This window comes from uncultured Amnibacterium sp. (assembly GCF_964250715.1).
Classification (GTDB): domain Bacteria; phylum Actinomycetota; class Actinomycetes; order Actinomycetales; family Microbacteriaceae; genus Amnibacterium.
The window spans coordinates 1-56511 of record NZ_CAXUGX010000005.1; the positions used below are offsets into that span (position 1 = coordinate 1).

Annotated in this window: 53 protein-coding genes and 1 pseudogene (1 of these 54 only partly in view); 31 read left to right on the forward strand and 23 right to left on the reverse strand. The window is 72.0% G+C overall.

Annotated features, from left to right (window positions below; genetic code table 11):
* A partial coding sequence (locus ACFE7H_RS06345) for a DUF222 domain-containing protein (protein ID WP_375400381.1) occupies positions 1 to 1218 on the forward strand: 1218 nt, incomplete at its 5' end.
* A gap of 10 nt (positions 1219 to 1228) precedes the next feature.
* On the opposite strand, the gene ACFE7H_RS06350 is transcribed toward ACFE7H_RS06345, so the two are convergent.
* The 3 genes from ACFE7H_RS06350 to ACFE7H_RS06360 are packed head-to-tail and all read right to left on the reverse strand — an operon-like array spanning position 1229 to position 2662.
* Positions 1229 to 2089 (reverse strand): SURF1 family protein, encoded by an 861-nt coding sequence (locus ACFE7H_RS06350; protein ID WP_375400382.1) that lies wholly within the window; start codon positions 2087 to 2089, stop codon positions 1229 to 1231.
* A 4-nt stretch (positions 2090 to 2093) separates the two neighbouring features.
* A complete protein-coding gene (locus ACFE7H_RS06355; RefSeq protein WP_375400383.1) occupies positions 2094 to 2363 on the reverse strand; it encodes a hypothetical protein in 270 nt (89 codons plus the stop codon).
* 17 nt (positions 2364 to 2380) lie between these two features.
* Positions 2381 to 2662: a DUF3099 domain-containing protein gene (locus ACFE7H_RS06360; protein WP_375400384.1), complete on the reverse strand. Its 282-nt coding sequence runs from the start codon at positions 2660 to 2662 to the stop codon at positions 2381 to 2383.
* Positions 2663 to 2789: 127 nt separating this feature from the next.
* On the opposite strand from ACFE7H_RS06360, the gene fabG reads away from it, so the two are divergent.
* A complete protein-coding gene (gene fabG, locus ACFE7H_RS06365; protein ID WP_375400385.1) occupies positions 2790 to 3497 on the forward strand; it encodes a 3-oxoacyl-ACP reductase FabG in 708 nt (235 codons plus the stop codon).
* A gap of 51 nt (positions 3498 to 3548) precedes the next feature.
* Here the strand turns inward: fabG and serB are convergent, their stop codons facing one another.
* Positions 3549 to 4172 (reverse strand): phosphoserine phosphatase SerB, encoded by a 624-nt coding sequence (gene serB / locus ACFE7H_RS06370; protein WP_375400386.1) that lies wholly within the window; start codon positions 4170 to 4172, stop codon positions 3549 to 3551.
* 26 nt (positions 4173 to 4198) lie between these two features.
* Positions 4199 to 5440, reverse strand: a complete 1242-nt coding sequence (gene glgC, locus ACFE7H_RS06375) for a glucose-1-phosphate adenylyltransferase (protein WP_375400387.1) — start codon at positions 5438 to 5440, stop codon at positions 4199 to 4201.
* A 60-nt stretch (positions 5441 to 5500) separates the two neighbouring features.
* Here glgC and glgA point away from each other — a divergent pair, with 60 nt between their 5' ends.
* From glgA to ACFE7H_RS06390, 3 genes are all read left to right on the forward strand, one after another.
* Positions 5501 to 6685 carry a glycogen synthase gene (gene glgA / locus ACFE7H_RS06380; protein ID WP_375400388.1) on the forward strand — a complete coding sequence of 395 codons (1185 nt, stop codon included), beginning with the start codon at positions 5501 to 5503 and terminating at the stop codon, positions 6683 to 6685.
* Positions 6686 to 6763: 78 nt separating this feature from the next.
* On the forward strand, positions 6764 to 7555 hold the full coding sequence (locus ACFE7H_RS06385; protein ID WP_375400389.1) for an ABC transporter ATP-binding protein: 792 nt from the start codon (positions 6764 to 6766) through the stop codon (positions 7553 to 7555).
* A 49-nt stretch (positions 7556 to 7604) separates the two neighbouring features.
* Positions 7605 to 7856 (forward strand): type B 50S ribosomal protein L31, encoded by a 252-nt coding sequence (locus ACFE7H_RS06390; RefSeq protein ID WP_375400390.1) that lies wholly within the window; start codon positions 7605 to 7607, stop codon positions 7854 to 7856.
* A gap of 26 nt (positions 7857 to 7882) precedes the next feature.
* On the opposite strand, the gene ACFE7H_RS06395 is transcribed toward ACFE7H_RS06390, so the two are convergent.
* Together ACFE7H_RS06395 and treS are read right to left on the reverse strand one after the other, a co-directional pair.
* On the reverse strand, positions 7883 to 8788 hold the full coding sequence (locus tag ACFE7H_RS06395; protein ID WP_375400391.1) for a 3'-5' exonuclease: 906 nt from the start codon (positions 8786 to 8788) through the stop codon (positions 7883 to 7885).
* Positions 8789 to 8839: 51 nt separating this feature from the next.
* Entirely contained in the window at positions 8840 to 10603 is a 1764-nt protein-coding gene (gene treS, locus ACFE7H_RS06400; RefSeq protein WP_375400392.1) for a maltose alpha-D-glucosyltransferase, read from the reverse strand.
* A gap of 120 nt (positions 10604 to 10723) precedes the next feature.
* Here treS and ACFE7H_RS06405 point away from each other — a divergent pair, with 120 nt between their 5' ends.
* Positions 10724 to 11623, forward strand: coding sequence for an alpha/beta fold hydrolase (locus tag ACFE7H_RS06405; protein WP_375400393.1), 900 nt, complete (start codon positions 10724 to 10726; stop codon positions 11621 to 11623).
* A gap of 6 nt (positions 11624 to 11629) precedes the next feature.
* Positions 11630 to 12715 carry a glycosyltransferase family 4 protein gene (locus ACFE7H_RS06410; protein WP_375400394.1) on the forward strand — a complete coding sequence of 362 codons (1086 nt, stop codon included), beginning with the start codon at positions 11630 to 11632 and terminating at the stop codon, positions 12713 to 12715.
* A gap of 30 nt (positions 12716 to 12745) precedes the next feature.
* Here ACFE7H_RS06410 and ACFE7H_RS06415 read toward each other — a convergent pair whose 3' ends face one another.
* Both ACFE7H_RS06415 and ACFE7H_RS06420 read right to left on the reverse strand, forming a co-directional pair.
* The gene (locus tag ACFE7H_RS06415; RefSeq protein ID WP_375400395.1) at positions 12746 to 13384 is read right to left on the reverse strand and encodes a histidine phosphatase family protein; all 639 of its coding nucleotides are present in this window, start codon (positions 13382 to 13384) and stop codon (positions 12746 to 12748) included.
* Positions 13381 to 14238 carry a Sir2 family NAD-dependent protein deacetylase gene (locus tag ACFE7H_RS06420; RefSeq protein WP_375400396.1) on the reverse strand — a complete coding sequence of 286 codons (858 nt, stop codon included), beginning with the start codon at positions 14236 to 14238 and terminating at the stop codon, positions 13381 to 13383. Before ACFE7H_RS06420 ends, ACFE7H_RS06415 begins: the two co-directional genes overlap by 4 nt.
* A 56-nt stretch (positions 14239 to 14294) precedes the next feature.
* On the opposite strand from ACFE7H_RS06420, the gene ACFE7H_RS06425 reads away from it, so the two are divergent.
* Together ACFE7H_RS06425 and ACFE7H_RS06430 are read left to right on the forward strand one after the other, a co-directional pair.
* Entirely contained in the window at positions 14295 to 15098 is an 804-nt protein-coding gene (locus ACFE7H_RS06425; protein WP_375400397.1) for a TrmH family RNA methyltransferase, read from the forward strand.
* Positions 15099 to 15161: 63 nt separating this feature from the next.
* On the forward strand, positions 15162 to 16385 hold the full coding sequence (locus tag ACFE7H_RS06430) for a D-alanyl-D-alanine carboxypeptidase family protein (RefSeq protein ID WP_375400398.1): 1224 nt from the start codon (positions 15162 to 15164) through the stop codon (positions 16383 to 16385).
* Between the two features lie 12 nt (positions 16386 to 16397).
* On the opposite strand, the gene ACFE7H_RS06435 is transcribed toward ACFE7H_RS06430, so the two are convergent.
* On the reverse strand, positions 16398 to 17279 hold the full coding sequence (locus tag ACFE7H_RS06435; RefSeq protein WP_375400399.1) for an SGNH/GDSL hydrolase family protein: 882 nt from the start codon (positions 17277 to 17279) through the stop codon (positions 16398 to 16400).
* An 85-nt stretch (positions 17280 to 17364) separates the two neighbouring features.
* Here ACFE7H_RS06435 and ACFE7H_RS06440 point away from each other — a divergent pair, with 85 nt between their 5' ends.
* Complete coding sequence (locus tag ACFE7H_RS06440; protein ID WP_375400400.1) at positions 17365 to 19239, forward strand: DEAD/DEAH box helicase; 1875 nt, start codon at positions 17365 to 17367, stop codon at positions 19237 to 19239.
* 142 nt (positions 19240 to 19381) lie between these two features.
* Complete coding sequence (locus ACFE7H_RS06445) at positions 19382 to 20032, forward strand: UdgX family uracil-DNA binding protein (protein ID WP_375400401.1); 651 nt, start codon at positions 19382 to 19384, stop codon at positions 20030 to 20032.
* Between the two features lie 127 nt (positions 20033 to 20159).
* Here ACFE7H_RS06445 and ACFE7H_RS06450 read toward each other — a convergent pair whose 3' ends face one another.
* Together ACFE7H_RS06450 and ACFE7H_RS06455 are read right to left on the reverse strand one after the other, a co-directional pair.
* Positions 20160 to 21719, reverse strand: a complete 1560-nt coding sequence (locus ACFE7H_RS06450) for a DNA polymerase Y family protein (RefSeq protein WP_375400402.1) — start codon at positions 21717 to 21719, stop codon at positions 20160 to 20162.
* Positions 21716 to 22570: a hypothetical protein gene (locus tag ACFE7H_RS06455; protein WP_375400403.1), complete on the reverse strand. Its 855-nt coding sequence runs from the start codon at positions 22568 to 22570 to the stop codon at positions 21716 to 21718. Before ACFE7H_RS06455 ends, ACFE7H_RS06450 begins: the two co-directional genes overlap by 4 nt.
* A 102-nt stretch (positions 22571 to 22672) precedes the next feature.
* On the opposite strand from ACFE7H_RS06455, the gene ACFE7H_RS06460 reads away from it, so the two are divergent.
* Positions 22673 to 24316 (forward strand): cation:proton antiporter, encoded by a 1644-nt coding sequence (locus tag ACFE7H_RS06460; protein ID WP_375400404.1) that lies wholly within the window; start codon positions 22673 to 22675, stop codon positions 24314 to 24316.
* Positions 24317 to 24351: 35 nt separating this feature from the next.
* Here the strand turns inward: ACFE7H_RS06460 and ACFE7H_RS06465 are convergent, their stop codons facing one another.
* The 5 genes from ACFE7H_RS06465 to ACFE7H_RS06485 all read right to left on the reverse strand — a co-directional run bounded on the left by ACFE7H_RS06465 (position 24352) and on the right by ACFE7H_RS06485 (position 30784).
* On the reverse strand, positions 24352 to 26304 hold the full coding sequence (locus ACFE7H_RS06465) for a RecQ family ATP-dependent DNA helicase (protein ID WP_375400405.1): 1953 nt from the start codon (positions 26302 to 26304) through the stop codon (positions 24352 to 24354).
* Positions 26305 to 26577: 273 nt separating this feature from the next.
* Entirely contained in the window at positions 26578 to 27030 is a 453-nt protein-coding gene (locus ACFE7H_RS06470) for a hypothetical protein (RefSeq protein ID WP_375400406.1), read from the reverse strand.
* 52 nt (positions 27031 to 27082) lie between these two features.
* On the reverse strand, positions 27083 to 29050 hold the full coding sequence (locus tag ACFE7H_RS06475) for an amino acid transporter (RefSeq protein WP_375400577.1): 1968 nt from the start codon (positions 29048 to 29050) through the stop codon (positions 27083 to 27085).
* Between the two features lie 376 nt (positions 29051 to 29426).
* Positions 29427 to 30173: a dienelactone hydrolase family protein gene (locus ACFE7H_RS06480; protein ID WP_375400407.1), complete on the reverse strand. Its 747-nt coding sequence runs from the start codon at positions 30171 to 30173 to the stop codon at positions 29427 to 29429.
* A gap of 5 nt (positions 30174 to 30178) precedes the next feature.
* Complete coding sequence (locus tag ACFE7H_RS06485) at positions 30179 to 30784, reverse strand: hypothetical protein (protein WP_375400408.1); 606 nt, start codon at positions 30782 to 30784, stop codon at positions 30179 to 30181.
* 71 nt (positions 30785 to 30855) lie between these two features.
* On the opposite strand from ACFE7H_RS06485, the gene ACFE7H_RS06490 reads away from it, so the two are divergent.
* Positions 30856 to 32223 (forward strand): MFS transporter, encoded by a 1368-nt coding sequence (locus ACFE7H_RS06490; protein WP_375400409.1) that lies wholly within the window; start codon positions 30856 to 30858, stop codon positions 32221 to 32223.
* Here the strand turns inward: ACFE7H_RS06490 and ACFE7H_RS06495 are convergent.
* The gene (locus tag ACFE7H_RS06495) at positions 32216 to 33751 is read right to left on the reverse strand and encodes a CHAD domain-containing protein (RefSeq protein WP_375400410.1); all 1536 of its coding nucleotides are present in this window, start codon (positions 33749 to 33751) and stop codon (positions 32216 to 32218) included. The genes ACFE7H_RS06490 and ACFE7H_RS06495 overlap by 8 nt on opposite strands.
* Positions 33752 to 33984: 233 nt before the next feature.
* Complete coding sequence (locus tag ACFE7H_RS06500; protein ID WP_375400411.1) at positions 33985 to 34272, reverse strand: hypothetical protein; 288 nt, start codon at positions 34270 to 34272, stop codon at positions 33985 to 33987.
* Between the two features lie 416 nt (positions 34273 to 34688).
* Here ACFE7H_RS06500 and ACFE7H_RS06505 point away from each other — a divergent pair, with 416 nt between their 5' ends.
* Both ACFE7H_RS06505 and ACFE7H_RS06510 read left to right on the forward strand, forming a co-directional pair.
* Positions 34689 to 35618 (forward strand): aldo/keto reductase, encoded by a 930-nt coding sequence (locus tag ACFE7H_RS06505; RefSeq protein WP_375400412.1) that lies wholly within the window; start codon positions 34689 to 34691, stop codon positions 35616 to 35618.
* Between the two features lie 2 nt (positions 35619 to 35620).
* A complete protein-coding gene (locus ACFE7H_RS06510; protein WP_375400413.1) occupies positions 35621 to 36025 on the forward strand; it encodes a DUF3253 domain-containing protein in 405 nt (134 codons plus the stop codon).
* A gap of 71 nt (positions 36026 to 36096) precedes the next feature.
* Here ACFE7H_RS06510 and mftG read toward each other — a convergent pair whose 3' ends face one another.
* Both mftG and mftR read right to left on the reverse strand, forming a co-directional pair.
* Positions 36097 to 37653 carry a mycofactocin system GMC family oxidoreductase MftG gene (gene mftG / locus ACFE7H_RS06515; protein ID WP_375400414.1) on the reverse strand — a complete coding sequence of 519 codons (1557 nt, stop codon included), beginning with the start codon at positions 37651 to 37653 and terminating at the stop codon, positions 36097 to 36099.
* A 44-nt stretch (positions 37654 to 37697) separates the two neighbouring features.
* Positions 37698 to 38306, reverse strand: a complete 609-nt coding sequence (mftR, locus tag ACFE7H_RS06520; protein WP_375400415.1) for a mycofactocin system transcriptional regulator — start codon at positions 38304 to 38306, stop codon at positions 37698 to 37700.
* Positions 38307 to 38420: 114 nt separating this feature from the next.
* Here mftR and mftA point away from each other — a divergent pair, with 114 nt between their 5' ends.
* The 15 genes and pseudogenes from mftA (at position 38421) to ACFE7H_RS06595 (ending at position 51255) form a co-directional block, all read left to right on the forward strand.
* Complete coding sequence (gene mftA / locus ACFE7H_RS06525) at positions 38421 to 38546, forward strand: mycofactocin precursor MftA (protein WP_375400416.1); 126 nt, start codon at positions 38421 to 38423, stop codon at positions 38544 to 38546.
* Positions 38546 to 38842 (forward strand): mycofactocin biosynthesis chaperone MftB, encoded by a 297-nt coding sequence (mftB, locus tag ACFE7H_RS06530; RefSeq protein ID WP_375400417.1) that lies wholly within the window; start codon positions 38546 to 38548, stop codon positions 38840 to 38842. Before mftA ends, mftB begins: the two co-directional genes overlap by 1 nt.
* Entirely contained in the window at positions 38839 to 40149 is a 1311-nt protein-coding gene (mftC, locus tag ACFE7H_RS06535) for a mycofactocin radical SAM maturase (RefSeq protein WP_375400418.1), read from the forward strand. Before mftB ends, mftC begins: the two co-directional genes overlap by 4 nt.
* A gap of 58 nt (positions 40150 to 40207) precedes the next feature.
* A pseudogene (locus ACFE7H_RS06540) lies at positions 40208 to 40288 on the forward strand (2-hydroxycyclohexanecarboxyl-CoA dehydrogenase); the annotation flags it as partial.
* 261 nt (positions 40289 to 40549) lie between these two features.
* Positions 40550 to 41386: a mycofactocin-coupled SDR family oxidoreductase gene (locus ACFE7H_RS06545; RefSeq protein ID WP_375400419.1), complete on the forward strand. Its 837-nt coding sequence runs from the start codon at positions 40550 to 40552 to the stop codon at positions 41384 to 41386.
* Positions 41387 to 41468: 82 nt separating this feature from the next.
* The gene (locus tag ACFE7H_RS06550; protein ID WP_375400420.1) at positions 41469 to 42305 is read left to right on the forward strand and encodes a mycofactocin-coupled SDR family oxidoreductase; all 837 of its coding nucleotides are present in this window, start codon (positions 41469 to 41471) and stop codon (positions 42303 to 42305) included.
* Between the two features lie 62 nt (positions 42306 to 42367).
* Complete coding sequence (locus tag ACFE7H_RS06555) at positions 42368 to 43207, forward strand: mycofactocin-coupled SDR family oxidoreductase (protein WP_375400421.1); 840 nt, start codon at positions 42368 to 42370, stop codon at positions 43205 to 43207.
* A 49-nt stretch (positions 43208 to 43256) separates the two neighbouring features.
* Positions 43257 to 44222 (forward strand): AAA family ATPase, encoded by a 966-nt coding sequence (locus ACFE7H_RS06560; protein WP_375400422.1) that lies wholly within the window; start codon positions 43257 to 43259, stop codon positions 44220 to 44222.
* A gap of 6 nt (positions 44223 to 44228) precedes the next feature.
* Positions 44229 to 45197 (forward strand): VWA domain-containing protein, encoded by a 969-nt coding sequence (locus ACFE7H_RS06565; protein WP_375400423.1) that lies wholly within the window; start codon positions 44229 to 44231, stop codon positions 45195 to 45197.
* Positions 45198 to 45305: 108 nt separating this feature from the next.
* Positions 45306 to 46550: a pre-mycofactocin synthase MftD gene (gene mftD / locus ACFE7H_RS06570; protein ID WP_375400424.1), complete on the forward strand. Its 1245-nt coding sequence runs from the start codon at positions 45306 to 45308 to the stop codon at positions 46548 to 46550.
* A gap of 2 nt (positions 46551 to 46552) precedes the next feature.
* Entirely contained in the window at positions 46553 to 47257 is a 705-nt protein-coding gene (gene mftE, locus ACFE7H_RS06575; protein ID WP_375400425.1) for a mycofactocin biosynthesis peptidyl-dipeptidase MftE, read from the forward strand.
* Positions 47254 to 48657 (forward strand): mycofactocin biosynthesis glycosyltransferase MftF, encoded by a 1404-nt coding sequence (gene mftF, locus ACFE7H_RS06580; protein ID WP_375400426.1) that lies wholly within the window; start codon positions 47254 to 47256, stop codon positions 48655 to 48657. Before mftE ends, mftF begins: the two co-directional genes overlap by 4 nt.
* 18 nt (positions 48658 to 48675) lie before the next feature.
* A complete protein-coding gene (locus ACFE7H_RS06585; protein ID WP_375400427.1) occupies positions 48676 to 49695 on the forward strand; it encodes a cation diffusion facilitator family transporter in 1020 nt (339 codons plus the stop codon).
* A 252-nt stretch (positions 49696 to 49947) separates the two neighbouring features.
* Positions 49948 to 50436, forward strand: a complete 489-nt coding sequence (locus tag ACFE7H_RS06590) for a DNA translocase FtsK (RefSeq protein WP_375400428.1) — start codon at positions 49948 to 49950, stop codon at positions 50434 to 50436.
* Between the two features lie 321 nt (positions 50437 to 50757).
* Complete coding sequence (locus tag ACFE7H_RS06595) at positions 50758 to 51255, forward strand: DNA translocase FtsK (protein ID WP_375400429.1); 498 nt, start codon at positions 50758 to 50760, stop codon at positions 51253 to 51255.
* A gap of 6 nt (positions 51256 to 51261) precedes the next feature.
* Here the strand turns inward: ACFE7H_RS06595 and ACFE7H_RS06600 are convergent, their stop codons facing one another.
* Both ACFE7H_RS06600 and ACFE7H_RS06605 read right to left on the reverse strand, forming a co-directional pair.
* The gene (locus ACFE7H_RS06600; protein WP_375400430.1) at positions 51262 to 53517 is read right to left on the reverse strand and encodes an alpha/beta fold hydrolase; all 2256 of its coding nucleotides are present in this window, start codon (positions 53515 to 53517) and stop codon (positions 51262 to 51264) included.
* Positions 53518 to 53557: 40 nt separating this feature from the next.
* Positions 53558 to 54595: a fibronectin type III domain-containing protein gene (locus ACFE7H_RS06605; RefSeq protein ID WP_375400431.1), complete on the reverse strand. Its 1038-nt coding sequence runs from the start codon at positions 54593 to 54595 to the stop codon at positions 53558 to 53560.
* Positions 54596 to 54969: 374 nt separating this feature from the next.
* On the opposite strand from ACFE7H_RS06605, the gene ACFE7H_RS06610 reads away from it, so the two are divergent.
* On the forward strand, positions 54970 to 56511 hold the 5' portion of the coding sequence (locus tag ACFE7H_RS06610; protein ID WP_375400432.1) for a transglycosylase domain-containing protein. It continues 840 nt past the right edge of the window; 1542 of the gene's 2382 nt are visible here — the first part of the coding sequence; it begins with the start codon at positions 54970 to 54972; its stop codon lies beyond the right edge, outside the window.

The window sequence follows — 56511 nt, forward strand, 5'->3', positions numbered from 1 at the left end:
GTGTCGGAGGCCCGCCGGTTCGAGGCGCTGCTGCTGTCGATGGACGCCATCCACGCGGAACATGATGCGGTCGGTGACCCCGTCCTGACCGCGTCGGTCCTCACCCGTGGGTTCACGGTCGAGGCCGGTGCCTGTCTGCTGGTGGATCCCAGGACGGTGGAGACCCTCCTGGACCGGGCACGGCAGGCGCGAGGATCGCTGCCATTGACGTGGGCGGCGTTCCGTGCCGGGGACTGCGGGTGGCGGTCGGTGGAGACCGTGTTCCGGGAGTCGGTCGGCCTCGACCAGAAACATGTGGCCGAGTTCGATCAGCACGCCGCGGGACTGGTCGGGTCGTCGACGACGGGCCGCCTGGCCCGGGAACTGTCCCGGTTGCGGGAGCGCCTGCAGGCCGACACTGCGGTGGAGCGGGCGCGCTGTTCGGCGCGGGCCCGGCACGTGGCGGTGACACCACTGCGGGATGGGCAGGCGATGCTCTCCATCGTCGGACCCTCCCCGGCGATCGCATCCATCTACGACGGCCTCACCCAGACCGCGGTCGCCGCGCACGGGGACCCGGACGAGGACCGGCACCTGGGGGCGCTGCGTCATGACGTCGCCGTGGACCTGCTCCTGGGTGGCTTGCAGACCGACCCGCGACCGGGTGAGGACCTGCGGGTTCCGCAACGGAAGGCGGTGACGGCGACCTGTCTGATCGTGCTCCCCGCCCTGTCGGTGCTCGGGAAGTCGGCTGAGCCGGCGGAGGTCGCCGGGTACGGGCCGATCGACATCGAGACCGCGATGCGGCACGCAGGCGACGCGGGGTACTGGACACGAGTGTTCACCGATCCCACCACTGGTGGGCTCACCGGTCTCGATGCGCACGCGGAGCGGATCCCGACCGCGTGGCGGCGCTGGTTGACCCTGCGGGACGGGACCTGCCGGGCGCCCGGCTGCAGCCACTCCGCCGGGACTTGCGATGTGGACCACACCATCCGACGTGAGCACGGCGGGGCGACCGCGCTGGACAACCTCTCCTGCCTCTGCCGAACCCACCACCAGATCAAGGACGACGGCTGCTGGGACCTCACCCTCCACCCCGACGGCACCCAAGAATGGCGATCCATCTGGGCCACCACCCGGCTCACCCGACCCGACGTCCTCGTCGGACGAGCAGCACCACCACCGACCACCCCGCCCCCGAACAGCGAACCGCCAGACCACGACTGCCCCTTCTGAGCGCGGCAGCTCAGCGGCGTTCGAGGAGCGCGTCTTCCACTTCGTCGTCGGTCGGGCCGCGCTTCAGACGGCGGAGCGCTGCGCGATCGTCGGCGACCAGCACATCGGGGTCGCCGGCGTCTCGCAGGTCGCGGCGGACCGTCAGGCCCAGGGCGAAGAAACCGATGAGCGCGAACACGATCCATTGCAGGGCGTACGACAGATGGGTGCCCTCGTCCGTGCCCAGGTCGGCGCTCGGCTGCGCCTCGGGAATCGGCGCGGTCGTAGGAGCGGGGGATTCGGAGCGGACGAAGCCGTACGCCGCCGTGTAGGTGGGCTCCTTCAGCGACTGGGCGAGCAGCGGCAGATTGACGTCGGCGATCTCACCGGCCGGCGCGGAGCGGCCCACCAGGTTCGGCTCCGATTCGTGCAGCCGGGCCGTGACGACCACGCGGCCCGCGGGCGGCGCCGGCACGACATCGGGGCGGTCGTGCGTGGCACCGATCGAGACCCAGCCGCGGTCGACCACGAACACGGTGCCATCGGTCAGTTTCAGCGGGGTCAGCACCTCGAAGCCCGGCCGACCGTTCAACGGCCGGTTGCGGGCGAGCACCTGCCGGTCCGTCAGGTAGACACCGCTCAGCTCGACGGGACGCCACCGGACCACCGGATCGAACGCCGTCCTCGACGGCAGCAGTTGCGCGACCGGGACGGGTTGCGCGTGCCAGTTCGCGGTGATCTGGCGGTTCTCAGCCGCGGTGTCGCTGCGGCGCGCGAACTGCCACCACGAGAGCCCGCCGCAGAGCACTGCGAACAGCAGCGCGAGCGCGAGCGAGCGGCGGAACCGCCCCTCGGTCAGGACCGCGCGGGCGATCGCGGCGAACTGACGCATCCGCTCATCCTCCTCCGCTGCGGCTCGCCGCGTCGCTCCCCGAATCGCCGGCCAGCGGCCGGACGACGAGCGGGAACGCGCGAGCGGTCAGGAACGCAGCGAGCTCGTCTTGGTGCTCCTCGCACGCCAGCCACACCTTGGTGCGATCGGCGCCGTGGATCCGCGGGTTGCGCCACTCCAGGCGGTAGTCGGCCGGACGCCGGCAACCGGCGCGAGAGCACAGGCTGCGCGCCGGCGCCGCGCCGCCCGGCTCCATCGGGGTGCTCGGCTCCATCCGACTGCCGAGGCCGGCTACGGCTGGCGGGATTCCAGAGCCAGCTGCACCGGCGCGCCCGGGCTGACCGGGTCTGACGCGCCGCGCGACCCGACGTTCGCCAGTACGACCGCGATGTAGGGCAGCACCACCGCTCCGGCCGCGAAGATGAAGCGCGTCCAGTTGGGCACCACGACCAGCCCGATCAAGCACAGGGTTCGGATCGACATGGCGATCGTGTACCGGATCATCCGCCGGCGCCGATCCGCCTCGGGGGACTGGGGCAGGGCGGTGGCGGTCTGGATTTCGTTGTGGGCCACGATGTGATCGAGGCTACGCCCCTTTCCGCGGGCGCCCGCCCCGCGAAGTAGGCTCTCGGGCGCTGCGCAGCCGGCGCCCTGCTGGGGCATCCGCCGCGGGGTGCGGCGCGAATCGGCAGGAGGGCTCATGACGCCACGTACCGTGCTCGTGACCGGCGGTAACCGCGGGATCGGCTACTCCATCGCGGCCGCGTTCCAGCGGGCGGGCCACCGCGTGGCCGTCACCGCCCGCAGCGGCGAGGGGCCGGCCGGCACGCTGACGGTGCGAGCCGACGTGACGGATGCGGCTGCCGTGGACGCCGCGTTCAGCGAGGTGGAGGCGGCGCTCGGGCCGGTCGAGGTCGTCGTCGCGAATGCGGGCGTGACCCGGGACGTGCTGCTGATGCGCATGAGCGAGGACGACTTCGACTCGGTCGTGCACACCAACCTGGGCGGGACGTTCCGTGTCGTCAAACGTGCCTCCCGGGGCATGCTTCGCGCACGGTTCGGCCGGGTCATCCTGATCTCGAGCGTCGTCGGGATGCTGGGGTCGGCCGGCCAGGTGAACTACGCAGCGTCGAAGGCGGCGCTGATCGGCTTCGCCCGCTCGATCACTCGCGAGCTGGGCGCCCGCGGGATCACCGCGAACGTGGTCGCCCCCGGCTTCATCGAGACCGACATGACCGCCGCGCTGCCCGAGCAGACCCGGGCCGAGTACACCGGCCGCATCCCCGTCGGTCGGCTGGGCTCGGCGGACGACGTGGCCGCGACGGTCCTGTGGCTGGCCGGCGACGAGGCCGGCTACATCTCCGGCGCGGTCATCCCCGTCGACGGCGGCCTCGGCATGGGCCACTAGGAGACGCTCCGGCGGGCCGGCGGGCCGGCGGGCCGGCAGCAGTCGGCGAGGTCAGGGCAGGGGCAGCCCCAGCAGCGAGAGCACGGGGGTCAGGTCGCGGCCGGGCAGCACCACATGGGCGGCATCGGCGACGGCGGGCTTCGCATCGAACGCGATGGACAAGCCCGCTGCGGCGAGCATGAGCAGGTCGTTGGCACCGTCGCCGATCGCGACGGTCCGCTCTGCTGGTACGCCCGCCTGCGCCGCCCAGACCAGCAGGGCGGCGCGCTTGGCGTGCGCATCGACGACCGGGCCGTCGATGGCGCCCGTGAGCACGCCGTCCTCGATCGCGAGTCGATTCGCCCGCCAGAAGTCGAGGCCGAGCCGGGATGCGAGCGGATCGACGATGTCGCCGAATCCGCCGGACACCGCCCCGACGCGACCGTCGGCGGCGTGCACACCCGCGATCAGATCCGACACACCTCGCGTCACCTCGACGCGGGCCGCGACGGCGTGCACGGCCGTGACCGAGAGCCCGGCGAGCAGGGCGACCCGCCGGTGCAGGCTCGTCGCGAAGTCAAGCTCGCCCCGCATGGCGGCCTCGGTGATCGCGGCGACCTCGGGTCCGCAGCCGGCGGCCTCGGCCAGCAGGTCGACGACCTCCTGCTCGATCAGGGTGGAGTCGACGTCGAGCACGACCAGCAGTCGCGCCGCGGGCGCGCTCAGGGGCTGACCCGCACGCCCTTGCCGACGACGGTGATCCCGCTGTCGGTCACGGTCAGGCCGCGTTCCAGATCCCGCTCGCGCTCGATGCCGACGCGGGCGCCGTCTTCGATGACCGCGTTCTTGTCCAGGATCGAGCGGTGCACGACGGCACCGCGGCCGATGCGCACCCGGTCGAAGAGCACCGAGTCGGTGACCGCGCCGCCGGACTCCACGGTCGCCCACGGCCCGAGCACGCTGTTGACGATGCGGGCGCCGGAGAACAGGGAGCCGGGGGAGACGATCGAGTCGTGCACGATCGTGTTGTTGCCCCAGCCGTCGCGCACGAACTTGGCCGGCGGCGAGTTCAACTGCTGCGTGTAGATGGGCCAGCGGGTGTTGTAGAGGTTGAAGACCGGCAGCGCTGAAACCAGGTCCATGTGCGCGTCGAAGAACGACTCGATGGTCCCGACGTCGCGCCAGTAGTAGCGGTCGCGGTCGGTGGCGCCCGGCATCTCGTTGTTGATCAGGTCGTAGACGCTGGCATCACCCGCATCGACGAAGGCCGGCACGATGTCGCCGCCCATGTCGTGGTTGGAGCCCTCCCGCTGCGCGTCCGCGCGCACCGCGTCGACGAGGGCGTCCTTGTCGAAGACGTAGTTGCCCATGGAGGCCAGCACCTCGTTCGGCGAGTCCGCCAGCCCCTCCGGGTCGGTCGGCTTCTCCAGGAACTTGGCGATCAGGGTGGGGTCGCTCTTGTCGAGCTCGATCACCCCGAACGAGCTGGCGAGCTCGATGGGCTGCCGGATCGCCGCGACGGTCGCTGGCCGGCCTGACGCGATGTGCGCCTGCACCATCTGCTCGAAGTCCATGCGGTACACGTGGTCGGCGCCGACCACGACGACGATGTCGGGTTCCTCGTCGCCGATCAGATTCAGGCTCTGATAGATCGCGTCGGCGCTGCCGGCGAACCAGCGCTTGCCGAGCCGCTGCTGCGCGGGAACGGACGCGACGTAGGAGTTGAGCAGGCCGGACAGCCGCCAGGTCTCGGCGACGTGGCGGTCGAGGCTGTGCGACTTGTACTGGGTCAGCACCACGATCTGGGTGATGCCGCTGTTCAGCAGATTGGACAGCGCGAAGTCGATCAGGCGATACACGCCGCCGAACGGGACGGCGGGCTTGGCCCGGTCCTCGGTCAGCGGCATGAGCCGCTTGCCCTCGCCGCCGGCGAGGACGATGCCGAAAATCTTCTTCGAAGGCATGTGCCACACCTTAGACGGGCTCCCTGTCCCCTGGGAACGGACCGAAGGTAGGCTCCGCGCGTGCGAGTGGATCTGTTGACCCGGGAGTACCCACCGGAGGTGTACGGCGGCGCCGGTGTGCACGCGGCCGAGCTGGTGAAAGCGCTCCGCTCCCGAATGGAGGTGATCGTGCGCTGCTTCGGCGCCGACCGCGACGAGCAGGGCGTGGTCGCCTATCCGATTCCCGCCGAACTCGCCGGCGCGAACGGCGCGCTGACCACGCTGGGGGTCGACCTGCAGATGGCGCAGGCGGTCGCCGGAGCCGACGTGGTGCACTCACACACCTGGTACGCGAATGCGGGCGGCCACCTGGCCAAGCTGCTGCACGGGGTCCCGCACGTCGTCACCGCGCACAGCCTGGAGCCGCTGCGGCCCTGGAAGGCGGAGCAGCTGGGCGGCGGCTACCGCGTCTCGAGCGCGATCGAGCGGACAGCGTTCGAGCACGCCGACGCGGTGATCGCCGTCAGCCGGGGGATGGGCGACGACATCCTGCGCAGCTACCCGGGCGTGGACCCGGAGAGGCTGCACGTGGTCTACAACGGCATCGACCTGGCCGCGTGGCGGCCGAACGTCGACCCGGACCTGGTGCGCTCGCTGGGGGTCGATCCCGATCGGCCCACGATCATCTTCGTCGGGCGCATCACCCGGCAGAAGGGGCTGCCGTACCTGCTGCGCGCGGCGGAGCGGCTGCCGGCGGACGTGCAACTGGTGCTGTGCGCCGGCGCCCCGGACACCCCCGAGATCATGGCCGAGGTGTCGGGCCTCGTGGCGGACCTGCAGGCCACCCGCGGCGGCGTGGTGTGGATCGAACGCATCCTGCCCCGACGTGAGCTGACGGCACTGCTGACCGCCGCCGACGTGTTCGTCTGCCCGTCCGTCTACGAGCCCCTGGGAATCGTGAACCTGGAGGCGATGGCCTGCGGTACCGCGGTCGTCGGCACCGCGACGGGCGGCATCCCCGAGGTGATCGTGGACGGCGAGACCGGGCGGCTGGTTCCCATCGACCAGTTGACCGACGGCACCGGCACGCCGCTCGATCCGGAGCGGTTCGTCGCCGACCTGGCCGACGCCCTGACCGAGACGGTGTCCGATCGTGCCGCCGCGACCCGGCTGGGGGCCGCCGGGCGGCAGCGGGCGGAGCGCGTGTTCGACTGGGACGCGATCGGCGAGCAGACCGCCGGCGTCTACCGCTCCCTGCTCGGCTGATACCCAGGCTCAGCGGACCGGCGGCGGCGCCGGAGCCGGTCGTCCGTGCGGTTGCCGCCGCGACCTAGGGTTGAGGGCATGGCCACGGTGCTGCAGCTGTCCGAGGTGTCCCTGACCCGCAGCGGCACCACCATCCTCAACCGGCTGGACTGGACGGTCGACAGCGCGGAGCGCTGGGTGGTGCTGGGGCCGAACGGCGCCGGCAAGACCACCCTGCTGCAACTGGCCGCAGCGCAGCTGCACCCGACCCGCGGCACGGTCACGGTGCTCGACCAGCGCATCGGCGGCGTCGACCTGTTCGAGCTGCGTCCCCGCATCGGATTCGCCTCCACTGCGATGGCGCGCCGCATCCCGAAGGAGGAGAGCGTGCTCGACGTCGTACTGACGGCCGCCTACTCCGTCACCGGGCGGTGGAGCGAGCAGTACGAGGAGATCGACGTGCGCCGCGCGCAGCGGGTGCTGGCGGAGTGGCGGCTGGATGCGCTCGGCAACCGCCGGTTCGGCGACCTGTCCGACGGCGAGCAGAAGCGGGTGCAGATCGCGCGGGCCGTGATGACGGACCCGGAGCTGCTGCTGCTGGACGAGCCGGCCGCGAGCCTGGACCTGGGTTCGCGAGAGGAGCTGCTGCAGCTGCTCGGCGGCTACGCGAGCATGGCGGGCGCCCCGGGCATGGTGATGGTGACGCACCACGTCGAGGAGATCCCGGTCGGCTTCACACACGCCCTGCTGATCCGCGGCGGTGCCGTCGTGGCAGCCGGCCCGATCCCGGAGACCATCACGAGCGAGCAAATCACCGAGACCTTCGGCCTGCCGGTCGAGATCACCCGCGCAGGCGACCGCTACGCCGCCCGCGCCACCGCCCCCGGCTGATATCGTGGTCGGTCGCGCATCGAACCGCGGCAACGAGATTGGACAAGGCATGCGAGCAGGCATCCACCCCGAGTACAAGCCCGTCGTGTTCCGCGACCTCGCCTCCGGCGAGATGTTCCTGACGCGCTCCACCGTCGGCAGTGGCAAGACCGTCGAGTGGGAGGACGGGAACACCTATCCCGTCATCGATGTGGAGATCAGCTCCGCCTCGCACCCGTTCTACACGGGCAAGCAGCGCATCCTGGACTCCGCCGGCCGCGTGGAGAAGTTCAACCAGCGGTTCAAGAACTTCGGTCGCTGAGCGCTCTGCTCAGAGTTTCAGCACGCTCATAGCTTCAGCGCGCGGACCGGCCATGCGTCGGAGGTGCTGAACAGCGGGTCGCGCGCGCGTCGCATGTAGTCGGTGAAGCGGGCGGTCTGCTCGCGGCTCCACGCCACCTGCAGGTCGTGCAGGTCGACCGCCGAGTGGCGCAGTCGCTCCGCGTGTCGCCGGGCGATGGCCTGCGCCAGTCGGCCCGCCGCCACCGCGTCGGCGCCCGCCTCGTGGGCGTCGAGCAGCGGTACGCCGTATTCCGCGGCTGAAGCCGTCAGGGTGCGCTTGCCCTTGCGGTAGCGGTCCACCGCGCGGTCGAGCACCAGTGGATCGACAACCGGCGCCGGTAGGTCGATACCGGCGACACCGCAGCGTCGTGTCTCGGCAGCGAGCAGGGTGAGGTCGTAGGGCGCGTTGTAGATGACGAGCGGGAAGCCGCGCTCGAAGACCGCGGCGATCGCGGCGACGATCTCGGGGATCACGGCCGCCGGCGATCGGCCGAACCGCTGCGCCCGCGCCGTGCTGATGCCGTGGATCGCGGTGGCGCCCTCGGGGATCGGAACGCCCGGGTCGACCAGCCACTCCTTGCGCTCCACGATCGCGCCGGTCTCGTCGATCAGGCCGACATGGGCGGTGACGATGCGGGCCGTGGCGGTGTCGACTCCGGTGGTCTCGAGGTCGAACACCCCGAGGGCGTCGGACCAGTGCCCGTCCGGCGGTGGCGCCGCCGGACCGCCGGTCGCGGCGACCGAGGCGACCACCTGCTCGGGTGTCGGCTGCGGCGCGCTGCCGAGGGACTGGACCGCGGCGTCGAAATCGGACTGCTCGAACTCGGACTGCTCGAACTCGAACAGGTCGAGCGGCAGCTGGTTCTGCGACCGCCCCCGGTGACGCCCGCGCCGCACTCCCACATCAGTCATGCCGCGACCGTAGGGTGCGGCACCGACATCACCGGCGGGGCCGGGTTGTGATCAGGCCGGCGGCGGCGTCCGCTGCGCCTGGATCGGAATGGCGGCGGTGGCGGTGGAGACCGCCGGGTCGCCGATGCGCAGCCAGAAGAAGCTCTGCGTGCCGAGGGTGATCGTGAGTCGGCCCTGCTCGTCGAAGTCGGGGAAGCGAGCGCCGCCGAACAGGTCGACCAGGGTGTGCTCCGCCAACTCCGGCGCCGTCACGGTGAACGAGACGGGGTTGTGGGAGAAGCTGAACAGGCACAGCACCCGCTCGGGCTGGTCGCCGAGTGACCGGGCACTGCCCTCGTACTCCCGCACGAAGGCGAGGGCCGAGTCGTGGTCGGTCTCGAGCACCCGCAGGCTGCCGAGCCCGAACACCGGGTGCGCCTTGCGGGTGTGGATGACGTTGCGCACCCAATGCAGCAGGGATCGGGATTGCGCGAGCTGCGACTCCACATTGACGAGGGAGTAGTGGTAGACGAGCGACTGCACGACCGGCAGGAAGAGCTTGCCGGGGTCCGCGGTGGAGAACCCCGCGTTGCGGTCGGGCGTCCACTGCATCGGCGTGCGCGAGGCGTCGCGGTCGTTCAGCCAGATGTTGTCGCCCATGCCGATCTCGTCCCCGTAATAGAGGAACGGGCTGCCGGGCAGCGAGAACAGCAGGGCGTGCGCCAGTTCCAGCTCGGCGCGGGAGTTGTCGAGCAGCGGAGCCAAGCGGCGGCGGATGCCGATGTTGGAGCGCATCCGCGGGTCGTAGGCGTACCAGCCGTACATGGCCTGGCGGTACTCCTCGCTGACCATCTCGAGCGTCAGCTCGTCGTGGTTGCGCAGGAAGACGCCCCAGCCGGCGGTGCTCGGGATGTCGGTGGTCTCGGACAGGATGCGCACGAGCTCGGTGGAGGTCTGCGAGCGCAGGGAGTAGAAGATGCGCGGCATCACGGGGAAGTCGAAGGCCATGTGGCACTCCGGCTCTTCTTCGGTGCCGTAGAACGCGGCCACCTCGCGCGGCCACTGGTTCGCCTCGGCGACCAGGATGCGCCCCGGGTATTCGCGGTCCATGGTCTCGCGCAGCCGCCGGATGAAGGCGTGGGTCTCGGGCTCGCCCTCGCCGTTGCCCTCCTCGCTCTCGAACAGATACGGGATCGCGTCCAGCCGGATGCCGTCGACGCCGAGGTCGAGCCAGAAGCGCACGATGTCGACGATCGCCTCCTGCACCGCCGGATTCTCGAAGTTCAGGTCGGGCTGGTGGGAGAAGAAGCGATGGAAGAAGAACTGGCGGCGGATGGGGTCGAAGGTCCAGTTGGATTCCTCGGTGTCCACGAAGATGATGCGCACGTTCGGGTACTTCGTGTCGGTGTCGCTCCACACGTAGAAGTCGCCGTACGGACCGTCGGGGTCGCTCCGGCTGGCCTGGAACCATTCGTGGGCGTCGGAGGTGTGGTTCAGCGGGAAGTCGATGATCAGGCGCATGTTGCGCTCGTGCGCGCGCCGCACCAGGTCGCGGAACTCGTCGATGGTGCCGAACTCGGGCAGCACCCGCTTGAAGTCGCCGATGTCGTAGCCGCCGTCGCGCAGCGGGCTCATGTAGAACGGCGGCAGCCACAGCGCGTCGATGCCGAGCCACTGCAGGTAGTCCAGCCGCGAGGTGAGGCCGGCCAGGTCGCCGGTACCGTCGCCGTTCGAGTCGACGAACGAGCGGACCATCACCTCGTAGAACACCGCTCGCCGGTACCAGGTGGGATCGAGTGCCAAGCCCGGAAGCTGGATCGGCGCGGTGAAGCTCACGGCGGAGGGATTCCCTTCGGTGCGGATCGGGCGGGCCAATCCTAGGGCGGTCCCGAAGGGGGTTCCCGAGGGGTGCGTGTCGGGCCGGGTGTCGGAGGCGGAGCCGTACGCTTGCCCGCGATGAAGGTCGTCGCCTCCCCGTATGCCGCGCTGCTGGATCGCACGCCGATGGTGGCGCGCACCGCGCAGGTGGAGGGCACTCCGGCCGCGTACTGGGAGTACGGGCGGGCCGGCGACGGGCCGACGCTGCTGTTCGTGCACGGGTTCCGCGGCGACCACCACGGGCTGGAGCCGGTGATCGCCTACCTGCCCGGGGTGCACATCCTGGCGCCCGACCTGCCCGGCTTCGGGCTGTCGGCGGCCCTGCCGGGCGAGCACTCCATCGACGCCTACGCGGCCTGGGTGCGGGCATTCGGCGTCGCGGTGGGGCTGGACGAGCACGCGATCCTGCTCGGCCACTCCTTCGGCAGCATCGTGGTGGGCGCGGCGCTCGCCGGCGGCATGCCGGCCGCTGCGGCGATCTTCGTCAACCCGATCGCCGCTCCCGCGCTCGCCGGTCCCAATGCCGTCGGCACGCGGCTGGCCTCGCTCTACTACCGGGTGGGGGAGGCGCTGCCGGAGCGGGCGGGCGGGGCGCTCTTGAAGAGCCCGCTGGTCGTGCGCGGCTCGTCGATGTTCCTCGCGAAGACCCGCGAGAAGCCGCTGCGGGCCTGGATCCACAATCAGCACGCCCGCTATTTCTCCGCGTACGCCAGCCGGCGAGTGGTGCTGGAGTCGTTCCGCGCGTCGGTCGAGCACGACCTGACGGAGTACGTCGGGGCCTTGCGGGTCCCGGTGCACCTGGTGGCCGCCGAGCACGACGACATCACGGCGCTGTCCGACGTGCAGGCCCTGGCCGACCGCATCCCGGGTGCGACGCTGACGGTGATCCCGAAGGTCGGGCACCTGATCCATTACGAGACCCCGCGGCCGGCGGCGGAGCGGATCGCCGAGGTCGCCGGCGTCGCTCCGGTCGGCTGAGCGGTCATGCGCCTGGTCGTCGACTGCCGGTACGTGCGCCGCGACGGCCGCCACGATGGCATCAGCCGCTTCAGCGCAGGGATCACCGCGGCGCTCGGCCGGCTGCATCCGCTGACGATGCTGATCGACGACCCGCGCCAGCTGGCGCTGCTGCCGGCGCTGCCGTACCTGGTGATCCGACCGCCGGCCCATCCGCTGGAACCGCTGATCTCCGGGGTGATTCGGCGGCGCGCCCGGCCGGACGTGCTCTACAGCCCCATGCAGACAACCGGCTCGATCGGCCGGCGCTACGGCTACGTGCCCACCCTGCACGACCTGATCTATTACCGGCACCGCACGCCGCCTGCGGAGTTCGCGTGGTGGGTTCGGCTGCTGTGGCGGCTCGCGTACCTCAGCACCCTGCCGCAGCGGGTGCTGCTGGACCGGGGCGACGAGGTGGTCACGGTCTCCGCGACGACCGCGGCGCAGATCGCCGAGCACCGGCTGACGGCGCGCCGGGTGACGGTCGTCCCGAACGCAGCGGACGTCGCGCCCCTGGACGCCGTCGCGCCGGGGCCGCGCAGCCGGTCGCTGATTTACATGGGCGCCTTCATCGGCTACAAGAACGTCGAGACCCTGGTGCGGGCCGTCGCGCTGCTGCCCGAGTACGAACTGCACCTGCTCAGTCCCATCGACGCTCCCGTGCGTCGCGGGCTGCAGGTGGTCGCACCGGCCGCCCGGCTGCACTTTCACGACGGGGTGACCGATGCCGAGTACGTCGCGCTGCTGGACGACGCCGTCGCCCTGGTCAGTGCCTCCCGCGACGAGGGCTTCGGCATTCCCGTCGTGGAGGCCATGACCCGGGGAGTACCCGTGGTGCTGAGCGACATCCCGATCTTCCGCGAGGTGGGGGGCGACGCGGCCCTGTACGCCGATCCGGACGATCCGGCCTCGTTCGCCACCGCCGTGCACGCCCTGGAGCGGCCGGGGGAGTGGAACGCCCGCTCGAAGGCCGCCCTCGCTCAGGCCGCGACGTTCACCTGGGACGCATCCGCCGCCCGCCTGCTGCCCGTGCTGCAGCGCGTCGCCGCTGCCCGCCGTCGAAGCGGGTAGTCGGCGCGTGGGAGCCGGAGGATCGCCGAGTCAGTTGACCGTATCGAGCGGTTCGTCGACCGGCAGCAGGTCGGCGGACCAGGGACGGCCCGCGAATTCGACCAGTTCGAGCAGGCCGGCCGTGACGCGGAAGCGGTGCTCGGAGCCGTTGACGATCGGGATGCCGCGCTCGGGCCAGACATACCGGGTGACGGAGCGCACCAGCGATCCGATGACGCCGCCGTGGCTGACCACCAGCACCGACTGGCCGGGGTGGCGCTCGGCGAGTGCCAGCAGGGCGGGCAGGGCGCGATCCACCACCTCTTCGCGGGTCTCCCGGGCGCGCACGACGCCGCCGGAGAGGGCGTCGATCTCCGGGCCGGTCAGCCCCTCCGCCTCGCCGTAGTTGCGCTCGACCAGCGCGTCCACCAGTTCGACCTGGGCCAGGCCGATGCTGCCGGCGATGATGCGGGCCGTCTCGGCGGCGCGGGCCAGGGGGCTTGCGGCGATGGCGTCCCAGTGTTCGGCGGCCAGGCGTTCGCCCGCCTGCTGCGCCTGCTGCCGGCCGGTGTCGTTCAGGGGGATGTCGGACAGGCCTTGGATGCGGCCGTCGCGGTTCCAGTCGGTCTCGCCGTGTCGCACGAGCACGAGCTCGGTCGGCGGAACCCGCCCGGGAATCGCCCCGGTCATGCTGCCTCCTGCGCCAGCGCGTCGCTGATCGCCTGCAGCGTCTCGGAGGTGCCCGCATCCACCTTGACGTCCGCGATGCGATCGCCCTTCGTGGCGCCGCGGTTGACGATGACGATCGGAATGCGCTGACGCCTGGCCTGCTCCAGCAGCCGGATACCGCTGTTCACCGCGAGCGAGGAGCCGGCGACCAGCAGCGCGTCGGCGGCGCGCACGAGGACCGCCGCGCGCTGGAAGCGGTCGGGCGGCACGAACTCGCCGAAGAAGACCACATCCGGCTTCAGCACCCCGCCGCAGACCGTGCAGGTCGGCAGCACGAAGCCGGAGGTGTCACCGACCGCGGCGTCGCCGTCCGGGTTCAGCGGTGCGGCCGGGTCGGGGATGATCCACGGGTTCGCTGCCTCGATCCGCCGAGTGACGTCGTCGCGGGCCAGCACCTGACCGCAGTCCAGGCAGAGCACGCGGTCGCCCGATCCGTGCACCTCGACGACGCGCAGCGATCCGGCCTTGCCGTGCAGGCCGTCGACGTTCTGGGTGACGACGCCGGTGACCCGTCCGTCGCGCTCCAGCTGGGCGAGGGCGCGATGTCCGGCGTTGGGCACCGCGGCGGCGAACCGGCCCCACCCGAGGTAGCTGCCCGCCCAGTACCGCTTCTGGAAGGCGGGGGCGCTCGTGAACTGCTGGATCGTCATCGGTCGGCGTTCCGGCGCGCCGTCGCCGCGGTAGTCGGGGATGCCGGAGTCGGTGCTGATTCCCGCGCCGGTCAGCACCGCGAAGCGGCCGCCGAGCGCGGCGATCGCACGGTCGAGCGCCGCCGGATCGACGGCCGAGGGCGCCCGGCGAGTGGCGAGCGTCATGGGTCGAGCATAATTGCGGGTCGTCCGCAGCCGGGCGCGGCCGGGAGGCGGGAGTGATGCGGATCCTCGAGCCCGCCTCCGACGATCCGCTGCTGACCGACTATTTCCACCTGACGGACGTCGCATTGCGGCGCCGCCTGGAGCCGGCGGGCGGGCTGTATCTGGCGGAATCGACGACCGTGATCGAGCGCGCGATCGCCGCGGGCCACGTGCCGCGCTCCGTGCTGACCCGTGCGGCCTGGCTGCCGGATCTGGAACGGATTCTCGCACCGCATCCGGATGTGCCGGTGGTCGTCGGGTCGGACGAGTCGCTGCAGGCGGTGACGGGCTTCCACCTGCATCGGGGCGCGATCGCGGCCATGCACCGGCCGCCGCTGCCGACGCTTGCCGACGTGCTGGCGGGCGCACGGCGGGTCGTCGTGCTGGAGGACCTGGTCGATCACACGAATGTGGGCGCGGTGTTCCGCAGCGTGGCCGCTCTGGGCGCCGATGCGGTGCTGGTGACCGAGCGGTGCGCCGATCCGCTCTACCGCCGCAGCGTGCGGGTGAGCATGGGGGCGGTGCTGCAGGTGCCCTGGACGCGGCTGCCCGGCTGGCGGACTGCGGCGCCGGCCCTGCGCGAGGCCGGCTTCGTGACCGCGGCACTGGCGCTGACCGACTCCGCCCGGTCGCTGGACGAGTTGGCGGCCGACCCGCCCGAACGCCTGGCCCTGCTGCTCGGTACGGAGGGCGACGGCCTGAGCCGCGCTGCGATCGCGGTCGCCGACACCGTGGTGCGCATCCCGATGCACCACGGCATCGATTCGCTGAACGTCGCGGCGGCCGCCGCCGTCGCGCTCTGGGCGCTGCGCGTGCGCTGATCGATGGGCAGGCAGGCGCCGGCCGATCGCGGGTGGACGGCGGGTAATTACACTCATGTTCTCGTGCCGTCCGATCCGCCGAACTACCTGCGGCGCCGGCTCCTCGTGCTGTTCCTCGCCCTGTTCATCCTGGTCGTCGGGATCGGGGTGCCCGTGGCCGTGCTCGGCCCGGTACCCGGGGCGCGCGCCGCGGTCGACGTCACCGGCGCCGCCCACGCCGCGACCAAACGAGCCGAACTGGACTTCCCCGCCTTCGGCTCCTCCGCAGTCGCCCTGGTCGGGCGCAACGGACTGCTGGGGACCGCCGGGTCGCAGGCCCCGAAGCAGATGGCGAGCATCACCAAGCTGGTCACCGCCCTGACGGTGCTGGACCGGCATCCCCTGAAGGGCAGCGCCGCCGGGCCGACGATCCGCTTCACGGCCGCGGACGAGGCGATCCTGCAGGACGTGCTCGCCCACGACGGGTCGTGGGAGGCCGTGCAGGCCGGCTGGACCCTGACCGAGCGGCAGACCCTGCAGGCCATGCTGATCCCCTCCGCGAACAACTACGCCCGGTCGCTGGCCAACTGGGCGTTCGGCTCCGAGCAGCAGTACCTGACAGCCGCCCGGTCGTACCTGGCGGCGCATCACCTGACCCACACGACGGTCGTCAGCCCCGACGGTCTGGACCCCCGCAACCGCAGCACCCCCGGCGACCTGATCGCTCTCGGCCGCCTCGCGCTGCGGTCGTCGGTGATCACGAGCATCGTCGGCAAGGCAAGAGTGACCGAGCCGCACATCGGCACGATCGAGAACACGAACGCTCTGATCGGGCACAGCGCCCTGAACGGCATCAAGACCGGAACCACCGACGCCGGCCACGCGAACCTGCTGTTCTCGGCGCCGCTGACCGTGCACTCGCAGCGGCTGCAGGTGATCGGAGTGATCCTGGACGCGAACTCGCACGACCAGCTGGACGCAGCGGTCGGCCCGCTGCTGACGAGCGTGCGCGCCGGGCTGCACACGATCACCCTGGCGCGGCAGCATCAGGTGTTCGCGCACTACCGCACGGCGTGGGGCGGTAGCGCCGCCGCGGTGGCGAGCAAGGACGTGACGCGCCTGGTCTGGTCGAAGCAGGACGTGCACGGGACGGCGCACCTGCAGGCGATCAGCGGCGGGCTGCAGGGCGACCGCGTGGGCACCGTCTCGTACACGCTCGACGGTCGGAGGGTCGAGGTGCCGCTGGAACTGGACCGGTCGCTGCTCGTCGCCCCCGTCTGGTGGCGGCTGATGCACCCCCTGCGCTGACCGGCGCGCGGGTCAGAACCGCGGTCGCTTGGGCCGGACATGGTCGCCGCTGGAGGTGCCTCGAAGGCGTCGCACCACCCACGGGGCGAAGTAGTCGCGCGCCCACACCAGGTCGTCGACGCGGGCTGACCGCCACGGGACCGGCACCCGAGGACCCGGTTCGGCCGGCGGGATCGTCGTCGCGACTCCCAGGACGCCCAGCACCATGCGGGCGATCTCGCGGTGGCCGAGCTCGTTCAGATGCAGGCGGTCGGCCGACCAGAGCCGGGCGTCGTGGACGGCGGTCAGGCCCCACTGATCCGCGATCCGGGCACCCGTGCGCGCGGCGAGCACCCGCAGGTGCTCGTTGTAGATCGCGACCCGGCCCCGGATGCTGCGGAACACCGGCGAGAACGCCACATCCACGCCGGTGAACAGCACCACGGTCGCTCCGCTGTCGGTCAGCCGGGCGAGGGCCGGTGCCAGCCGAGCCGCCAGCGCGTCCGGATCGGCGCCCGGCCGGATCACGTCGTTGCCGCCGGCGGACAGGGTGATCAGATCGGGCTGCAGCGCCAGCGCTGGCTCGACCTGCTCGTCCAGGATGCGCGCGAGCAGTCGCCCGCGCACGGCGAGGTTCGCGTAGGCGAAATGCGGGGCGGTCTCCGCCAGGGCGTCGGCGACGCGATCGGCCCAGCCGCGATGCCCGCCGGGAGCCTGCGGCAGCGGATCGCCGATCCCCTCGGTGAAGGAGTCGCCGAGCGCGACGTAACGCCGCCAGGGATGCACGGTCCCCGGCACCGGATCCGGGCCTTCCACGGCGGGCGCGTGGGCCCGGTCGTCGTCGGTGCTCATCCGCCTCTGCTCATCCACGCTCTGCTCATCCACGCTCTGCTCATCCGCGGTGTGCTCGTGCATCCGCTCGTGCTTCCGCCCAGCCCAGTATCGGACCGGGCGCCGTCTTCGGCGTGGCGCGAGGTCGGCGGCTACCCTCGTCGCACCGATGAGTTCGCCGCTGTTCGACGCCGCCCCGGGCGCCCACATCGCCGGGCACCTGCCGCCCGCATATCCGGACCGCGCGCCGCGCGGCGCGGCCGACCGGCTGCGGCGCTGGCAGGAGGAGGCGCTCACCGCGTACTTCGCCGATGAGCCGCGCGACTTCCTGGTCTCGGCGACCCCCGGTGCCGGCAAGACCACGTTCGCGCTGCGGCTGGCCAAGGAGCTGCTCGCCCGCGGCACCGTCGAGCGGATCATCGTGGTCGCGCCGACCGAGCACCTGAAGCGGCAGTGGGCCGAGGCCGCCGAGCGGGTCACCATCCACTTGAATCCGCAGTTGCAGAACGCCGACGGCGCGCTGGCGCGGCACTGGCACGGCGCCGCCGTCACCTATGCGCAGGTGGCGGCCCGCGCCGAGCTGCACGAGCGGCTGGCCGGCGATCGGCGCACGCTCGTGATCCTGGACGAGGTGCACCACGGCGGCGACGCGCTCAGCTGGGGCGACGCCATCCGGCAGGCGTACGCCGGCGCGGAGCGGCGCCTGTCGCTGACGGGCACGCCGTTCCGCAGCGACACCGCCCCCATCCCGTTCGTGCGGTACGCGCCGGATGCGGAGGGGATCCGCACCTCCCTGACCGATTTCCAGTACGGCTATCGCCGCGCCCTGGCCGATGGGGTCGTGCGCCCGGTGCTGTTCCTCGTCTACTCCGGTGCGATGCAGTGGCGCACCCGGGCGGGTGAGGAGATGACCGCCAACCTGGGCGAGGACAACACGAAGGACGTGACCGCGCAGGCGTGGCGCACCGCGCTCGCGAGCGATGGCGAGTGGATCCCGGCCGTGCTGACCGCCGCGAACGTGCGCCTGACCGAAGTGCGCCGAGGCGTGCCGGACGCCGGCGGGCTCGTGATCGCCTCCGACCAGGCGAGTGCCCGGGCCTACGCGCGGCAACTGGAGGCGATCTGCCGCGAGCCGGTGACGGTCGTGCTGTCGGACGAGAAGGCGGCCAGCGATCGCATCGCGGCGTTCGCGGCGTCGGACGCGCGCTGGATGGTCGCGGTACGGATGGTGTCGGAGGGGGTCGACGTGCCGCGGCTGGCGGTGGGCGTCTACGCCACGAACGCGGCGACACCGCTGTACTTCGCGCAGGCGATCGGGCGGTTCGTGCGGGCGCGGCGACGGGGCGAGAGCGCCAGCGTGTTCCTGCCGAACGTGCCGGTACTCACCAGGCTGGCGGGGCTGCTGGAGTTGGAACGCGACCACGCCCTGGACCGGCCGTCGAGCGACGACGAGTCGGGGCTGGAGCGGGGCCTGGACGAGGATGCGCTGACGGCGGCGAACCGGTTGGAGCGGGCGTCCGCGGCGCTGCAGGAGGACGGGTCGTTCCAGGCGCTCGGCAGCGCGGCGATCTTCGACCGCGTGCTCTACGACGGCGGCGACTTCGGCTTCCAGGCCGAGGTCGGCAGCTTGGAGGAGCTGGACTTTCTGGGCCTGCCCGGCCTGCTGGAGGCCGACCAGGTGCGTGACGTGCTGCGGCACCGCCAGTCGCGGCAGCAGCGGCGCGCGCCGCACGGTCCGGACAAGCATGGCGCTGCAGCGACCGGCCCGGTCCCGGACCACGGCGGGCGGGCGGCGCCTCCGCCGCTGAACCAGGCGCCGAACCAGGCACTGAACCAGCCGCTGTACCGCACCTTGAAGGAGCAGCGGAGCCTGCTGCACTCCCTCGTGGGGCTGTGGTCCAAGACGACGAACGAGCCGCACGGCGCCATCCACGCCGAATTGCGCCGTCTGTGCGGCGGACCCGCCGTCGCACAGGCATCGACCGCCCAGCTGCAGGCGCGTATCGAGCTGCTGCGCTCCCGCATCGCCGCCCCGCGCCGTTGATACCCGGGTCGCGCCGCCGCTCCACCTCGCGCGGCAGCCGTGCCTCCGCGCGGTGTGCATGCGCACCGCGCGACCCCACAGGTACCGCGCGTGGTGTCTCGCGGCGCGCGGCAGTACCGTGTGGGCCGATCGGAGGGGGACCATGACCGAGACGGAGCGGCCGGGCGCCGCGGCGTGGGTGCCGACGGATGCGGCGGGGATCGACCCGCTGCGCGAGGCGGCGCGGGCGTGTCACGGCTGCGAGCTGTGGGAGCCGGCGACGCAGGTGGTGTTCTCGGCGGGGCCGCCGGGCGCCGCGATGGTGCTGGTGGGGGAGCAGCCGGGCGACCAGGAGGACCGGCGCGGCGCTCCGTTCGTCGGTCCCGCCGGCACGCTGCTGGTGGAGGCTGTGCGGGCCGCCGGCATCGATCCGACCACCGTGTACCGCACCAACGCCGTCAAGCACTTCCGGTTCGAACAGCGCGGCACGCGGCGGCTGCACAAGACGCCCGAGACCGTCCATATCACCGCCTGCCATCCCTGGCTTCACGCCGAGCTGCAGGTGCTCACCCCGCGCATCGTGGTCGCCCTGGGTGCCACCGCGGGACGGGCGCTGTTCGGCCGCCCGGTGCGTATCGGCGCCGAGCGCGGTCGTGTGCTGCAGGGCGCGCTGCCCGACTCCGCCGCCCTCTCACTGCTGACGGCGCACCCCTCCGCGGTGCTGCGGATGCGCGGCGACCCCGGCTACGACGACGCCTACGCGGCGCTGGTCACCGACCTGAAGACCGCTGCCGCCGCTGCGGTGGCCACCTGAGCCGCCGCCTGATCCCACCCCGGTTTCGACAGCAGGACCAGGTCCCGTCAGCAGGTTGTGGGTCGACCACCGGCCTGCTGTCGAGACCTTGTCCTGCTGGTGTGCTGGGTGCGGGGCGAGGGGGGTGTCAGTCGTAGCGGGCTTCGGCCCACCAGGTGTCGTGCTCGCACTGCAGCAGCCAGGCGCTCTCGTCGGCGGTGACGATCTGCAGGCGGTGCACGGAGCGGCCGGCGGTGGGGTTCCACCACCGCTCCTCGATCGGCCACGGGCCCGCCCAGGCGCGCACGACGGCGCCCCTGGCAGCGGGCGGGATGAATGTGCGCGGCGGGTTGCTGAGCGCGTCGCGGTCGTCGATCGTCAGGGACGCTCCGGCAGCGTCGAGCAGCGTGACCGGGATGCGGTCGGGGAACACCCGCGGCGGCTCGAAGCCGGGCAGCCGGCCCGGCCACGGCCGGTCCGCCGCCCGCTCCGGTATCGGCCGCTCGCCCCACGGGACGAGCACGCGACGATCGGCGCTCAGTCGGCCGCCGCCCACCGACGCCGTGACGACCGCGTCGTGACCCAGCATGCTCTGCACCCGCGACAGCGCGTGGTGGATGCGCTCATCGGGGCCGCCGCCCCACAGGCCCTGCTCATGGTGGGCGGCCGTGTCGAGCGCCTCGGGCAGCAGCCGCACCGACGCGACCGGCGACTCCAGAAACGCGCCCTGCACCTGCCAGCGCACCCGGTCGATCACGTCGAGGGGAGTGAATGACCGCGGATGCAGCCAGGTACGGGTACTCGATCCGCCGCGCTCGTCGGTCGCCTCGACCGTCAGCGCGGTGCACACCAGCCGTTCCACGATCAGGCCCGCGACGAACGCCTCCGCCGTCTGCCGCAGCGTGAACGCGATCTGCTCGATGTTCTCCAGCGGCGGCTCGAAGTGGATGGTGCGGGTGCGGTCGCGCTCGGCGACCCGGGGGACCACGCGGCGCGGGTCGCGCCCGGCGGCGACCAGGTGCGCCGCGGCACCCTGCGGCCCGAACCGGTCGAGCACGTCGCCGGCGTCGAGGCGGGCGAAGTCGGCCAGCGTGCGTACCCCCAGCCGGGCGAGCAGCGCGGCCAGCTGCGGCAGGCCGAGCAGCGACACCGACAGGGGAGCGAGGAACGCCGCCGCAGCCCCCGGAGGCACGACCATCGCACCGCCCTGCGTTGCACGGCGGGCCGCCTGCTCGGCGGTGAACGCCCCGTTGGCGACGCCAACCCGCACGTCGTCGACCAGGCCCGCCACCTGCCGAAGGATGGCCTGCGCGGCCGCCTGCTCGCCGCCGTAGTAGCGGGCCGGTCCCTGCGCGCGAGCGACGACCATACCCGGGCGCACCACCTGCACGGTCGGTACTCCGGCCTCGAGCGCCTGCAGGACGGGCTCGAAGTGCCGTGCGTCCTGCGCGGGGTTGTAGGGCTGCACCACCAGCGTCGGGCAGCGGGCCTGCGCCTCGCGCACCCGCAGCCCGCGACGCACCCCGTCGGCCCGCGCCGCCGTCGAGCAGGCGTGCACGAAGCCCTTCTCGATCAGCGCGATCGGCGCGGAGGCGGTCAGAGAGGCATCGCGGACCGCCGCCTGGATCGGCCAGTCGGGGCACCAGACCACCAGCACCCGCGGCGCCGCGTCGGCGCCCGTCGAGTCGCCCGTGGCTGCCTCGCTCACACCGCCTCCAGCCGACGCTCCGGGACCGCACCTGCCTGCGCCCCCATGTGCGCCGTGGCGACCTGCGGCAGGGTCGTGCCCGTGGGCAGCAGCGCATCGTCGGCGAGGCGCAGGGCGTGGCGCACGGTGCGGCCGCCGCGGGCGGTGACCGCCACGACGGCCTCGCGGCCGGCGAGGTAGCCGTAGCCGGTACCCAGTCCCGACCAGCGGCTGGAGACCACCTGCAGCACCGCCTCCGCCTGCTGCCACGGGCCGAGCACGACCAGGGTGGCGCCGCGCTGCCGCAGGCGGGAGGCCAGCCGAGCCGCCTCCGCGTCGCGCACCGGCCGCGCCGGCGGCTGCACCAGCACCACGTGCAGCACGTCGGCCAGCTGGGCGGCGACCGTCAGCCAGTGCTCGCCGGGATCGGGGACCAGCACCAGGCGGGTCAGGTCGATGCCGGCCGCGGCGGCCGCCTCCACTCCGAAGTCGGGCACGCCCACCACGCCGGTCCAGGCACCGGCGGCGCTCGGCCCGGCGAGCAGCAGCATGGCCAGGCTGGTGGAGCCGGGAACGGAGTAGGCGACGCCGGCCTTCATGGCGCCACCGGGCAGCAGGGGCTGCAGCGCGGCGGCGGTCGGCAGCACCCGGGTATCGAGTGAGACCTTCTGCATCGCCGCAATGCGTTCCCGCAGCGCCTGCACGGTGGCGGAGCGATCGGCGGGGTCGGGGGAGGGGACGATGCGATCAGCGGAGGGGTCGGCGGAGGGACCGGTCGCGGGGTCGGCGGAGGGACCGTTCGGGCGACCGTTCAGGCGGTCGGTCTGGCCGGGTACGGTGACACTCGGTTGCGTCTGGGTGAACGCGGGCATCCCTTAGTATCGAACCCGTGTTCGACAAAACGCAAGTCCGGGCTGTCGGGGCCGCCGCTACCCTGACTGCGTGGCAGCGGTGGACGGGCGGGTGACCGGGCGATGAACGGCGACGCGACGGCCGTCTCGATCGCCTGGTCGGTGGCCTACGTGATCGTCGTCGTGATCGTCACCGGCCTGTCGCGCAAGGTCGGCTGGTCGGCGCCGCTGCTGCTCGTCGCCGTCGGGATCGTCGCCGGGTTCGTTCCCGCCGTGCCCGAGGTACGCCTGGAGCCCGAGGCCGTGCTGCTCGGCGTGCTGCCGCCCCTGCTGTTCGCCTCCGCCCTGCGCACGCCGTTCCTCGAGGTGCGCGCCCGCGGCGACTCCGTGCTCAGCCTCTCGGTCGGCCTGGTCGTCTTCTCCACGGTCGTCGTCGGGTTGGTGACGGTCTGGCTGGTGCCGAACCTGGACGGCGGCCGGTCCGCGGGCGTCGCGCTCGCCACCGGCCTGGCGTTCGGCGCCATCGTCGCGCCGACCGACGCGGTCAGCGTCAGCGCCGTGACCGGCGGCCTGCTGCCCCGGCGGCTCGGCACCCTGCTGGAGGGCGAGGGCCTGCTGAACGACGCGACCGCCCTGGTCGCCCTGAACACGGCCATCATGGCGATCCTGACTCCGGTCGGCGTCGGCCATGTGCTCGCCGACTTCGCGATCGCGGTGGTCGGCGGGGTCGCCTCCGGCGTGCTCGTCGCGCTGGTGCTCACCCTGATCCGGCAGCGGTTGAAAGCCCCCGTACTCGATACGTCGCTGTCGCTGGTCTCGCCGTACCTGTCGTTCCTGCCGGCCTATGCCGTCGGCGGGTCGGGGTTCCTCGCCGTCGCGATCACCGGGCTCTGGCTCGGCTACCGCGCACCGCTCGTGCAGTCGGCGGAGGCGCGCATCGCCGAGCGCATCAACTGGCGCACGCTGTCGTTCCTGCTGGAGAACGCCGTGTTCCTGCTGATCGGCCTGCAACTGCCGCGCATCGTGCAGCTGTCGGCGCGCACGAACATCTCGCTGCCGCAGGGCATCCTGATCGGCGTCGGCATCTACGTGGCGATGACGCTCGCGCGCTTCGTCTGGGTGTTCGCTCTCACCGCCCTCTACCGGTACGGGCCGCAGCGCCTGCGCGATCGGCGGTGGAGCTGGAAGGTCGCCACCGCCATCTCGGCCGCCGGCATGCGGGGCGTGGTCACGCTGGCGGCGGTGTTCCTGCTGCCGCTGGACACGACTCCGCAGGTGGGCTTCCTGCAGCTGATGGCCTTCGTCATCGTGGTCGCCTCGCTGCTGCAGGGTCTGACGCTCGGGCCGCTGATCCGGCTCCTCAAGCTGCCCCTGCCCAATCCGGAGCAGGATCGGCTGCAGATCCGATCGCTCATCGGCGAGGCGCAGCACTCCGCCATGGAACGCCTGGACGCGGAACGGGACGACGACGACCCCGAGGACCTGGTGCGCAGCCTGCGGCAGAGCGCCGAGTACCGGGTGTCGGTGGGCAGCTCGGAGGAGGACGGCATGGCCGGCTCGCCCGACTCGTACGCCCGTCTGCGGCTGCTGATGCTCGATTCCGAACGCAGGTCGGTGCTGCAGGCGCGGGCGGAGGGCCGCTACGAGGAGAGCGCGATCGCCGCCGTGCTGGCCGACTTCGATGCGATCGAGATCGCGATGAAGCGCTCCCGCCGCCGCGACCTGCCGCAGGCGGGGCGGCCCGCCCGCCGGGACCGCGTGGGCTGAGCGCCGCCGTCTGCCCCGACAGCAGTGCGGCGCGACTACAGCGTGCGGGAGTCGTCGTCCAGGTCGATGTCCTCGCCCTGCAGCTCGTTCTCGGGCAGTTCGGGTTCGCCCTCACCGGGTGCACCGCCGGTCGGACCGTCGTTGCCCTCGCCGCTGCCGGGCAGCACGGTCTCACCGGCGACCGCATCGTTCGTCACGGTCTGTTGCGACTCCGCCTGGACTGTTTCGGCGTCCTGCACGGTCGCGTCGTCGTCCAGGACGGCCTCGGGGTCGCCGCCGGCGCCCGGGTTTCCGGTGGTCGAGAGGATCGGGTCGCTCATGGTGTTCCCTCCGTTGCGGATGCCGACGCTATGACCGCCGAGCTGAGTCCCTCCTGCATCGTCGACTTCATCGTCGTCGTCCATGCGCGTGAGCAGCCCGTGCTCGCGGATCGCGGCCAGCGCGAGCACCCGATAGCCCTGCGATTCGAAGAAGACCGTGATGCGGTCGTCCTCCACGCTCATCACGGTCCCCGGGCCCCACTCCGCATGGTCCACGGCCGCGTCGACCGGGAAGGGCACATCGGCGGCGCGGGCGCTGCGCTCTGCCGCGAACTCGAGCGCGGAGCCCGACTCGCAGGTGTCGCAGTTGCCGCACGGCTCAGCCGCCTCGTCCCCGAAGTACGCCAGCAGGAACTGCCGCCGGCACTGCTGCGTCTCGGCGTACGACCGCATCATCGCGATACGGGACTCGTCGATGCGGCGACGTGACTCCGCCAACTCCAGCGCTCCGGCCGCACCGGCCTCCGCGTCCGGCTCCGTCGTGCGCCAGGCCCCGTTCAGCTCCCGCACCGCGTCGGCATCCTGCAGCAGGTGCAGCAACCCCGTGACCCGGCGGCGGGAGATCCCGAGCGCAGCAGCGACCTCGTCGGGAGTGCCGGCGCCGTCGGCGATCGCCGTGTGGCAGCGCAGGAGTGTCGACCGCTTCGGCAGCCCGGAGTCGAAGAACTTCCGGAGCGCCAAGTCCTCCGACCGGTAGTGCAGCACGGCGGCTGCGGGAGCGCCGTCCCGGCCGGCGCGGCCCAGCTCCTGGTAGTACTCGTCCACCGACTCCGGCACCGCCGCGTGCACCACGAAGCGGATGTCCGCCTTGTCGACACCCATCCCGAACGCGCTGGTCGCGACGACCACCTCGTGCTCGCCCTCGTGGAAGGCGAGGTGCATCTGCCGCCGCCGCTTGGCGCCGAGCCCCGCGTGATACGGCGCCGCACCGACGCCACGCTCGTCGAGCGTCTGCGCGTACGACTCGGTCGCCTTGCGCGTCGCCACGTACAGCAGCCCCGGCTTCGCGAGCGTCGCCACATCGTCGAGCACCGCCTCGCGCTGGGCGTCGTCGTCGGCGTGCCGCACCACCCGCAGGTGGATGTTCGGCCGGTCGAATCCGTGGGTCAGCACCACGCTGTCCTGCATTCCCAGGCGCTCCAGGATCTCCTCGCGCACCGGGCGGGAGCCGGTCGCCGTCAGGGCGAGCACCGGCGGCCGGCCGATCGCGTCCGCCGCGGCGCCGAGCCCCAGGTAGTCGGGACGGAAGTCGTGGCCCCACGCCGAGACGCAGTGCGCCTCGTCGATTGCGAAGAGCGACACGTCGGCCGCGGCCAGCCGCGCGACCACGTCGTCGTTCGCGAGCTGCTCCGGAGCGAGGAACAGGTAGCCGAGCCGGCCCTCGGCGACGGCGGTCCACGCCTCGTCGTTCTGCTTCGCCGACTGTCCGGAGTTCACCTGCGCGGCCGGCCGGGTTCCGGAGGTGCGGCGCAGCGCAGCCAGCTGGTCGGCCTGCAGGGCGATCAGCGGCGAGACGATCACGGTCAGGCCCGGCAGCAACGCGCCGGCAATGCGGTAGACGGCCGACTTGCCGTACCCCGTGGGCATCACGCCCAGCACATCCGCCCCCGCCAGCACCGCCTCCACCGCGCGGGCCAGACCCGGGCGAAGCGGGTCCCAGCCGAACACGTCGTGCGCGATCCGCGCGACGGCCTCGGTGCCGCGCTCGTGGTTGCCGCGCTCGTCGTCGCGGAAGTCCTCGGACTCGATGTCGATCTCGGTGTCGCTCAGGGGACTGCCTCTCGTCAGGGCGGGTGCGCCGACGGGAAGTGAACGTGTCCGGGTTGAGCGACCCCTGCTGATCGCCTGGACAGACGCCTGGCACCGAGGCCTGGCACAGACGCTTGGCACAGACGCCTGGCACAGACGCCTGGCACCGAGGCCGGTCAGCGATCGGGCCGCTCAGTCCGCGTCGTCGTCCGCGTCGCCGGCGTAGAGGTGCTCGGGCACCTGATCCAGGAACACGCGGGCGGTGGTCTCGCCGACCCCCTTGTAGGTCACCAGGCGGTCGTGCGCCTCGCCGCGGTGCTTGGACGACGTGATCAGCTGGTGCACCGACCCGTAGTCGTGCGTGACCCCGACGAGCACGTCGTGCAGTTCGGTAGCCATCGACTCGTCGTAGCGGGTGTAGTGCGCCGCGTCCAGCACGGCGACGATGTCGGCGTGGCCGTGCTCCTCGAACCGGCCGGGGGAGGTGTACCCGGCGTCGATGAAGGCCCGGTACGCGTTCGCGCCGATCGTCTGCTGCACGTTGCGGCCCATCAACAGACTGGCCAGCAGCCAGCGGAACAACTGCTGCGCGCTGCGCCCGGGGTCGATTCCCAGATCCTCCGGGGTCGTCTCGCTGTCCGCCACGGCTCGCATCTTCGCAGCGCGGCCACGTAACGACCCGAAGGGGCGCGCCTGTTCAGCTGACGTGCACCATGGGCCGGCGGCGCACGTCGTGCTCGGTCTCGCGCAGCACCTCGCGCGTGACGGGCGCCACCTCGCCCTCGCCGCTGATCAGGAAGCGGACCATGTTCGAGAACGGATTGCCCTCGGTCCACTCGAAGTAGATGTGCGGCACGACTCCGGTCAGGTTGCGGATCTGCAGCAGGATCGCAGCGATCGTGTTGGGCACGTTGCCGCTGCCGACCGTCAGCACCCGGAAGCCGTGCCGAACGACTCCGCGCACGACCAGATCCTCCTCGAAGTCGGAGGAGTCGGCCTTGTCGACCTCCAGGAAGATGATCGAGACCCGTCCGGGGATATGGCTGTCGTGCCGCTCGTCGCGGGCCTTCTGCTGGTACTCCTGCTCGTCGCCCGAGTCGGGCTCGTTGGCGACCAGATGGATCTCGCCGAATTCCTCCGCTTCGCGCAGGAACTCCCGCGCGGTCTCGTCGAAGTCCAAGCTGGTGGCGCGGATCTCGAACGACCGCCGCAGCCGCGACGCGAACGAGACCACCAGGATGCCGAGGATGAACAGCCCGCCGATGCGCACACCGTCGGGCCGCTCGATGATGTTCGCGATCGTCGTGTAGGCGAACACGAGCGAGATCAGGGCGAAGCCGATCGTGCGCTTCACCTGCCGCTTGCGCCTGGCCGACAGCGTGACCGCCACGGACGCGGAGGTGATGAGCACCAGCACACCCGTCGCGTACGCGCCGCCCTGCGCGTCGACGGAGGCGCGGAAGACGAGCGTGACGATCAGCGCGATCAGGATGAAGGTGATGACGAGCGGCCGCACCGCCCGTGCCCAGGCCGGCGCCATGCCGTAGCGCGGCAGGTAGCGCGGCACGATGTTCAGCAGCCCGGCCATCGCCGAGGCGCCGGCGAACCACAGGATCGCGATCGTCGACACGTCGTAGACGCTGCCGAACACAGGCCCGAGGTAGGTGTGGGCCAGGTACGCCAGCGCGCGGCCGTTCGCCGGACCGCCCGACTGGAACGCCTTCTGAGGGATCAGCAGTGTCGTGATGAAGCTGGTCGAGATCAGGAAGACGCTCATCGTGAGGGCGGCGGTGGTCAGCAGCCGCTTCGCTCCGCGGATCCGACCGGCCGGCGCCGCATCGGTGTCGGAGTCGTCGCCGGAGATCTGCGGGATCACCGTGACGCCGGTCTCGAAGCCGGACAGGCCGAGGGCCAGCTTGGGGAACACGAGCACGGCGACGCCGATGATGAGAAAGATGTTGCCGTGCTGCTGGAACAGCGCCGTCGACCAGTGCGCGAACACCTCCGGGTGCTGCATCACGCGGATGGAGGAGTCGACGACCACAACCAGGTTCAGCACCAGGTACACCGCGACGAGTACCACGGCGATGCCGATCGCCTCGCGGAAGCCCCGCAGGAAGACCGCTCCGAGCAGCAGGATCAGCACGATCGTGATCGGGATCTGCGCGTCGTGCAGCCACGACGGCACGAGCGGGTTCTCCACCACGTGGGCGGCGGCGTCGGCGGCCGACAGCGTGATCGTGATCATGAAGTCCGTCGCCGCGAACCCGAGCAGCACCAGCACGAACAGCTTGCCGCCCCACCACGGCAGCAGGCGTTCGAGCATCGCGATCGAGCCCTCGCCGCGGAAGCTCTCCCTGGCCACGCGCCGATACACCGGCAGTGCCCCGAGCAGGGTCAGCGCGATCAGCACCAGGGTGGCGAACGGCGATACGAGGCCGGCTGCGAGCGCCGCGATGGCCGGCTGGTAGCCGAGGGTCGAGAAGTAGTCGACGCCCGTGAGGCACATGACGCGCAGCCACGAATGGGTGCGCTCCGAGGTGCTGTGCGGCCCCTGATGTGCTCCCGCCTGCTCCGACAGCCCCTCCAGCGCCCAGACGGCGAACCGGCTGCGGCGGCGTGCGGGTCGCACGCAGACGTCGGGGACGGCCGAGATGGGCGGCAGAGCGGCCGGATCGTCGCCGATCACCACGGCGCTGCCCGCGTCGGCGTCCCGCGAACCCGCCTCGTCATCGGACACGGACGGCCCTACGGGGTCGGACACCCGGATCCTCTCGAGAACATCGGCACGCGCGGGAAGCTGGATTCTATCGCGATGTCGGAGGAGAGCAGGTTTCGCTCGCGGGAACGTTTGTTCTATAAACAGTTGGACCTGTCTGGTATCGTTTAGAACGTGGAAGAGTCAGCGGAGGCGGGTGACCAGCCCGACGACGGTCGGGTGACCCCACTCCAACGCAGCCGGATTTCGCGGTGCGCCCCGACGATGCCGCACTCCCGGACGACCCACCCCTCTGAGCTCAGAACGACCGGGTACCCGGGAATCAGTCGTCGAGTTCCAGCGCGAGGTGCTCGGTGAAGAAGCCGTCGATGCGGCGCCACGCGTCGGCGGAAGCCTCAGGATCCGGCGTCGCGTGCAGTACCTGCTGCAGTACCAGGTCGAGCACCGGATTCACCGAGGGCGCCTCGTCGTCGAGGAAGGCGTGACCCGCGGTCGGGTACTCCTTCACGTCGTGCGGTACGCCTGCCCGTACCAGCGCCGCGTCGAGTTTGGCGGCGGCGCCGCGCAGGCTCAGGTCGCGGCCGCCGTAGCTGCCGACCACCGGGCAGGCGCCTGTGAGCTGCTCGTCCAGTTGCTTGGGCAGCCTGCCGTAGTTCGCGGACGCCGCAGAGAAGCCATGGTTCTTCACGGCCATCAGGGCGAAGCCGCCGCCCATGCAGAAGCCGAGTACGCCGACGCGGCCGGTGCAGTCGTCGCGGTTCACGAGGGCGCGGCGCGCCGACTCCACGTCCGTGAACGCCCTGCCCTCGCCGCGGGCGATGTCGCGGAAGGTGCTGCGCAGACACTTGCGCGGTCCGCCCTGGACGAAGAGGTCGGGCATCAGCACCGCGAATCCGGCCGACGCCATGCGCTCCACCTGGCGGCGCATCACCGGGGTGAGGCCGAACGCCTCGTGCACCATGACGACGCCGGGCCATGGGCCCTCGCCGTCCGGCAGGCCCAGCACGCCCGTCAGGCCGGGGCTGCCGCCGGGCAGGGTGAGCAGTTGAAGATCGGTGAGGGTCGGCACCCGAGTCAGTGTGCACCAGGGAGACGACTGCGGCCTGCGGCGGCGCCCAGTACCAGCAGCGTCCAGCCGATCGCGAAGACCACCATCGTCACGACGCCGCGCGGCGGGTAGATGTGGCTGGTCAGGAACGAGACTGCGGCGGCCAGCACCAGCACCGATCCGGGCACCGACAGCGCCGGCCGGTCCACGGCCACCACCGCCACGGCGAGCAGCACGGCGAGCAGCAGCGCCACGGTGGCGACGCGAGCCAGGACGGCGGCCGGGTGGTAGAGGCTGGGTTGACCGCCGAGCCCGTCGACCTTCAGGTTGCCGGCGCCGATGCCGGCCAGCACGTCCAGGGCGGTGTAGCCGGCCGCGTAGACGTAGCCGAGGATCGCCGCGACCGCGGCGAGGGGCCGCGACCTGCCGCGCAGCAGCAGCCACGGCGGCACGCCGAGCAGCGGGAACACGAACAGGGCCGCCACGTGGATGTTGCGCCAGAGCACGGCGTCGGCCGCGACGAGGTCGCGGGGGTGCACCGTGCCGATCCCGGCGAGCACCAGCGCCGGCAGCGCGACCAGCACCACGAGCGGCAGCACGGAGCGGGGGTGTGTCACCGGCAGCACAGTCACCACGTGGACGGTACGGCACGCCGCCGGCGGACCCGGTTCCGGCCGCCGGAGCGCCGGCGCACACTGGGCGCATGACGACGGCGGCGACCACGGCGACCACCGCGATGCAGCGCCGCCTGCTGTGGGCGGCGATCCTGGCCGCCTTCGTCTCGTTCCTCGACGGCTCGATCGTGAACATCGCCCTGCCCGCGATCGAGCGCGACTTCGGCGGCGGGGTCGTCGTGCAGCAGTGGGTGGTGGACGGCTACCTGCTGACCCTGTCGGCGCTCATCCTGGCGGCGGGCGCCGTCTCGGACGCGTTCGGGCGGCTGCGGGTGCTGCGCATCGCCGTGGTCGCGTTCACGGTGACGTCGCTTGTCTGCGCGCTGGCACCGACGGCCGGCCTGCTGATCGCGGCCCGCGTGCTGCAGGGAGTCGCGGGGGCCCTGCTGGTCCCCGGATCCCTCGCCCTGATCGTCGCCACCTTTCAGGGCGCCGCGCAGTCCGCGGCGATCGGCCGGTGGACGGGCTGGACCAGCGTGTCGTTCCTGGCCGGCCCGGTGGCAGGTGGCGTCTTCGTCGACGCGATCGGTTGGCGCTGGGTGTTCGTCCTCGGTGCGCTGCCGGCGGCCGGAGCACTGCTGCTGCTCGGCCGCATTGCGGACGGGCAGCGCGACGGACCCCGCCCGCGGGTGGACGTGACGGGAGCGGCCCTCGCCGCCCTGGGGCTCGCCGGCCTGACCGCCGCCCTGATCGAGGCGCACCTGGGGCTCACCGATCCACGAGTGCTCGCGGCCCTGATCGGCGGGGCGGTCTCCCTGGCGGCGTTCCTCATTAGAGACGCGCGGTCGACCGCGCCGCTCGTACCGCTGGAGCTGTTCCGCCGCGGCAACTTCGCCGCCGGCAATGCGGCGACGCTGTTCCTCTACGCCGGCGTCGGACTGGCGACGCTGATCCCGACGGTCTTCCTGCAGGAGGTCGTCCACCTGACGGCGTTCCAGGCTGCGCTGACGGCACTGCCCGCCACCGTGTTGAGCATCGTGCTGTCCGGACGGTTCGGCGCGCTCGCCGGCCGGTACGGGCCGCGCCTGTTCATGACGCTCGGCCCGATCGTCGCTTCGGCGGGGTTCGCGCTGATGACCTTCAGCAGTGGCGACCGCGGCGCGCTGTGGTTCGTGGTTCCCGGCACCGTCCTGTTCGGGCTGGGCTTCTCGGCCACCGTCGCCCCGCTGACCTCTGCGGTGCTCGGTGCCGTACCGGCCATCCAGAGCGGCATCGGGTCGGCGGTCAACAACGCCATCGCCCGAGTCGCGGGGCTGGTCGCGACCGCCTGCGCGGGCCTGATCCTCGGTCTGCACGTGGACGTCGGCGGCTTCCACCGCGGCGTGCTGGTGATCGCGGTGCTGCTCGTACTCGGCGGCATCGTCTCCGCCATCGGCGTCCGCAATCCGCTCAGGTGAGGCGCTGCAGGGCCACGGCCAGGCGGCGGGCCGCGCCCCCCGCCTCGGTCAGCAGTTCGGCGGCACGGCTCCGCGCCCGCTCCGCGAGCACGCCGTAGATGAAGGCGTTCTCGCCGGCCGCGGTCGCCTGGGCGGCGATGAACGGCAGCTCCTCCGCGAGCAGCATCAGGTCGCGGTGGCTGCCGAGTGTGCTCTGCACCCGCTTGGCCCGCTTGCGGGCCGCGCGCAGGCGTCGGCCCGCGTGCGCGCTGCCGCCGAGGTCGTCGACCAGGTAGTGGAAGCGGCGGGCCGCCCGCCGGCCGGCATGCAGGGCCGGTTCGCTGCTGCCGGCGGACCGCAGCCGTCGGTAGGCGCGCCGGCCGTGCCGGGCGATCAGCGGCGGCAGCACCCGGTGTGCAGGGCTCGTCGCATCCGGTCCCGTCGGGGTGGCCGCCGAGATGGCCTCGAGCGTGTCCATCAGCACGACGTGGGCCCGGCCGTCCAGCCGCGTCAGCGCGGTCGCCGCCCGCTCGGCCGCATCTTGTTGCACGCCCGTCACCAGCCGACTGACGGCAGCGTCGAGCCCCGGCTCGTCCGGTACCTCCGCCAGCAGTGCGGCGGCGGTCTCGGCGAGCACCGCCCGGTCGCGTGAGTCGCCGAGCGACAGGGCGAGCACCCGCAGCTCGTCCCGCGGCCGCTTCGCCTCCGGCCCCAGCACCGTCTGCAGGCCGAGCACCGAGCGCAGGCGGCGGATCGTGGTGCGCATCGCGTGCACCGCGTCGTCCCGTCCGGCCTGATCGTCGGCGGTGCGGAGGGCCGTCTCGCCGTCCTCCAGGTCGGCGACCAGGGCGGCCAGACGGCTGCGCACCGCCTCGCCCGCGGTGTCGGACGACGCAGCTCGGTTCAGGTGGGCGTCTCCATCCGTTTGGCCGAGCCCGAGCGCCTGGGCGAGCTTCGCCGGGCTGGCCGACGGCCGGGCGCCGGCGGCGAGCAGCAGCGGCTCCAGCGCATCCAGGACGGCTGCGGAGCGTGCGGGGTCGTCGCCGACCTGCTCCGCCTCCCACTCCCGCCATGACCGCAGCACGCCGCCGCGCACGTCGGTGGCCTGCACCAGGTCATCGACGAATTCGACCCGCTCGCCGTCCTCGTCGCCAAGCACGACGGCGGTGCGCTCGGTACTGATGCGGGCCAGCGGCGTCAGCGGCCGATCCCGCACGCGGGAGCGGATCGCCGCCCGCACGGCGGGTGGCGGGGTGTCCGGGTCCGCCGGGTCGATCGGGCCCTGCACCTCCAGGCGACCGCCCGTTCCGGGCAGCTTGACGTGCCAGCCGGCGTCGTGGCCGCCGGTGCGTCGGCGGAGCGCGATGCGGGCCGCGAGCAGACGACGATCTTCGGTGTCGTAGTAGACGGCCTCCAGGTGCACCGGTGCGACGCTCCGTACCGACGTGATCCCGGCCGACGTGATACCCGTGCCCGCGAACGTCGGGACGGCCGTGCCGGCGTCGACGGCGTACTTGCGTTCGATCTCCAGATGGGTCCGTCCGGGCATGAGCGCATCCTGCCCGACCCGGATGAACTGCGGGCCGAACTGCCGGCGCAGGAGCACGCCCGGCGCATGGGTCCACCCAGCGCACGCCACAGCGCCGCCCGATTCGCCGGGTGAACTTCACCGGTGAATCGAGCGGCGCTTGCGTTTCCGGTCGCCGACCGGACCTGAGGGGCGGTCTGAAGAAGGGGTGGAACGGGTCCTGAAGTGGCTCCTGAAGTGGCTTCTCGGGTGGCTCAGGCAGCGATGCCGAACGACTGGGTGGTGGACTCGGACAGGATGGACTCGGGGTACAGCACGGCGGCGTCGGCCCAGGTGGCGGCCATCCGGTCGAACTCGGTGCGGGATGCGATCGCGGCCTCGGCCAGGGCGACCTGTGCGGCGCGCTCGGCGCGGTTCGCGGCGACGGAGCTGATGACCACCAGCAGCACGCCGGCCGCCAGAACACTGCCGCCGATGACCGGCCCGTTGACGGCGCCGAGCACGACACCCCAGACCAGCCCTGCCAGTGCGATCCACCGCATGTTGTCCCCCTTGCGTCTGATCCGAAGGTAGCGGCGGGGTACGTGCGGGGTACACCCCCAGAGCGGGCGACACGATTCGATTACGAGCGGCGGGGTACGTCCCGCACAAGCGGGGTACGTGCTACGAGGCGAAAAATGCCGGAGTTATGCGGATCGATCGGAACCAAGCCGCCCGGCAGACGTCGACCGGGGGACGGGTGACAGGGTACGACGGTCGTACCCCGGAGTCTCGGCTCCCGTCGATCGTCCGGGGGACGTTTCTCGTACCCCGATCCGGCGCTACGCAGCAGTGGGGTGAGGTGCCGCAGCGGCTCGGAATACCATCGGACACCGTTCTGCTGACCTCAGTACGGGCGCTCCGGCGCCGACACGGCCGGCACCTGCGACAGCGGCGCCACGGATGACGGGAGCACTCCATGACAGAGCTCGACTTCGGACCGGTGGTCCTCGGCGGCAACGTGTTCGGTTGGACGGCCGACCGTGAAACGAGCTTCGCGGTGCTGGACGCCTTCGTGGCGAGTGGGGGACGAAGCATCGACACGGCGGACGCCTACGCCGCCTGGGCGCCCGGCAACTCCGGCGGCGAGTCGGAGACCATCCTCGGCGAGTGGTTCGACACGGCCGGCAAGCGCGACCAGGTCGTGCTGGCCACCAAGGTGGGTTCTCTGGCCAGCCGCAAGGGCCTGAGTGCGGCGACCATCACGGCGGCGGTGGAGGATTCCCTCCGTCGGCTGCGCACCGATCGCATCGACCTGTACTTCGCCCACCGGGATGACGAGTGGGTGCCGCAGGAGGAGACCCTGTCGGCGTTCGATGCGCTGGTGCGCGACGGCAAGGTGCGCGAGATCGGCGCCTCCAACTTCGCGCCCGATCGCCTGCGCACCGCCGCCGCGATCGCGAGGACCTCCGGGCTGACCCCGTTCACGGTGGCGCAGGACAAGTGGAGTCTCGTCGAGCGCGGCGTCGAGCAGCAGTTGATCCCCACCCTGGACGAGCTCGGCATCGTTCAGATCCCGTACTCGTCGCTGGCGAGCGGCTTCCTCACGGGCAAGTACCGCGCGGGCGGCACCGTCGACTCCGCCAGGTCCAAGGCGGCGGGTGCCTACCTGCAGGACCCGCGCAACCTCGACCTGCTCGCCGCCCTGGAAGACGTCGCGGCCGAGCACCGCGTGTCGATGACGGCGATCGCGCTGGCCTGGCTGCGCGCGCAGCCGACGGTCGCCGCGCCGATCGCCAGCGCCCGAACCGCGGAGCAGGTCCCCGCGCTCGTGGAGAGCTTCGCGGTGCAGCTGACCCCGCAGCAGCTGGAGCAGTTGAGCGCCACGACCGCAGCGGTCGCCGCCTGACCATGGCCCACCGTCAGTCCGCGGCCGACCTCGAGGCTGCGCCGGTGTCGGAGAAGGTCTGCGGCGTCTGCGGGCGCCGGATCGAGTGGCGGGCCGCCTGGGCGCGCGACTGGGCCGCCGTGACGACCTGCTCGGCGGCCTGCCGCCGGGCCGGAGTCGGCCCCGCCGATCGGGTGCTGGAGCAGCGGATCCGGAAGTTGCTGGCGGCCCGGGCGGCGTCCGCCACGATCTGCCCCTCCGACGTCGCCCGGGCGGTTGCACCGGACGACTGGCGCGCGCTCATGGAACCCGTGCGGCGGGCCGCGCGTCGGCTTGTCGCCGCCGGCGAGGTCGACATCACCCAGGGCGGCCGCATCGTGGACCCGTCCACCGCGAAGGGCCCTATCCGCATCCGCCGCCACCGCTGAGGCGCGAGCCCGTACCCGCGAGGAATTCAGGCAATTCCGAGTTCCGCAGGCGGATCCGGCCGGATCCGCCTTCATTCCTCGATTTCTCCTGAATTCCTCGCAGCGGCGGAGGGGGTGCGCATCGCCTGGGCGATGAGCTCGCCGATCAGGACCGCCGTGTTCGACGGACCGCGCCGCGGCGCCGCCGGCAGGATCGACGTGTCGGCGACCCGCAGATCCGCGACCCCGTGCACGACGCCGAACGGGTCGACCGCACCGGCGCCACCGTCGGGCGTGCCGAACGGGACGGTACCGCAGGTGTGCACCGAGGTGCCGAGGTGCCCGGCGATCCACGTGTCGAGCGCGGCGTCCTCCGCGGTGGGGGAGGGCGACTCCGGGTCGGGGGCACCGACCGCCTGGAACGCGCGCGTCGCCAGCAGCGCCAGCGTCGTCCGCACACCCTCGCGCAGCACGGCGCGGTCGGCCGCTTCGGCGAGGTAGCCGGAGTCGATCCGAGGCGGCACCGACGCGTCGTCCGAGACGAGCCGCAACCGGCCGCGGGGTGCCGGCGTGACGGCGGAGACGAGCAGCGGCAGTGCCTCGCCCGCCTCCGTCCGCCGCCCGGCCATCAGCGCCGGCATGGACTCGGTGGACTGCAGCACCTCGCTCCCGTCGGTGTGCAGCGCCGCGCCCAGCCAGGACGTGTCCGACGGCGGCAGCGCCACATGCGGCCGCCAGTTCAGGACGACCTGCGGGTGATCGCCGAAGCACGTGCCGATGCTCGGGGCATCGACCAGGCAGCGCAGGCCGACGGCCGCCAGATGCGCCTCCGGGCCGATGCCCGACAGCAGCAGCAGGTGAGCGGAGGCGAGCGCCCCGGCCGCGAGCACCGTGGTCCCGGCGACGATCGTCTCGCGGTGTCCGTACCGCTCGGCCTCGACGCCGATCGCCCTGCCGCGCTCGATGAGCACCCGCAGGACGCGGGTGTCCCCGCAGATCACCAGATTGCGCCGCCCGACGACCGGCAGCACGTACGCGAGCCCGGTGTTCACCCGCCGCCCGTCGCGGACGTTCATGGGCACCGGGCCGACGCCCGCCGGACCCTGCGCGTTCTTGTCCGGCTCGACCGGGAAGCCGAGCTCCACGGCCGCGTCGACGAAGGCCGCCGCGGCGGGATGGTCGAGCGACGACCGCGAGACCGGCATCGGCCCGCCGGTGCCATGGACGGCAGACGCGCCGAAGTCGAGGTCGGCCTCCAGGCGGTTGAGCAGCGGGAGCACCCGGTCGTACGACCAGGCCGGGCCGCCGGTGACCGCCCAGTCGTCGAAGTCCGCCCGCCGAGCGCGGATGAAATAGCCGCCGTTCGTCGTGGTCGAGCCGCCCAGCACGCGGCCGCGGGCGACGGCGTGATCATGGCCGGGCGCGAGCCGCATCGGAAACCACTGGTTCACCGGCCCGTCCGGTCGCGCGCCCGGCACCGCCCGGGCGTCGAGCAACTCGGCGTCGAGCAACTCGGCGTCGAAGCCGGCGATCGACGACGGCACGGGCCCCGCCTCCAGCAGCAGCACGCGGCGCGAGGGATCCTCCGACAGGCGGGCGGCGAGCGGCGCTCCGCTGCCGCCCGCACCGACCACGATGACGTCGAACACGCGCCCCGGCCCGCTCCCCGGTCCCGGCCCGCCCACCCTGTGGGTCATTCCCGCGGGGCGAGGATGTCCGTCATCGAGTCGAAACCGGCCCGCAGCATCTGCTCCAGGTCGGCGTCCTCGTGCGCGAGCCACTGCTCGTACGCGGCGAGCGACACCGCCAGCATCACCCAGCCGATCGTCTGCGGTTGCAGGGCGTCGGCGGGCAGGTCGAGTCGTCGCCCGGCGTACTCGGCCACGACCTCGCGCCAGGTCTGATAGCGCAACGCGGAATGCGCGATCAGCGTCGGCACGCGCAGGATCAGCGTCATCCGCTCTCGGTGGTACTGCGCCTCCTCCGCCGGAAAGCGGTTGAACTCCAGCACCGCCGCCAGCAGGCCCTGCATCATCGGCACATCGTCGGGGACGGAGGCGAGCGCCGTCCGCATGGACTCGACCAGCGAATCGAAGTCGCCCCACGGCAGGTCGTTCTTGGAGGCGAAGTACCGGAACAGCGTGCGGCGACCGATTCCGGCGGCCGCCGCGATGTCGTCGACGGTCGTCTCGTCGAAGCCGTGTTCCAGGAACAGGGTGAGGCTGACATGGGCCAACTCGGCGACCGAGGTCGACGGAGCGCGACCCAGTCGAGGCCCCGACGGCGTGTCCACGGAATTCACGGCCGCCACCTCTTCCCTTCGGCACTCGGTGTCATTAGCGTCCCCACATCGGGCATCGCAGCGAAGCGACCGCGGGCCATCGACCACGACACGGTTTCGATAGGGGAGCATCACATGGATTCCAGCCGAGCAGACGTACCCGCCCGATCCGACTCGCAGGACGTGGCCGCAGGCGACGTCATCGAGTCCGAATCCCTGGTCGAAGAGGTCTCGATCGACGGCATGTGCGGCGTCTACTGATGCCGGTCGCCGCGATGGACCTGGACACCGCGTGGGCGCTGCACCCGCAGGTGTCCGTGCGGCCGGAGCCGTTCGGAGCGCTGCTCTACCACTTCGGCACGCGCAAGCTGTCGTTCCTGAAGGACCGTCGACTGCTCAGCGTCGTGCAATCGCTCGACACGCAGCCGACCGTCCGGGCCGCATGTGCGTCGGCGGGCGTGGCCGAGAAGGATCTGCCCACCTACTCCTCGGCGCTGTCCACCCTGGTGGCCTCCTCGATGCTCGTGCAGCGCACGCCCGCGGAGGTAGCGGCATGACGCTGCTCGCACCGCCGACGACTCCGGCACCGTCGGCACCTTCCACACCGCCGGCCCCCAGCCGCCTGGTCGACCTGTTCGAGTACGGCCTGGACGCGCCGATCTGCCTGACCTGGGAGTTGACGTACGCCTGCAACCTGTCGTGCGTGCACTGCCTGTCCAGTTCGGGCAGGCGCGACCCGCGCGAACTGACCACGGCCGAGGCGAAGGCCGTCATCGACGAGTTCGAGCGGATGCAGGTGTTCTATGTGAACATCGGCGGCGGCGAGCCGACGGTGCGGTCCGACTTCTGGGAGCTGCTCGACTACGCCACCGCGCACCACGTCGGGGTCAAGTTCTCCACGAACGGCGTCAAGATCACGCCCGAGGTGGCCACTCGGCTGGCGTCGAACGACTACGTCGACGTGCAGATCTCCCTGGACGGCGCCACCGCCGAGGTGAACGACTTCGTGCGCGGCCCCGGCTCGTACGCGAGGGCGATGACGGCGCTGCAGAACCTCGCCGACGCGGGCATGCAGAACTTCAAGATCTCGGTGGTCTGCACGCGGCAGAACATCCCGCAGCTGGACGAGTTCAAGGCGATCGCCGATACGTACGGCGCACAGTTGCGGCTGACGCGCCTGCGCCCCTCCGGCCGCGGCGCCGACGTGTGGGACGAGCTGCACCCGCTGCCGGCCCAGCAGCGCGAGCTGTACGACTGGCTCGTCGCGCACGGCGACGGCGTGCTGACCGGCGACTCCTTCTTCCACCTCTCCGCGTACGGCGCGGCGCTGCCCGGCCTGAACCTGTGCGGCGCGGGGCGCGTCGTCTGCCTGATCGACCCGGTCGGCGACGTGTACGCCTGCCCGTTCGCCATCCACGAAGAGTTCCTGGCCGGCAACGTGCGGTCGGCGGGCGGTTTCCAGCGGGTGTGGCGCGAATCGGAGCTGTTCCTGCGGCTGCGCGAGCCGCAGTCCGGGGGAGCCTGCACCTCGTGCACGTTCTTCGACACGTGCAAGGGCGGGTGCATGGCGGCGAAGTTCTTCACAGGGCTGCCGCTCGACGGCCCGGATCCGGAGTGCGTGCAGGGCTACGGCGAGGCGGCGCTGACCAAGCTGAAGGACACCGGCCAGTCGCTGCCGAAGTCGCACCTGGACCACTCGCACCGCACCACGAAGCAGTCGAAGTCGGGCGTGCCGATCAACCTGACGACGAAGAAGCGGCCCGTCGCCCTGACGTTGCAACTGAAGCCGCGGTCGGACATCACCCGGCCCCCTGTGAGCGACTGCGCCGAGGATCCGCTGGCCGGCTTCACTCCGGTCGGCTGATCGCAGGCGGCTGAACCTGGCGGCGCTCCGCGCCGCCTTAATGGAAGGGGTGCACGCGATGGGGCGTGTCGAAGGCAAGGTCGCATTCATCACCGGAGCGGCGCGCGGCCAGGGCCGCAGTCACGCCATCCGATTGGCGGTCATCGAGATCAACCAGAAGGGCGTCTGGCAGACCGCCAAGGCGGTCATCCCGCACCTGGTCGAGCAGGGCACGGGCGGGTCGATCATCCTGACCCTTCCGGCGTCGCGACCGACATGATCCTGAACGAGGCGGCGTTCAAGCTGTTCCTGAGCTGAAGGTCGATGCCGGCTACACCCTGAAATAGCGCGCCAGGAACGAGCACCGGAGCGGGCCCCGGAACGAGCACGGGCACGAGCCCGGGAGGAAGGAGGAGGGCGCGTGCCAGGTCGGGTCGAGGGCAAGGTCGCGTTCATCACGGGCGCCGCGCGGGGGCAGGGCCGCAGTCACGCGGTGCGGCTGGCCGAGGAGGGCGCCGACATCATCGCCGTCGACCTGTTGGAGCCGATCCCGCTGGCCCCGTACGCGGCCTCCACGCAGGCGGATCTGGACGAGACGGTGCGGCTGGTGGAGGCGCAGGACCGGCGGATCGTCGCGAGCCGCGCCGACGTGCGCGACTTCGACGGCCTGAACGCGGCCCTCGACGAGGGCGTCGCGCAACTCGGCCGGCTCGACATCGTCTCGGCGAACGCCGGCATCGGCGGGATCACGCCGTCGCCGGCGGAGGAGCTGGCCGAGGACGTGTGGCGCAATGTGATCGACACCAACCTGACGGGCGTGTGGCACACCGTGAAGGCCGCGATCCCGCACGTGAAGGCCGGCGGGCGCGGCGGCTCGATCGTGCTCACCAGCTCCGAGGCGGGCCTGCGCGGCTACCAGAACATCGCCCACTACGTGTCGACCAAGCACGGTGTCGTCGGCCTGATGCGCTCCCTCGCGCTCGAACTGGCGCCGCACATGATCCGCGTCAACTCGCTGCATCCGACGCAGGTGGACACGCCGATGATCCAGAACCAGGAGACCTGGACGCTGTTCACCGGCAAGCCGGACGGCACCCGGGAGGAGTTCGGCGTGGTGTCCGGATCGGCGATCCCGCTACCCATCCCGTGGGTGGAGTCGGTGGACGTCAGCAACGCCCTGCTGTTCCTGGCCTCCGACGAAGCGCGGTACATCACCGGCGTGCCGCTGCCCGTGGACGGCGGCAACCTCCTGCTCTGAAGAAGCGGCGGCCGGCACGAGCAGAACGAGCAGAACGAGCAGAAGCCAGAAGAAGCAGACCGAGCAAGAACAGGAGCACACCATGGCAGGACGGGTGGAAGGCAAGGTCGCCTTCATCACCGGGGCAGCACGCGGGCAGGGCAGGAGTCACGCGGTTCGGCTGGCGCAGGAAGGCGCGGACATCATCGCGATCGATCTGCTGGAGGACATCCCGTACGCGCCGTACGACGCGGCGACGCAGGCGGACCTGGACGAGACGGTGCGGCAGGTCGAGGCGCTCGACCGGCGGATCGTCGCCAGCAGGGCGGACGTGCGCGACTTGGCGGGCCTGAAGGCGGCCGTGGATGCCGGGGTCGCCGAATTCGGGCGCCTGGACATCGTCTCGGCGAACGCGGGCATCTCCGCCGGCATGATGTCGGCCGCCGACCTACCCGAGGACGCCTGGTCGAACATGATCGACACCAACCTGTCGGGCGTCTGGCGTACTGCCAAGGCGGCGATCCCGCACATCAAGGCCGGCGGCCGTGGCGGGTCGATCGTGCTGACGAGCTCGGAAGCCGGCTTGAAGGGCTACCAGAACGTCGCGCACTACGTTTCGGCGAAGCACGGCGTCGTCGGCCTGATGCGCACGCTCGCGCTGGAGCTCGCGCCCGAGATGATCCGCGTGAACAGCCTCCATCCCACACAGGTGGACACGCCGATGATCATGAACGAGGGCACCTACCGGCTGTTCTCGCCGGATGCGGAGCACCCGACCCGCGAGGACTTCGCGCCGACGTCGCAGGCGATGAACGCGCTGCCGATCCCGTGGGTCGAGGCTGTCGACATCAGCAACGCGCTGCTCTGGCTGGTCTCGGACGAGGCCCGCTACGTCACGGGCGTGACCCTGCCGGTCGACGCCGGCGCCTTTCTCGTCTGACGCGCTGCGGCGGGCAGGCCGAGGACCACGAAGAAGAAATCTGAAGAAAGGGAGAAATCACCATGGCAGGACGAGTGGAAGGCAAAGTCGCCTTCGTCACCGGCGCGGCCCGAGGTCAGGGACGCAGCCACGCGCTGCGCCTGGCCGAGGAGGGCGCCGACATCATCGCGGTCGACATCGCGGGGCAGATCGACTCCGTGCCCTACGACATGGCGCGGCCGGACGATCTGGCCGAGACGGTGCGGCAGATCGAGGCGCTCGATCGGCGGATCGTCGCAACGCAGGCGGATGTGCGCGACTTCGGCGCGGTGAAGGCCGCGGTCGATGAGGGGGTCGCTCAGCTCGGCCGGCTGGACATCGTCGCGGCGAATGCGGGCATCTTCAGCTTCGGTTCGCTGGAGGAGCTGACCGATGAGCAGTGGAACGACATGATCGGGGTGAACCTGACCGGCGTCTGGCACGCCGTCAAGGCAGCCATCCCGCACATCAAGGCGGGCGGCCGCGGCGGTTCGATCATCTTGACCAGTTCCACGGCGGGGCTGGAGCCGCTGCCGAACATCGGCCACTACGTCGCCGCGAAGCACGGCGTCGTCGGTCTGATGAAGACCGCGGCGCTGGAGTTGGCGGCGGAGAACATCCGCGTCAACTCGGTGCATCCGACGGCAGTGGACACGGACATGATCCAGAACTCCGCCACCTGGGAGCTGTTCATGCCCGACCTGGCGCCGGAGGACCGCACGAGGGAGATCGCCGGCCAGCGTTTCGGCGCCCTGAACGCGCTGCCGATCCCGTGGGTCGAGGCGCGCGATATCAGCAATGCCGTGCTGTTCCTGGCCTCTGACGAGGCGCGCTACATCACCGGTGTCACCCTGCCGGTGGACGCCGGCGAGCTGATCAAGTAGCGAATCCGATCGAACCACCGAGCAACAGATCGAAGCAGATGGAGGCATCGTGAGCGACGTGACGCGGCAGACCGGCACGGGGCGGGTCCCGGTCGACGACGCGCGGCGTCGCATCACGGGGCGGCTGGTCGGCCGCGAGCGGGAGCTGGAACTCGCGCTCGCCGCCGTCGGCTCCGGGCGCGACCTAGTGCTGGAGGGGCCGCCCGGCACCAGCAAGACGACCATGCTGCAGGCGATCACCGCCGAGTGGGGCATCCCGCTCGTCTTCGTGGAGGGCAACGCCGACCTGACGCCGTCCCGGCTGGTCGGGCACCACAATCCGGCCCGGGTGCTGCGCGAGGACTACAGCGCCGACACGTTCGAGGACGGGCCGCTGGTTGCGGCGATGCGCTCCGGCGGGTTCCTCTACATCGAGGAGTTCAACCGCGCACCGGAGGACACCCTGAACACGCTGCTGACGGCGATGGCCGACCGGCGCATCGCCGTGCCCCGGGTCGGGTCGATCGAGGCGGCACCCAGCTTCCGGGTGGTCGCGTCGATGAATCCGTACGACAACGTGGGCACCACCCGGCTGTCCACCTCCGTCAGCGACCGGCTGAACCGCATCGTCATCGGGTACCAGGACGAGGACGACGAGCGCGGCATCGTCGCGCTGCGCAGCGGCCTGAGCGGGGCGACCGGGGAGCGCATCATCGGCGACGCCGTGGCCGTGACCCGCGCCACCCGCGACCACGAGGACGTGCGGCAGGGCAGCAGCGTGCGCGGGGCGATCGACTGCACGCTGATCGCGAGCGAGCTGCTGACCCTGCGGGGAGTGCCCGGCGTGCCGGGCGCACCCGGCACTCCTGACCAACACGATGAGCGATATCCGGAGACGTTCTTCGACGCGATGCTCGTGGCGCTGTCCGGCCGCATCCACCTGGACGAGGCGGCCGGGACGACGCCGGAGCGCGTGCTGCGGCAGATCTGGGAGGACCGGTTCATCCTGGATCCCGCTCGCGCCGAGCCGGGTTGAAGAGCCGTGGACGCTGATTCGCCCCTGCAGCGGCGCGTGGACAGGGCGGAGCGCTCGCCGCTGAAGCGCCGGCCCAAGCAGTTGGATGCGCCGCCGACGGTGTTCGAGGCCGGCTCCGGCTCCGGTGGGCCGGCGGTCAAGCCCGGCGACGGGACCGGCACGGATGCGCGGCAGCGGCCATCCGGCGCGAGTGCCGGCTTCACCGACGACGAAGCGGCGCTGGCGGCGGCGGAGCAGGAGGCGCTGACCGTCGACCCGCTGGTGCGGGCACGTGCCCGGGAGATCGCCCGGCGGCTGGCAGTGCCGCGGCCGCGGGCGCAGCCCTCCGGCCGGCGCGGCGTCGGGGAGCTGGTGAGCGTGCGTTATCGGGGCGGCAGCGACGACATCGATCTGGACGCGACGCTCGAGATGCTCGCCGAGCGGCCCGTGCCCGACGAGGAGGACATCATCGTGCGCGAGCGGGTGCGCCCGCCGAGGTCGGTCGTGCTGCTCGTCGACGTCTCCGGCTCGATGAAGGGCGAGCGCATCCGCACCGCGGCGGCGACGGTGGGCGCGCTCGCGGCCGAGCTGGAGCAGGACGCGCTCGGCGTGATCGCGTTCTGGTCGGACGCCGCCGTGCTGCTGCGGCTGGGGCAGCCGATCCGGCCGCTCGAACTGCTGGACGCGATGCTGCGTGTCCCAGCGCGGGGGCTGACGAACGTGGCGTTTCCGCTGGAACTTGCGGCGCAGCAGTTGGCGGGCGTGCCCGACCGCGGCGCCCGCGTCGTGCTGCTCTCGGACTGCGTCCACAACGCCGGGCCCGATCCGCGGCCCTTCGCCGGTCGCCTGCCGCGGCTCGACGTGCTGCTCGACACCACCGGGGAGAAGGACGTGGACCTGGGGCGCCAGCTCGCCCGCATCGGCCGGGGCGCCTTTCGGCCGGTCGGCTCGTTCACCGCGGTCGCACCGGCGCTCACCGCGATCTTCACGCCGTGACTTCACCACCGATCACCACTCAACCCCGACTCTCATTCAGCACAGTGGCACCCGGTGTCATAATCGCGTACCGGGTCGACGTCGAACACCGGACGAAGGAGCATGGTCATGGCACGGAACGCGTGGTTCGAAACGGTCGCCGAGGCGCAGCGGCGCGCCAAGCGGCAGTTGCCCAGCTCGGTCTACGGGGCACTCGTCGCCGGATCGGAGCGCGGCTTGACCATCGACGACAACATCGCCGCGTTCTCGGAGTTGGGCTTCGCTCCGCACGTCGCCGGCCACAAGGCCGACCGCGACCTGTCGACGACGGTGCTCGGCATCCCCACCTCGATGCCGGTGCTGATCTCGCCCACCGGCGTGCAGGCGGTGCACCCGGACGGCGAGGTGGCGGTCGCCCGCGCCGCGAAGAACCGCGGCGTGATCATGGGCCTCAGCTCGTTCGCCTCCAAGCCGGTGGAGGAGGTGGCGGCGGCCAACGAGAACACCTTCTTCCAGCTGTACTGGACCGGCACCCGCGACGTGATGGTGCAGCGGATGAACCGGGCGCGGAACGCGGGCGCGAAGGCGCTGATCGCCACGCTGGACTGGTCGTTCTCCAACGGCCGCGACTGGGGCAGCCCCTCCATCCCCGAGAAGCTCGACCTGAAGACCGCGATCCGCTTCGCGCCGAACGTGCTGCCGCATCCGGCCTGGCTGCTGCGGTTTGCGCGCAGCTTCTCCATCCCCGACCTGACCACCCCGAACCTGAAGCAGCCGGGCCAGGACGCCCCCACCTTCTTCGGCGCCTACGGGGAGTGGATGCAGACTCCGCCGCCCACCTGGCAGGACGTGCAGTGGCTGCGGCAGGAGTGGGGCGGCAAGTTCGTGCTGAAGGGCGTCACCCGCGTGGACGACGCCAAGCGGGCCGTCGATGCGGGGGTTGACGCGATCTCGGTGTCGAACCACGGCGGCAACAACCTGGACACCACGCCCGGCACCATCCGGGCGCTGCCGGCGGTGGCGGAGGCGGTCGGGGACCAGATCGAGGTGCTGCTGGACGGCGGCGTGCGCCGCGGCGGCGACGTGGCCAAGGCGCTCGCCCTGGGCGCCCGCGCGGTGATGATCGGCCGCGCGTACCTGTGGGGCCTTGCGGCGAACGGGCAGGCCGGCGTGGAGAACGTGCTGGACATCCTGCGCGGCGGCCTCGACTCCGCGGTCCTCGGGCTGGGGCACTCCAACGTGCACGAGTTCTCGCCTGAGGACCTCGTGATCCCCGGCGGCTTCGCGCGCACGCTCGGCGCGTCGACCGGGATCGAGGCACCGACGACGCCGACTCCGGCGACCGCGCCGCGCACCAAAGACCCCATCGGCTGACGGTGACCTCCGCGGCGCCCGCGTCCGTCGACCGCGACCTGGGCCGCACGACCTGGCCGGAGGTGCCGGCCGGGTCGCTGGTGCTGGTGCCGGTCGGTTCCACCGAGCAGCACGGTCCGCACCTGCCGGTGTCGACCGACACGGTGATCGCGGTCGCCGTCGCCGACGGCGTCGCGGCCGCGCTGCCGGCCCCGGTGCTGGTGACGCCGCCGATCGCGTTCGCGGCCAGCGGTGAGCACGCTGGGTTCCCGGGCACCGTCTCCATCGGCGCCGAGGTGCTGCAGGCGGTGCTGGTCGAGACGATCCGGTCGCTGTCCCTGTGGGCGGCGCGCATCGTGCTCGTGAACGGGCACGGCGGCAACGTGCCCACGGTGTCGAGGGTCGTCGCGCAGATGCGGTCGGAGGGGCACGCGGTCTCGTGGGTCCCATGCGCCGTGCCGGGCGGCGACGCGCATGCCGGCCGCACCGAGACGTCGCTGCTGCTGCACCTCGATCCCTCCGCGGTCCGGCTGGACGAGGCGACGGCGGGGGACGTGCGGCCCATCGAGCAGCTGCTGCCGCAGTTGGTCGCCGCCGGGGTGCGCGCCGTGTCGCCGTCCGGCGTGCTGGGCGACCCGGCGGGTGCGACCCCTGCGGAGGGGCGGGAGCTGCTGGCCGCGATGATCGCCGGCGCGGTGGATGCCCTCGGGGCTGGAGCGGCCCGGTGACGCTGCCTGCGGGGTTCGCGGTGCGGCTCGCCCGGCGCACGCGGGTGGTCGACGGCGGTCGGGCGCTCGTGGGCGGGCATCCGACCCGTGTGCTGCACCTGAAGCCCGCGGCGCTGTCGCTGCTGCGGGGCGGCGTCGTCCGCGTCGGCTCGCCGGCCGCCGCGGCGCTCGCGGACCGCCTGCTGGACACCGGCATGGCCGACCCGGTGCTGGACTCGCTGCCCGACCGCACCGATCCCGTCACCGACGCGGTCACGGTGGTCGTCCCGGTGCGGGACCGGCCGGCCGAGTTGCGCCGACTGCTCGCCTCCGTCCCTGAAGGCCTCCCCGTGATCGTCGTCGACGACGCCTCCCGGGACCCGGCGGCCGTGGCGGCGGTGGCCGCCGCCGCCGGTGCGCGCCTCATCCCGCTGACGGCGAACGTGGGGCCGGGCGGTGCGCGGAACGCCGGGCTCGCGGTCGTCACGACGCCGGTGACCGCCTTCGTCGACTCCGACATCGTGCTGCGCCCCGACACGATCGGCCTGCTGCTCAAGCACTTCGCCGACCCGAAGGTCGCCATGGCGGTGCCGCGCATCGTCGGCCTGGACGGCACGGCCACGTGGATCGGCCGCTACGAGGACACCTGCTCCGCGCTCGACCTGGGCGAGGAACCCGCGACGGTCCGTCCGCTGTCGCCGGTCTCCTGGGCCTCCACCGCCTGCGTCGTCGCCCGCACCGAGGCGCTGCAGGCCGGCTTCGACGCGGGTATGCGCGTGGGGGAGGACGTGGACCTCGGCTGGCGGCTGATCGACGCCGGATGGCGCGTGCGCTACGAGCCGGCGGCCCGGGCGGGTCACGACCACCGTGTACGGTTCGCCGACTGGCTCGGTCGGCGCTTCGTCTACGGCACGGCGGCCGCTCCGCTCGCCGCCCGCCACCCCGACGCCGTGAGCCCGGCCGTACTCGCGCCGTGGAGTACAGCGGTGCTGCTGGCCCTGCTGGCGCAACGGCGCTGGTCGCTGCCGCTCGCCGCGGCCGTGAGTGTCGGCGCGGCGCTCCGCATCCGTGCCCGGCTGGTGCGCAACGACCAGCCGCTGCGACTCGCGGCCTGGCTGACGGGCAACGGGCTGCTCGCCGCCACCACGCAGGGCATGGCGCTGCTGCTGCGGCACTGGTGGCCGCTCGCCGCGCTGGGCTGCCTGGTCTCAGGCCGGATGCGGCGCGCGGTGCTCGCGGCGGCCGTGGTGGACGTGGCCGTGGAGTACCGGCGCGACCGTGCACGGCTGGATCCGCTGCGCTACGGGCTGCTGCGCCGCCTGGACGACCTGGCCTACGGCGCCGGCGTCTGGTGGTCCGCCATCCGGGGCCGCTCCGTGCGGGCGCTGCTGCCGGACATCCGCTCCGGCCGCGCCCGCTGACCCTGCACTATGGGTCGCATGGCCGAGCAGGAGCAGGATTCCCGGCAGGACTCGCAGCAGGAGTCGCGGCAGGGAGCTCAGCCCGACGCCGCGCAGGAGCCCGAGCAGAGCGGCAACGAGTCGCTCGTCACGGTCGTGCTCGCCTTCGCGGCGAACGTCGCGATCGCGATCGCCAAATCGGTCGCGGCGCTGATCACGGGCTCCGCCTCGATGGTCGCCGAGGCGGCGCACTCGTGGGCGGACAGCGGCAACGAGGTGTTCCTGTTCATCGCCGCCCGGCGCTCCTCCGCGGCGCCCGACAGCGCCCATCCGCTCGGCTTCGGCCGCGACACGTACGTGTGGTCGCTGTTCGCGGCCTTCGGCCTGTTCACGGTCGGCGCGGTGCTGTCCGTACAGCACGGCATCAGCGAGCTGGGGGAGCGCGGACCGGCCGAGGAGCCCGTGGTCGCCTACATCGTGCTCGGGCTCAGCTTCGTGCTGGAGGGCGTCTCGTTCCTGCGGGCACTCGGCCAGGTGCGCCGGGCTGCCGCCGCGGCCGACCGCGACCCGCTGCACCACGTGCTGCACACCTCCGACCCCACCGTACGGGCGGTGTTCTTCGAGGACTTGGCGGCCCTCGTCGGCATCGTGATCGCGGTCACGGGCATCCTGCTGCACCAGCTGACGGGATCGGGCGTCTGGGACGCGGCGGGCTCGATCGGCGTCGGCCTGGTGCTCGGCGTCGTGGCGGTGCTGCTGATCCAGCTGAACCGCCGCTTCCTGATCGGCGAGGCGGTGGACACCGGCATCCGGCAGGCGGCCATCCAGCTGCTGACCGACCACGCGGAGGTGACCCGGGTCACCTACCTGCACATCGAATACGTGGGCCCGGGCCGGGTCTTCGTCGTCGCCGCGGTCGACCTGGCGGGCGACGCCCCGGAGCACACGGTCGCGGAGCGGCTGCACGACCTCGCGGAGCAGCTGCAGGCGCGCCCCCACATCGTGCGCGCCGTCCTGACCCTCTCGCGCGCCACCGACCCCACCCTCACCCCCGCCTGAGCGCGCCCACCCCGCCGTCTGGACAGCAGGACCAGGTCCCGTCAGCAGGCCCGTGGTCGACCAGCAGCCTGCTGTCGGGACCCCGTCCTGCTGACGTGCTGGGGTTGGGGCGGGCGGAGGGGGATGGGCGAGCGCGGATGCGGCCCGATCTGGGGGGAGAGGACGCAGGGGGTCCGGCCGTACGCTGCCGCGCACCGCGGCATGCGGTGGGGGATCCCCGCTGTGCCGCTCGAACCGACCCAGGAGGTCACCGTGGTCTTGTCGTCCTTCCGACCCGCACGCACGCTGCTGCTGCTCGTGGCCGGGCTGGCGTTGCTCGGGACGGTGCTGTTCTTCTCCTGGCCGGCCGGAATCGTGCTGGGCCTCACCGGCGGTGTCGCCGCGGTGATCATGATCGGCCACACCATGGCGCGGCAGGCCGCGGCCGAGCCGCACGACGGCCACCTGGACCTGACACCGAGCGTCGAGGTGGCGCTGCGTGACGACGTGCGACGCCTGCGCCGCTCGCTCGGCGACGACTATGCCGACTTCGTGCGCGCCGCGGTGTTGGTCGTCGGCTCCCAGTGGGCGTCGGTGGCGGCGCTGCAACGGGGCCTCGGCATCCAGCAGGACCGTGCTCGCCGGCTGCTGTCGGCACTGGAGGACGAAGGATTCGTCGGGGCGCTGACCGGCACCCATGCGCGCGACGTGCTGATCGCCCAGGAGGACGTCCCTCAGCTGGAGCGCCTGCTCGTCCGCTGACCGCATCGGCCCTTCAGCACACTTCGCTCACCTCGGCGAACATCGCGCGACCAGACCCCGGCGCCCGCATACCGACTCGGTAACGACGCGCCGGTCCATGGCGTTCTCGTAGCCCGCTCCCCGGTCGTCCACCCCTGCCAGGGGCGACACTGGATACCTCGTCGGCGGTTCCCTCCGTTCGACTGCAGCGACGGTGCCCACATGCTGCAGAGCGCAGCCCTCCGCCGAACGGACGGCGCAGCGGCTGTGCGTCGGCGCGCGCATGCGGGGCAGCGCTGGACACAGCGCATGGAAGAAGACAGCGCATGGAAGAAGGATGAGATGGCCGAGGTGCTTCGCCGCCGAAGTGGTGCTGCGATGGCGCTCGTGATCGGGTTCGTCGCGGTGGTGGCCCTGATGTATCTGTTCTGGCCGGCCGGAGTCGCCCTGGGGCTGATCGGCGGCGTGGTCGTGGTTTTCCGCCTGGGCCTCGGCATGCAGCAGGATGCGGCCACCGACGCGGTCGTGGGCGCGACGCCTCTGATCGCTGCGGCGGACGAGGACGCCGATGTGCGCGCCGAGCTGCAGTCGCTGAAGGACCGCCTGGGCGACGGGTACCCCGACTTCGCGCGGGCGGCGACCCTGGTCGTCGACACGCAGTACGCCTCCGCCTCCCGTCTGCAACGCGACCTGCACGTCCCCTACGCCCGCGCCCGGCGCCTGCTGACGGACCTGGAGTCGCAGCGGTTCGTGGGACCGGCCACCGGGCCGGTCGCCCGCCAGGTGCTGCTGTCCCGCGACCACCTGTCCGACCTGGAACGGCTGCTCGCCGAAGCCTGACCAGCTTCAGGGCTCTGCACCGCCGAGCAGCGTGCGCGTTAGCTGCTCGCCGTCGGCCAGCAACGCGGCGAGCGCGGCAGACAGGTCGGCGTCGGTCACGTCCCTGTCCTGCCAGGCGGCGTCCATCGCGACCCGGCGCATCAGTTCCTTGGCGAAGGAGGCGGTCGTGCCCGCCGCCTGCTCGGCGGCCGCTGCGACCGCGCCTTCGGAGAGCGGCAGGCGCCGCCCGTAGAGCGCGAACAGTCGTGCCCGCTCGGCGGCGCCCGGCCGCTCGATCTGCACCGCCAGGTCGACCCGACCCGGCCGCTGCGTGAGCGCCCGCTCCAGATGGTCGACGCGGTTCGTCGTCATCACGAAGGCGACGTCGGCGTCCCCGCCGATCCCGTCGAGCGCGTCCAGCACCTCGAACAGCAGGCCGTCGGAGCGCCCCAGGTCGCGATCCTCGGCGATCAGGTCGATGTCCTCCAGCACGACGATCGCGGGCTGCAGGGCCCGCGCGATGTCGACCGCGGCGCTGACGAAGCGCAGGTTCGCGCCGGACAGCAGCACCACGGTGCTGCCGGTCGCGGCCCCGACCAGGTGCCGGACGGTCAGCGTCTTGCCGGTGCCGGGCGGTCCGTAGAGCAGCACCCCGCGCTTCAGGTGGGCTCCCAGGTCGGCCAGGCGGGCGCGATGCTCGCCGATACCGAGCACGTGCCGCCGGATGCGGTCGAGCACACCCGGAGCGAGCACCACCTCCGCCTCGGGGACCGCCTCGCGGGCGAGGAAGACCGCGCCGGCGGAGGCGTCGTCGAACGCCCCGCCCGCGAACGTGAGCACCTGGCCGCGCAGCACGCTGCGTTCGCGCATGCGCCGCCGCACCTCGTCCACCAGTCGCGCCGCGACGGCGGTGTCGCCGCACAGGATCTCCAGCTGCGCCTGGTCGCGGCCCCACTGGCGGGCGGGCAGCCGCTGCAGTACCGCCACCGGCTCACCCTCGAAGTGGAAGAGCCGAACAGCGGACGAGAGGACGCGCCGGGTGGTGCCGGGGCCGCTGGCGATCAGCGCCACATCCACCGGTCCGGGGGTGAACGACGCGTGTTGGTGCCGCAGCAGTGCCACGAACGGCTCGTTGTCGCCCGTGCTCAACCCTGCGATCCCGAACACCTCGCCCTGCACGCTCAGCTCGGTCAGCGCGATGTCCGCGTCGACGAGGCGGACGGTATCCACGCGCTCGGTGACCGTCGGCAGCTCGTCGACGGGCCGGCCGAGGAACCGCAGCACACGCTCGCCTAGCGGCGTCAGGATCTGCTCGTTCGGCGCCAGCGCCCGCATCGCATCGATGAACTCGCGGAAGCTGCGGGCGAACGCGACCTGCTCGGCGTCGGCCGGGCGAGTATCGGGCTGCGGGGATGCGGGCGGGGGAGCGGAGGGAGCGCGCAGCGCGGGTGGCTCCGGCGGCGCGATGTCCGCCCGATTCTCCACCTCCGCCTCCGCCTCCTCCGTCTCCTCCAGGAACGCCACGGCACGGTCGCGGAACGAGCGGGCGGTCGGCGCGTTGAAGTGGTTCCGGTCGGCGATCTCGAAGAACTCGCCGCGCGGCGCGGACTCGGCCAGGGCGCGAGACGCCGGCAGGATGCGGTCGGCGCTGCCGGTGGCGAACAGGATCGGCTGCAGCGGAGGATTCGCCCGATCGGGCTGCGGGCTGCCGCGCATCCCCTCGACCAGGGCGATCAACGCCGGCAGGTCGTTGCCGGCGATGGTGGAGGCCATCGTCAGGTAGGCGTCGGTGAGGCGGTCGTCCACGGCCGTGCCGTCGGCGACGAAGGCGCGTGCCTGATCGACCCGGAACCGCGTGAGCGGGTCGCCGTCGGGGATGCCGCCGAAGACGGCGCGCCGGACGCGGTGCGGGCTCTCGAGCGCCAGGTGCCAGCCCACCCGGGCGCCCAGGGAATAGCCGACGAAGCCGACGTCGTCCAGCAGGTAGGTGTCGAGCACCGTCTGCACGTCCGCCACCAGCGTTGCCATCGTGTACGCGGCGGGGTCGTGCGGCTTGCCGCTGCGACCGTGCCCGCGCTGGTCGAACGCGACCACGCGGTAGCCGGCGCGGGTCAGCTCGCGGATCCATCCGGTCGCGGCGAAGTTGGCGTAGGCGGAGGAGGCGAAGCCGTGCACCGCGACCACGGTCGGGCCGTCCGCGTCGCCGGTGTCGTACGTGGCGAGCTGCAGCCCGTCGGTCGCGAGCACGGTCCTCGGTTCGGGCAGGGCGGCGAGCAGGGCCATGCCGCGATTCTGCCGCCCCGAACCGTCGGACGGCGAGCCGTCAGATGCCGAAGCGGCGGACCACGAGCAGGATCGCGACCGCGCCGGCCAGCAGGATCGCGAACACACTCCCGAGCAGGCTGAGCACCGGCAGCCATGCCGCCGACACGGCGATCGGGGCTGTCTCGGCCTGCACGCGCGGCGCCGCGACCTGCGCTCCGGTGCCCGTTCCGGAGCTGTTCGCTCCGGAGATGCCTTCGCCGGGCGTGTTCGAGGCGGCCGGGGCGGATGCGACCGTCCCGAGAGGCACGGTCCCGACGGGTACGACACCCGAGCCGGCGGCGCCGCCGATCGCCGAAGGGCTCGGCGTGCCGCCGGTGTCCACCAGATTGCTGCCCGCCGCGGTGCCGTCACCGACCCGGGTGATGGCGACGACGGTCGACAGGTATGCGGTGCCCGGGTCGACGTCGGCGAAGGTGACCGACCGCGTGCCCGCAGCGACGATGCGCTCGGCGGACGACACCTCCGCACCGCTGCGGGTCACCCGGATGCGGTAGCCGATGACCGGCGTACCGCCGTTCGACGCCGGCGCAGCCCAGGACACTCGAAGGCCCGGCACCCCGCCCGGCAGCACGAGCGCCAGACGTACCGTGCGCGGTGCGGACGCCGCGACCGGCGGCTGCGTCCAGGTCGGTCCGACGTCCGTGAACCCGGCGGCGAGGCGGGCATCATCGCCCACCTGCGGCACCAGCACACTGCCGGGCCGAACACCGGTGAAGACCGCGCTGGTCGAGGTGGTGCGCACGGTCAGTACCCGCCCTGCCCCGCCACCCGTCCCTCCGGCTGACCCGCTCACACGCGCCACGGCGGTGTAGACGGTGCCGACAGGGACGTCGGACGGGGCATCCCAGCTGAGGCGCACCGTCGTGGCCGACAGCCCCTGCCATCGCACGTTCTGCACCGGAAGCGGGACCGAGGCGGTCGGTGCCGGTGCAGCCGACGGCGGGTCGGAGGAAGCGGGCGCGGGATCGTCCGCGAAGGCGGCCAGCGGGGCGAACACGCCCGCGATCGACACTCCCGCGACCAGCGCGAGCACCACGCCACTCACCAGCGCGCGTGGAATCGCGCGTGGAGTCACTGCGCCCGTACGCAACGCGCGCACACGAACTGCGCCCACGCGAGCACCGGCGCGCAACCTGCCGCCCACCACCATCGCCTCCGTGCCCGGGTTCGCACGCACCGGCCGGGTCGAGGGGGACCGGTGTCAATACGAACGGTAGGTCACCGTCCCGACAAGAACCAGGGCGCAGGACTCCTGGATCGACCGATCCGGGTCACGGTTGCGTAACGCGCTCGAAACGAACGGTCGGCGAGCGCCGACCTCGCACCCGGCGAAGAATTTTGGTAACGGATTGGTCACCGCCGATCCGTGGCGCACCGCCATCGCGCCCGACGCTTCGTACGATGGAGCCAGTGACCGGACCAGCACGACCCAGCCCCCGCTCACGCTCCGTCCGCCCAGTCTCGGCCGCCTCAGGCCTGCTGGGCATGCTCGCGGTCGCGGTGATCGCGGGCGTCATGGTGACGGTCGGCGTGGCGCCCGCCGTCGCGCTCACCGGCGTGACCGCCAGCCGAGGCGTGGGCCTGTTCGAGAGCCTGCCGAGCGACCTCAAGCTGGCGCAGCTCGACCAGAAGACCGAGCTGTATGCCAAGTCCGGCACGAAGAACGTGCTGATCGGATCGTTCTACACGCAGAACCGCGAGGTGGTCGGCGAGGACGGCATCTCCCAGATCGTCAAGAACGCGGCAGTCGCAGGCGAGGATGCACGGTTCTACCAGCATGGTGGTGTGGATCCGATGGGTATCGCGCGAGCGGCCCTGCGCGACCTGGCCGGCAAACCGCTGCAGGGTGCGTCCACGATCACGCAGCAGTACGTGAAGAACGTGTGCATCCAGGAGGCCGAGCGGCTGCCGACCCAGAAGGCGATCACGAAGGCCTATTACCAGTGCGTGGACCCGACAGCGGGCCGCAAGGTGCGCGAGATCCGATATGCGATCGGCCTGGAGAAGCGGTACAGCAAGGCGCAGATCCTGCTCGGCTATCTCAACATCGCCGGCTTCGGCGGACGCGTCTACGGGATTCAGGCTGCAGCGAACTACTACTTCAACAAGGAGGCGAAGGATCTCACGATCACGCAGGCAGCGGCGCTCGTCGCGATCGTGAACAATCCGACGAAGTTGCGGCTGGACGACCCGAAGAACCTGGCGGCGAACACGAGCAGGCGCAATTACGTCATCACCGCCGAGTATCAGCAGCACATGATCACCGCGGCGCAGCGGGATGAGGCGCTCGCGTCCACCACCAAGGTCACACTCACGCCACCCAAGACCGGCTGCTCGGCGGCGGGGGCGGCCGGGTTCTTCTGCTCCTATGTGCAGCAGATCCTGCTCAGCAACAAGGCCTTCGGCAAAACCGACGCCGACCGTCAGCAGAACGTCGAGACCGCGGGTTGGAAAGTGTATTCGACGCTCAACCTCGACCTCGAGAAGAAGGCGAAGAAGGTCCTGAACACGTATGTGCCCGCGAAGTCGAACGGCTTCCCGAACCTCGGCGGCTCATCCGTATCGGTCGAGGTCGGCACCGGGCGGATCGTCTCGATGGTCGAGAACAAGAAGTACGATCCGGTCAGTTCTGAACACGGGACTGCAGCATCCCTGAATTACGGGGTCGACAGCAAGTACTCCGGAGGCGGCGGATTCCAGCCCGGGTCGACGTTCAAACTCTTCACCCTCTTGCAATGGCTGAAGACCGGCCACGGGCTGAATGCCGCCATCCCGGTAGCTGCACGGACGTACGACAAATCGCAGTTCAGCACATGCGGCGAGCCCTACGGAACCGGGCCCTACCCGGTGGCCAACGACGAACTCGGCGAGAAGGGCTCGCGGACGGTTCTGGCGGCGACGGCGGCGTCCATCAACAACGCCTTCATGTCGATGGCGCTGAAGCTCGACCTC

What these genes read in the sequence shown, in the direction of transcription:
- ACFE7H_RS06350 (WP_375400382.1), bottom strand. Translation starts at nt 2,089, where the DNA reads ATGCGTCAGTTCGCCGCGATCGCCCGCGCGGTCCTGACCGAGGGGCGG.
- ACFE7H_RS06355 (WP_375400383.1), bottom strand. Translation starts at nt 2,363, where the DNA reads ATGGAGCCGAGCACCCCGATGGAGCCGGGCGGCGCGGCGCCGGCGCGC.
- fabG (WP_375400385.1), top strand. Translation starts at nt 2,790, where the DNA reads ATGACGCCACGTACCGTGCTCGTGACCGGCGGTAACCGCGGGATCGGC.
- glgC (WP_375400387.1), bottom strand. Translation starts at nt 5,440, where the DNA reads ATGCCTTCGAAGAAGATTTTCGGCATCGTCCTCGCCGGCGGCGAGGGC.
- ACFE7H_RS06385 (WP_375400389.1), top strand. Translation starts at nt 6,764, where the DNA reads ATGGCCACGGTGCTGCAGCTGTCCGAGGTGTCCCTGACCCGCAGCGGC.
- ACFE7H_RS06390 (WP_375400390.1), top strand. Translation starts at nt 7,605, where the DNA reads ATGCGAGCAGGCATCCACCCCGAGTACAAGCCCGTCGTGTTCCGCGAC.
- ACFE7H_RS06395 (WP_375400391.1), bottom strand. Translation starts at nt 8,788, where the DNA reads ATGACTGATGTGGGAGTGCGGCGCGGGCGTCACCGGGGGCGGTCGCAG.
- ACFE7H_RS06405 (WP_375400393.1), top strand. Translation starts at nt 10,724, where the DNA reads ATGAAGGTCGTCGCCTCCCCGTATGCCGCGCTGCTGGATCGCACGCCG.
- ACFE7H_RS06410 (WP_375400394.1), top strand. Translation starts at nt 11,630, where the DNA reads ATGCGCCTGGTCGTCGACTGCCGGTACGTGCGCCGCGACGGCCGCCAC.
- ACFE7H_RS06415 (WP_375400395.1), bottom strand. Translation starts at nt 13,384, where the DNA reads ATGACCGGGGCGATTCCCGGGCGGGTTCCGCCGACCGAGCTCGTGCTC.
- ACFE7H_RS06420 (WP_375400396.1), bottom strand. Translation starts at nt 14,238, where the DNA reads ATGACGCTCGCCACTCGCCGGGCGCCCTCGGCCGTCGATCCGGCGGCG.
- ACFE7H_RS06425 (WP_375400397.1), top strand. Translation starts at nt 14,295, where the DNA reads ATGCGGATCCTCGAGCCCGCCTCCGACGATCCGCTGCTGACCGACTAT.
- ACFE7H_RS06435 (WP_375400399.1), bottom strand. Translation starts at nt 17,279, where the DNA reads ATGCACGAGCACACCGCGGATGAGCAGAGCGTGGATGAGCAGAGCGTG.
- ACFE7H_RS06440 (WP_375400400.1), top strand. Translation starts at nt 17,365, where the DNA reads ATGAGTTCGCCGCTGTTCGACGCCGCCCCGGGCGCCCACATCGCCGGG.
- ACFE7H_RS06445 (WP_375400401.1), top strand. Translation starts at nt 19,382, where the DNA reads ATGACCGAGACGGAGCGGCCGGGCGCCGCGGCGTGGGTGCCGACGGAT.
- ACFE7H_RS06455 (WP_375400403.1), bottom strand. Translation starts at nt 22,570, where the DNA reads ATGCCCGCGTTCACCCAGACGCAACCGAGTGTCACCGTACCCGGCCAG.
- ACFE7H_RS06460 (WP_375400404.1), top strand. Translation starts at nt 22,673, where the DNA reads ATGAACGGCGACGCGACGGCCGTCTCGATCGCCTGGTCGGTGGCCTAC.
- ACFE7H_RS06490 (WP_375400409.1), top strand. Translation starts at nt 30,856, where the DNA reads ATGACGACGGCGGCGACCACGGCGACCACCGCGATGCAGCGCCGCCTG.
- ACFE7H_RS06495 (WP_375400410.1), bottom strand. Translation starts at nt 33,751, where the DNA reads ATGCCCGGACGGACCCATCTGGAGATCGAACGCAAGTACGCCGTCGAC.
- ACFE7H_RS06500 (WP_375400411.1), bottom strand. Translation starts at nt 34,272, where the DNA reads ATGCGGTGGATCGCACTGGCAGGGCTGGTCTGGGGTGTCGTGCTCGGC.
- ACFE7H_RS06505 (WP_375400412.1), top strand. Translation starts at nt 34,689, where the DNA reads ATGACAGAGCTCGACTTCGGACCGGTGGTCCTCGGCGGCAACGTGTTC.
- ACFE7H_RS06510 (WP_375400413.1), top strand. Translation starts at nt 35,621, where the DNA reads ATGGCCCACCGTCAGTCCGCGGCCGACCTCGAGGCTGCGCCGGTGTCG.
- mftA (WP_375400416.1), top strand. Translation starts at nt 38,421, where the DNA reads ATGGATTCCAGCCGAGCAGACGTACCCGCCCGATCCGACTCGCAGGAC.
- mftB (WP_375400417.1), top strand. Translation starts at nt 38,546, where the DNA reads ATGCCGGTCGCCGCGATGGACCTGGACACCGCGTGGGCGCTGCACCCG.
- mftC (WP_375400418.1), top strand. Translation starts at nt 38,839, where the DNA reads ATGACGCTGCTCGCACCGCCGACGACTCCGGCACCGTCGGCACCTTCC.
- ACFE7H_RS06550 (WP_375400420.1), top strand. Translation starts at nt 41,469, where the DNA reads ATGGCAGGACGGGTGGAAGGCAAGGTCGCCTTCATCACCGGGGCAGCA.
- ACFE7H_RS06555 (WP_375400421.1), top strand. Translation starts at nt 42,368, where the DNA reads ATGGCAGGACGAGTGGAAGGCAAAGTCGCCTTCGTCACCGGCGCGGCC.
- mftD (WP_375400424.1), top strand. Translation starts at nt 45,306, where the DNA reads ATGGCACGGAACGCGTGGTTCGAAACGGTCGCCGAGGCGCAGCGGCGC.
- ACFE7H_RS06585 (WP_375400427.1), top strand. Translation starts at nt 48,676, where the DNA reads ATGGCCGAGCAGGAGCAGGATTCCCGGCAGGACTCGCAGCAGGAGTCG.
- ACFE7H_RS06595 (WP_375400429.1), top strand. Translation starts at nt 50,758, where the DNA reads ATGGCCGAGGTGCTTCGCCGCCGAAGTGGTGCTGCGATGGCGCTCGTG.
- ACFE7H_RS06600 (WP_375400430.1), bottom strand. Translation starts at nt 53,517, where the DNA reads ATGGCCCTGCTCGCCGCCCTGCCCGAACCGAGGACCGTGCTCGCGACC.